A 48,983-nucleotide genomic window follows, 5' to 3' on the forward strand; every position below is an offset into this window, starting at 1 on the left:
AAGCTGAAGGTGCATGTCAACATGTTTGGCAGGGAAACGCCGCTTGAGCTTGATTACACGCAAGTGGAAAAAGTTTAACGGTTTCCGCCCACGTTTTGTCTGAACTCGTTCGGGCAAAACGGCAATGTTCATCGTATTACAGGTAGGAGGTGTAAAGTCATGGCAAAAAAGGTCATCAAGATGGTCAAACTGCAGGTTCCTGCAGGTAAAGCGAACCCGGCTCCGCCAATCGGTCCAGCCCTCGGTCAAGCAGGCGTTAACATTATGGCATTCTGTAAAGAATTCAATGCGCGCACAGCTGATCAAGCGGGTCTGATTATTCCGGTAGTCATTACGGTGTTCGAAGACCGTTCCTTCACTTTCGAAACGAAAACTCCTCCGGCAGCAGTATTGCTCCGCGTAGCAGCAGGTATCGAAAAAGGATCCGGCGAACCAAACAAGAAGAAAGTCGCTACGGTTAATCGTGCGAAAGTACGTGAAATCGCTGAGCAAAAAATGCCCGACTTGAATGCAGCTTCCGTTGAAGCGGCAATGCTTATGATTGAAGGCACTGCACGCAGCATGGGCGTTACAATCGTTGACTAATTGCGTTGTTTCCGTTCGCGGTTAACGACGCAATAAGGCCTTCGGGCCAAGTGGGAGGGTCATCTATTAAGAGGATGCTCCGCTATACCACAAAGGAGGAAATTACAATGGCTAAACACGGTAAAAAGTATTTGGAAGCCGCTAAGCTCATCAACAGCGAAGCGACTTACGAGTCTTTGGAAGCAATTGAACTCGTGAAAAAAGCAGCGACTGCAAAATTCGACGAATCCGTTGAAGCGGCAGTTCGTTTGGGCGTAGACCCTCGTAAACAAGACCAAGCGGTACGCGGCGTTGTCGTACTTCCGCATGGCACAGGTAAAACTAAACGCGTGCTCGTATTCGCGAAAGGCGAAAAAGCAAAAGAAGCGGAAGCTGCTGGTGCAGATTTCGTCGGCGATGCGGACATGATCAACAAAATCCAACAAGGCTGGTTCGAATTCGACGTCTGCGTCGCAACTCCGGACATGATGGCTGAAGTTGGTAAATTGGGTCGTATCCTGGGTGGTAAAGGCCTCATGCCTAACCCGAAAGCAGGTACGGTAACTTTCGACGTGACGAAAGCCGTGCAAGAAATTAAAGCCGGTAAAATCGAATACCGTCTGGACAAAGCAGGTCAAATCCATGCTCCAATCGGCAAAGTATCCTTCAGCGCTGATCAACTCAATGAGAACCTGAAAGCATTGGTTGATGCACTGAACCGCGCTAAGCCGGCTGCAGCAAAAGGCGTTTACCTGAAAAACATTTCCGTATCTTCGACGATGGGCCCTGGCGCTCGCGTTAGCACGGCTAACTACCGTTAAGAAGATCGGAACCAACATTTGAATATGCATGCCGTAGACAGTAGGTGCCGCAAGGCTTAATTTCCTACCGAGGTGTTATGATATAGTGTTTGGCAGCGTATCGTCCGCAAGGGCGCTGCGCCAGTCGCAAACCATCATGGCCTTCGCAGTCTGCGAAGGCTTTTCTCTTGTTTTGAACCGGGGAAAGCTCATCGATCGTAAACGGGATGTACAATTATTACAGGAGGTGTACAGTTTGGCAAACGCAAATATCATCCAAGAGAAACAACAAGCCGTTGAAGTGATCACAGCTAAGCTTCGTGAAAGCTCCAGCACGGTTGTTGCCGATTATCGCGGATTGAACGTTGCGCAAGTGACTGAGCTTCGCAAACAGCTGCGTGAAGCTGGTGTCGAGTTCCAAGTTCTGAAGAACTCGCTCGTTCGCCGCGCAACTGAAGCTGCGGAATTGACAGATCTGAACGAGATTCTGGTTGGACCTACAGCCATCGCGTTCAGCGGCGACGACGCTATCGCGCCTGCGAAAATCCTTAACGATTTCGCTAAAAAGAACGACGCCCTGAAATTGAAAGGCGGCGTTGTTGAAGGTAAAGTCGTAAGTCAAGACCAAATCAAAGCGCTGGCGGAACTTCCGTCCCGCGAAGGCTTGCTCTCCATGCTCCTCAGCGTGTTGCAAGCTCCAGTGCGCAACTTCGCCCTTGCGGTTAAAGCAGTCGGCGAGCAAAAAGAAGCACAAGCTTAAGACATTTGTCTTTGGCAGCAAGCTTCATCATCGTTTTAACGTCATAACGTCCGACGGGCTTTGTCTCGCGGCGTAAACCAACAACCAATAAAACCATTTCGGAGGTATAACCATGTCTAAAGAACAAATCTTGGAAGCAATCAAAGGTATGACCGTTCTTGAACTGAACGATCTCGTTAAAGCAATCGAAGAAGAATTCGGCGTAACAGCTGCAGCTCCAGTTGCAGTAGTAGCTGGCGGCGGCGCTGCTGAAGCTGCTGAGCAATCCGAGTTCGACGTAATCCTGACTAGCGCTGGCGCTTCCAAAATCAACGTTATCAAAGTCGTTCGCGAAATCACAGGTCTTGGCCTGAAAGAAGCGAAAGACCTGGTTGACGGCGCTCCAAAACCAATCAAAGAAAAAGTAGCTAAAGAAGAAGCTGAAGCGGTTAAAGCTAAGCTTGAAGAAGCTGGCGCAGCTGTAGAAGTTAAGTAATTAACCCCTACGAGCTAATATTATCGGGCCCCTTGAAACGTCACGTTTCAAGGGGTTCGTTTCTTGTTGCGGAATAGCCTGTGAGTTCTAAAATGTTTCAAACGAAGATTGGAAGGTTTATGAACCTGATTCGCTAACTAATGACAGGCGGAAAGCTGGGAAGTATAGCGTTGGCCGATGACAAGGCGGCGATGAGGAGCTGAACTGATTAATTGGCGAATCAGCTTCACAAAAAATAAAGTCCGCAGTTCGCTCAGATGTTTTAGGAGGAAATGACGAATGTCCAATCATTATTACTCTCGGAATCCCGGTGTTGAGCATAACCGCCAGACGCATCAGGCAGAGCTGCGCGGGTACGCGCTCAAGTTCGTGACCGACGCCGGTGTTTTCTCGAAATCGGGCGTCGATTTCGGTACACGGGTGCTGCTGGACGCGATCGAGCTTCCAGCCGGCGCAAGAGTGCTGGACGTCGGTTGCGGGTACGGACCGATCGGCTTGACTGCCGCCAAGCTTGTGCAGAATGGACAAGTTACGATGATTGATATCAACGAAAGAGCGGTAGAGCTGGCGAAAGAGAATGCTAAACTGAATGGCATTAGCAATGTGACCGTGCTGCAAAGCGACATCTATGAAGCGGTAGAGAGCGAGATGTTCGATGTCATTATAACGAATCCTCCGATCCGTGCCGGCAAAGCGACAGTACATCGCATTTTCGAAGAGGGCTATGAGCTGCTTTCGCCTGGCGGAGCGATGTGGGTCGTCATTCAGAAAAAGCAAGGCGCGCCTTCGGCGGAGGCCAAGCTTCAATCGCTATTTTCCGAGGTGAAGGAAGTCACGAAGGATAAGGGCTATCGGATTTATTTGGCAATGAAATAGTCGTTTTTCCTAGGTTGACTTGACTTTCTGAATATGGTAATATTATAAAATGTCAGCATTAAATTGGGCTCAATCTCTTTAGTCAACTAAAATGTCAAGTGTGATTTTTAAGCGCGGAATGCATATTGCAGACGCATTTGACGTATAATGTTTACATTTTGGGCAAAATTACTTGATATGGAACCATTGCGCCCGCGCTGCGCTTGGTTGACTGCCGGAACATGCTCTTTTTTCGAACGCTATTCGATAAGGGCTTTTCTTTATTGGAAAGAATGAAGTAGTGACGCAGTAGATATCGATGCTGTGAGACAGACATGAGGGGTGAGGTTAAGTTGGCAGGACAACTTGTTCAGTATGGTCGGCGCACGCGGAGAAGTTATGCCCGGATCAACGAGGTGCTGGAAGTCCCGAACCTGATTGAAATCCAACAAAAATCGTACGAGAAGTTTTTGGATAACGACTTGCTTGAGTTATTCCAGGACATCTCGCCGATTCAGGACTTTACGGGCAATCTTTCGCTTGAGTTTATCGATTATAGCTTAGGCGAACCGAAATATTCGGTCGACGAATCAAAGGAACGCGACGTGACGTATGCTGCTCCGCTACGCGTGAAAGTGCGGCTCTTTAATAAAGAGACCGGCGAAGTAAAAGAGCAGGAAGTGTTCATGGGCGACTTTCCGCTAATGACCGAAACCGGCACGTTTATCATTAACGGGGCGGAACGGGTTATTGTCAGCCAGTTGGTGCGATCCCCAAGTGTATACTTCAGCACGAAGGTTGATAAGAACGGAAAGAAAACATATACGGCGACGGTGATTCCGAATCGCGGAGCTTGGCTCGAGCTCGAGACGGATGCCAAAGACATCATCTACGTTCGTATTGACCGTACCCGGAAGATTCCGGTGACGGTGCTTTTGCGTGCGTTAGGCTTTGGCACTGACGCTGAGATTCTGGAACTGCTCGGCCATGACGAGTATATTCGCAACACGCTGGACAAAGACAATACGGATTCCACGGAAAAAGCGCTGATCGAAATTTACGAGCGCCTTCGTCCGGGCGAACCGCCTACTTTGGACAATGCGAAAAGCTTGCTGGTTGCACGCTTCTTCGATCCGAAGCGTTATGACTTGGCCAATGTCGGCCGATACAAAATAAATAAAAAGCTGCACATTAAGAACCGTTTGTTCAACCAACGTCTTGCTGAGACGCTGGTCGATCCTGCGACAGGCGAGATCATCGCAGAATCCGGTCAAGTCATTGACCGCCGCCTTCTGGATGAAATTCTCGACAAGCTGGAGAAGAATGTCGGCTTCAAGACTTACCATGTCGCTAACGGCGTGCTTGATGCGGATAGTATTCCACTGCAAGCCATCAGCGTATTCTCTCCGCTGGACGATGCGAAGGTAATCAAGGTCATCTCGAATGGCGTAATCGACAAATCGGTTAAACATATTACGCCTGCCGATATTATTTCGTCCATTAACTACTTTATCAACCTGCTTCACGGTGTTGGAAGCACGGATGATATCGATCACCTCGGCAACCGTCGCTTGCGTTCGGTCGGCGAGCTGCTGCAGAACCAGTTCCGCATCGGCTTGTCCCGTATGGAGCGCGTCGTGCGCGAGCGGATGTCGATCCAGGACGCCAATGCGATCACGCCACAGGCGCTGATCAACATACGTCCAGTTATCGCGTCCATTAAAGAGTTTTTCGGGTCCTCGCAGCTGTCCCAGTTCATGGACCAAACGAACCCGCTGGCCGAGCTTACGCACAAACGTCGTCTGTCCGCACTCGGACCGGGCGGTTTGACACGTGAGCGCGCAGGCTTTGAAGTACGTGACGTCCATCACTCGCACTATGGACGGATGTGTCCGATCGAGACACCGGAGGGACCGAACATCGGTCTGATCAACTCCTTGTCCTCATTCGCACGCATTAACGAATACGGTTTTATCGAAGCACCTTACCGTTGGGTCGATCCGAAGACAGGCTTTGTGACCGAGCAAATCGCGTACATGACTGCCGACGAGGAAGACAACTACGTTATCGCGCAAGCGAACGCGAAGCTGACGGAAGAAGGCAAGTTCCAAGATGACAGCCAGATCGTTCGTTACAACAAGCAAGCGGACAACATCCTGACGATGCCGTCGGATCGCGTTGACTACATGGACGTATCACCTAAGCAGGTCGTGTCGGTTGCAACGGCGCTCATTCCGTTCCTTGAGAATGACGACTCCAACCGCGCACTCATGGGATCGAACATGCAGCGGCAAGCCGTTCCGCTCCTCATACCGAAAGCTCCGCTTGTCGGTACGGGGATGGAGCATAAGTCGGCGAAAGACTCCGGCGTATGTATCGTTTCCAAGTATGACGGTGTTATCGAGCGCGTATCGGCTAATGAAATTTGGCTGCGCCGCGTTGAGCTGATTGACGGCAAGCCGATAACCGGCGACTTGGTTAAACATAAACTGCACAAATTCATGCGTTCCAACCAAGGAACATGCATCAACCAACGTCCTATCGTACGTAAAGGCGAAGTGATCAAGAAAGGCGATATTCTCGCTGACGGTCCTTCGACGGAACAAGGCGAATTGGCGCTGGGCCGCAACGTAGTCGTTGCCTTCATGACTTGGGAAGGCTACAACTATGAGGATGCGATTCTCCTTAGCGAGAAGCTGGTGAAAGAGGATGTATACACTTCGATCCACATCGAGGAATATGAGTCCGAAGCCCGCGACACGAAGCTGGGACCTGAAGAAATTACACGCGACATTCCGAATGTCGGCGAAGAAGCGCTTAAGAACCTGGATGAACGCGGTATTATCCGCGTTGGTGCGGAGATCGGCGCAGGCGACATCCTCGTCGGTAAAGTAACGCCGAAAGGCGTAACGGAGCTGACGGCTGAAGAGCGTCTCTTGCATGCCATCTTCGGCGAAAAGGCTCGCGAGGTTCGCGACACTTCGCTGCGTGTACCGCATGGTACGGACGGTATCGTCGTAGACGTTAAAGTATTTACTCGCGAGAACGGCGATGAACTGCCTCCGGGCGTTAATCAGTTGGTTCGCGTTTATATCGCACAAAAACGGAAAATTTCCGAAGGCGATAAAATGGCAGGACGCCACGGCAACAAGGGTGTTATCGCCCGCATTATGCCGGAGGAAGATATGCCATTCCTGCCGGACGGCACGCCGGTTGAAGTCGTGCTTAACCCGCTCGGCGTACCGTCGCGGATGAACATCGGTCAGGTACTCGAGGTTCACCTTGGCATGGCCTGCAAACAGTTGGGACTTCATGCCGCAACGCCGGTATTCGACGGCGCGCGCGAGTACGACGTATTCGACGCGATGGAAGAAGCAGGCATGCAGCGCAACGGTAAAACGATTCTGTATGACGGACGCACAGGCGAATCGTTCGAACGTGAAGTAACGGTCGGCGTCATGTACATGATCAAGCTGGCGCACATGGTTGACGATAAAATCCATGCCCGTTCGACGGGTCCTTACTCCCTCGTTACGCAGCAGCCTCTGGGCGGTAAAGCTCAGTTCGGCGGCCAGCGTTTCGGCGAGATGGAAGTATGGGCGCTTGAAGCCTACGGCGCAGCCTACACGCTGCAAGAGATTCTGACCGTTAAGTCCGATGACGTTGTCGGCCGCGTGAAGACGTACGAATCGATCGTTAAAGGCGAGAACGTGCCGGAGCCTGGTGTTCCGGAATCGTTCAAAGTATTGATCAAAGAGCTTCAAAGCTTGGGTATGGACGTTAAGATCCTGAGCGAGAATGAAGAAGAGATCGAAATGAAAGAAATCGACGACGAAGACGACGGCACGGGCGATAAGCTCAACCTGAATCTTGAAGGCGCAGAAGTCGGCGCCGAACAACAATAATGATCACTACTGGCTGCCGCCCCGCTAATGCGGGGCGTTCAGCCGACTATTTGCATGATACAGCCATACATGACGAAGGAGGGTTGCTCCTTGTTGGACGTGAACAACTTCGAGTATATGAAAATCGGGCTTGCTTCCCCCGATAAAATTCGTTCTTGGTCCCGCGGAGAAGTGAAAAAACCGGAGACGATCAACTACAGGACGCTCAAACCGGAGAAGGAAGGACTCTTCTGCGAGAAAATTTTCGGACCTACCAAAGACTGGGAGTGTCATTGCGGCAAATACAAACGCGTTCGCTATAAAGGCGTCGTTTGCGACCGCTGCGGTGTAGAGGTTACTCGCGCGAAAGTGCGCCGCGAGCGTATGGGCCATATTGAGCTGGCCGCTCCGGTATCGCACATCTGGTACTTCAAAGGTATTCCGAGCCGGATGGGCTTGGCGCTCGATATGTCGCCTCGTTCACTGGAAGAGATCATTTATTTTGCATCCTATGTGGTAACCGACCCAGGCGATACGCCGCTTGAGAAAAAGCAGCTGTTGTCCGAGAAGGAATACCGCAGCTACCGCGAGAAATACGGTTACGGCTTCCAAGCCGGCATGGGCGCTGAAGCGGTTAAAAAGCTGCTTCAGGACATCGACGTGGAGAAAGAACTGGAGACGCTCAAGGAGGAGCTGCGCACGGCACAAGGCCAACGCCGTAACCGCGCGATCAAGCGCCTTGAAGTGATCGAAGCGTTCCGCAACTCTGGCAATGAGCCGGAGTGGATGATTCTCGATGTGCTTCCGGTTATTCCACCGGAGCTTCGTCCGATGGTACAGCTGGATGGCGGACGTTTCGCAACGTCTGACCTGAACGACCTGTACCGCCGCGTTATCAACCGGAACAACCGTCTGAAACGTCTGCTCGATCTGGGCGCTCCTGACATTATCGTGCAGAACGAGAAACGGATGCTGCAGGAAGCTGTCGATGCACTTATCGACAACGGCCGCCGCGGTCGTCCGGTTACAGGACCGGGCAACCGTCCGCTTAAATCGCTCAGCCATATGCTGAAAGGTAAACAAGGCCGTTTCCGCCAAAACTTGCTTGGTAAACGGGTTGACTACTCCGGCCGTTCCGTTATCGTCGTAGGGCCGAACCTGAAGATGTTCCAATGCGGACTTCCGAAGGAAATGGCGCTCGAGCTGTTCAAGCCGTTCGTCATGAAAGAGCTGGTCAACAAAGGTCTTGCTCATAACATTAAGAGCGCGAAACGCAAAGTCGAACGCGTAAGCCCGGAAGTATGGGACGTTCTCGAAGAAGTCATCAAGGAGCATCCGGTTCTGCTGAACCGTGCACCGACGCTTCACCGTCTCGGTATCCAAGCTTTCGAACCGATTTTGGTTGAAGGACGCGCAATTAAGCTCCATCCGCTCGTTTGTACGGCTTACAACGCCGACTTCGACGGTGACCAAATGGCCGTTCACGTACCGTTGTCCGCTGAAGCGCAAGCCGAAGCTCGCCTGCTCATGCTGGCGTCGGGCAACATCTTGAACCCGAAAGACGGCAAGCCTGTCGTTACGCCTTCGCAGGATATGGTTCTCGGATCGTACTACCTGACGATGGACAACAAGGATGCCAAAGGCAGCGGCTCCGTATTCGCTACTGTCAATGAAGCGATTTCCGCTTATCAGCGCGGCATCGTATCGCTGCATGCTCGGATCTTTATTCCGGCGCGCGTGCTGAATAAAACTTGCTTCACAGAGCAACAGCAGCAATCGTTGCTGTGCACGACTGTCGGCAAGGTTATTTTCAACGAAATTTATCCGGCTGACTTCCCTTACATCAACGAGGCTACTAAGGTCAACTTGCTGCAAGGTACGCCAGACAAATATTTCGTTTACGAAAAAGGCAGCGATCTGGACAAAATTATCGAAGAATTGCCGATTGCCGGCGGGGTAGGCAAGGAATACCTCGGCAACATCATCGGCGAGTGCTTCCGTATCTACCATACAACATTAACGTCGGTAATTCTTGACCGTATTAAGCAACTGGGCTTCACGTACTCGACGCGCGCCGGTATTACCGTCGCTGTCGCGGATGTCGTTGTTCCAGAAGAAAAAACGGAGATTTTGAAAGAATCCGACGCTAAAGTAGCCGTCGTCATGAATCAGTACCGTCGCGGTCTGATTACGAACGAGGAGCGCTATGATCGCGTTATCGAAATTTGGAGCAAATCGAAAGATATCATTACCGATATCCTCATGAAATCGATGGATCGTTACAATTCCATCATGCTCATGGTCGATTCCAAAGCACGGGGTAATAAATCGCAGATTGCTCAACTCGGCGGCATGCGCGGCCTGATGGCCAACCCGTCCGGCCGGATTATCGAATTGCCAATCAAGTCGAACTTCCGCGAAGGCCTAACCGTCCTCGAGTACTTCATCTCGACTCACGGCGCGCGTAAAGGTTTGGCCGATACGGCGCTTCGTACTGCCGACTCGGGTTACTTGACTCGCCGTCTGGTTGACGTTGCACAGGACGTTATCGTTCGCGAAGATGATTGCGGCACGGATAAAGGCTTTGCTGTCAGCAGAATTCAAGACGGTAAAGAGGTTATCGAGGATCTGTACGACCGTATCGAAGGCCGTTATTCGTTCGAGACTGTTCGCCATCCGCAAACGGGCGAAGTCATCGTGAAGAAAAGCGAGCTGATCGACTCTGCGAAAGCGGATGCGATTATCGACGCAGGCATCGAAAAACTTCAAATTCGTTCTGTACTGAGCTGTCGTGCTCGTCACGGCGTCTGCAAAATTTGCTATGGCCGCAACCTGGCGACCGGCAAGCATGTTGAGATTGGCGAAGCGGTAGGTATTATCGCGGCGCAATCGATCGGCGAGCCGGGAACACAGTTGACAATGCGTACGTTCCATACCGGCGGCGTTGCCGGAGACGATATTACGCAAGGTTTGCCGCGTATCCAAGAGTTGTTCGAGGCGCGCAATCCGAAAGGTCAAGCGATCATTACCGAGCTTGAAGGCGTCGTGAAAGAGATTCGCGAGGCGAAAGACCGCCGCGAAATCGAAATTCAAGGCGAAGCCGAATCGAAGGTCTATCCGATCACGTACGGATCGCGTATCCGCGTGACACAAGGACAGCATATCGAAGCTGGCGACGAACTGACAGACGGTTCGATCGATCCGAAGGATATGCTGCGCATCAAAGGCATCCGCGGCGTTCAGAACTATATTTTGCAAGAAGTTCAGCGCGTTTACCGGAACCAGGGTGTAGAAATCAACGACAAGCACGTTGAGGTTATGGTTAAGCAGATGCTCCGTAAAATCCGTATCGTAGATGCGGGCGACACGACACTGCTGCCAGGCGCGTTCGTCGACATTCACGAGTACGAAGCTCAGAACCGCGAAGCGATTCTCTCCGGACTCGAGCCTGCGGTTGCGAAGCCGGTACTGCTCGGGATTACGAAAGCGTCGCTCGAGACCGATTCCTTCCTGTCAGCGGCATCGTTCCAGGAAACGACTCGCGTTCTGACCGACGCAGCAATCAAGGGCAAAGTGGACCAATTGCTTGGCCTGAAAGAAAACGTCATTATCGGCAAGCTGATCCCGGCGGGTACGGGCATGAACCGTTACCGGAATATCAAACTCGTAGGCGTCGAGGAAGAAACCGAAACGCTCGAAGAGGGCGGAGCGGAAGCGGAAGCCGTAACGATTGAATAGCAACAGTTAAACACATTGGGAGCGAGAGACCACCGCAAGCAGGTCACTGCAGCGGTAGGTCTCCGCTCCTTCCTATGTGTTCGAGCGAGCGCATTTGCGTCTCATTCGGGCCTTCCAGCATTGCCATTTAAAGATCAAGTAAATCAACTTGACACCCATAGGGTGCAGATGATACTATATCGAAGTGTGCCTGATTGTGTGATGTTTTTCCGTATAAGGAAAGGTGATTTCATGCAGTTCAAGGTAGGAGCGAAAGAGACAACGAGGATGCTCGAGCTACGAAGAGCCGTCGAGGTCTACATCGCTCGAGACGCAGATTCCCGGATGAAGGACAAGATCGTTCATCTGTGTGAGCAAGCGGGCGTTCCAGTCAAGTGGGTTGAGACGAAGGCGATACTGGGGGAAACCTGCGGGATCGAAGTCGCAGCGGCCACGGCGGCGCTCGTAAGCGAAAGAGAATAAGGCAACAGCCGTTTTTGCTGGCGAACATTTCAGTATGAGGAACCCGGCAGAAATTTTTATTTGCCCTTTCGCGAACCGCCTGGATCTGTGGACATAAAATTGGGTCTAATGTCTTGCCATATAAAAGACATGAATCATGGGAAGGGGGTGGCAACCATGCCAACAATCAACCAGCTCGTCCGCAAAGGACGTCAAGCTAAAGTGGTAAAATCGAAATCGCCAGCTTTGCAAAGAGGCTTTAATGCCCTGAAACGTGAAGCTACGAATATCAGCGCTCCGCAAAAACGCGGTGTGTGCACTCGTGTAGGCACGATGACTCCGAAAAAACCGAACTCCGCGCTTCGTAAATACGCACGTGTGCGTCTGACGAACAAAGTCGAGGTTACGGCTTACATTCCGGGTATCGGACACAACCTGCAAGAGCACAGTGTCGTGCTGATCCGCGGCGGTCGTGTTAAAGACCTTCCGGGCGTACGTTACCATATCGTTCGCGGCGCATTGGATACAGCGGGTGTTAACAACCGTAACCAATCTCGTTCGAAATACGGTACGAAACGTCCAAAAGTTAAAAAATAAGAGAAGTCCCTTAGTTAGGACGAATCTTTAATACGCTTCTATATGAAGCGACTATCTAAGAAAGGGGGACTTTCTCATGCCACGCAAAGGTCCTGTAACGAAACGCGATGTATTGCCGGATCCGGTTTACAATAGCAAACTGGTAACCCGTCTTATCAACCGCATCATGATCGACGGCAAACGCGGCGTTGCTCAAACGCTGTTGTACGATGCCTTCACGCTGATTCAAGAACGCACGGGTAAAGATCCGATGGAAGTGTTCGAAGCAGCATTGAAAAACATCATGCCAGTACTTGAGGTTAAAGCTCGCCGTGTCGGCGGTTCCAACTACCAAGTACCGATCGAAGTTAAACCAGAACGCCGTACGTCGCTTGGTCTCCGTTGGCTCGTGAACTATTCACGTAACCGCGGCGAGAAAACGATGGAAGAGCGTCTGGCTGCTGAAATCATCGATGCATCCAACAACACTGGCGCATCCGTGAAGAAGCGCGAAGACACGCACAAAATGGCGGAAGCGAACAAAGCGTTTGCTCACTACCGCTGGTAGGATTTTAACCTACACATTTGATTTACTTTCAACATTCGAAAGGAGACAATTCCATGTCAAGAGAATTCTCCTTGAATAATACGCGTAACATCGGGATTATGGCGCATATTGACGCTGGTAAAACCACAACAACTGAACGGATCTTGTTCTTCACGGGCCGTACTCATAAAATTGGCGAAGTGCATGAAGGCGCTGCGACAATGGACTGGATGGAACAAGAACAAGAGCGCGGCATTACGATTACGTCTGCTGCGACGACCGCTCAATGGAAGGGTCACCGCATTAATATTATCGACACCCCGGGGCACGTTGACTTCACAGTAGAGGTTGAACGTTCCCTGCGCGTATTGGACGGGGCCGTTGGTGTTTTCAGTGCGAAAGAAGGCGTTGAGCCTCAGTCTGAGACGGTATGGCGTCAAGCTGACCGTTACGGCGTTCCTCGGATCGCTTACATTAACAAAATGGACATCATTGGTGCAGACTATCTGAATGTTGTTAAAGACATGCGTGAGCGTCTGCAAGCTAATGCTGTTGCGATTCAACTCCCAATTGGTGCTGAATCCGACTTCCTCGGTGTAATCGATATCGTTGAACGCAAAGCGTACAAATATATCGATGACCTTGGTAAAGAGCCAGTGCTTATTGACATTCCTGCGGAGTACGCTGACAAAGTGGAAGAACTTCGCGCGGAGCTGGTTGAGAAAGTTGCAGAATTGGATGAAGAGCTGACAATGAAGTATCTCGAAGGAGAAGAAATCTCCGTCGCTGAACTGAAAGCAGCACTTCGCAAAGGTGTTTGCGAAGTTAAAATCTTCCCGGTTGTTGCAGGTTCCTCGTACCGCAACAAAGGCGTTCAATTGGTATTGGATGCGGTAGTAGACTATCTTCCTTCCCCAGTTGACGTACCGGCAATCAAAGGTACGCTTGAAGACGGAGAAGAAGGATCCCGTCCATCTTCCGACACAGAGCCGTTCTCGGCACTGGCGTTCAAAATCATGACTGACCCTTATGTCGGTAAACTTACTTTCTTCCGTGTGTACTCGGGTATTCTGAAATCCGGTTCGTATGTTCTGAACGCAACGAAGAACAAACGCGAGCGGATTGGCCGGATTCTGCAGATGCATGCGAACAGCCGTCAAGAGATCTCCGAAGTTTACTCCGGTGATATCGCAGCGGCAGTAGGTCTGAAAGATACAACTACAGGGGATACGCTTTGCGACGAGAAAGCAGTTATCGTTCTCGAATCGATGAACTTCCCTGATCCAGTTATCCAAATCGCGATCGAGCCAAAAACGAAAGCGGACCAAGACAAACTGGGCGTTGCTATCTCGAAGCTTGCTGAAGAAGATCCAACCTTCCGTGCTTACACGGATGAAGAAACGAACCAAACGATCATCGCAGGTATGGGTGAGCTTCACCTTGAAATCCTCGTTGACCGTATGCTTCGCGAATTCAAGGTTGAGACGAATGTCGGCAAACCGCAAGTAGCTTACCGTGAAACATTCCGTGAAGCTGCTAAAGTGGAAGGCAAATTCGTTCGTCAGTCCGGTGGTAAAGGTCAATTCGGTCATTGCTGGGTTGAGTTTACGCCGCAAGAGCCAGGTCAAGGCTTTGTATTTGAAAGCAAGGTTGTGGGTGGTTCCATTCCTCGTGAATATATCGCTCCAATCCAAGCTGGTATCGAAGAGTCGATGAAAAACGGCGTCCTCGCTGGTTATCCGATGGTCGATATCAAAGCTACTGTAGTCGATGGATCGTACCATGACGTTGACTCCTCGGAGATGGCGTTTAAAATCGCTGGATCGTTGGCGCTGAAAGCAGCTAAAGACAAGTGTAAGCCTGTCCTGCTCGAGCCAATCATGAAGGTTGAAGTTACGGTTCCAGAAGAGTACATGGGCGACGTAATGGGTATGCTGAACTCCCGTCGCGGTCGCATCGAAGGTATGGATTCCCGCGCAGGCGCGCAAATTATCCGTGCTAAGGTGCCTCTTGCCGAAATGTTCGGTTACTCCACAACACTTCGTTCGGGTACGCAAGGCCGCGGTGTATTCTCCATGGAGCTCTCGCACTATGAAGAAGTACCACGCTCGATCTCGGAAGAGATCATCGCGAAGAACAAAGGTGCTTAATACGCCCTTCAAGTTTGCTTAGGTCGAGTCTTCGCCTGTTCAGCAGGAGAAGATGCGGCCAACACATATAAACTTTAGTTATATTAAGGAGGATTAAGTTCAATGGCAAAGGCTAAATTTGAACGTAACAAACCGCACGTTAATATCGGTACTATCGGTCACGTCGACCATGGTAAAACGACTCTGACTGCAGCTATCACAACTGTACTTTCCAAAAAATACGGCGGTGCTGCAATCGCATTCGACCAAATCGACAAAGCTCCAGAAGAGCGCGAGCGCGGTATCACGATCTCGACAGCTCACGTTGAGTATGAGACTCCTAACCGTCACTATGCTCACGTTGACTGCCCAGGTCACGCCGACTACGTTAAAAACATGATCACAGGTGCAGCTCAAATGGACGGCGCTATCCTGGTTGTATCCGCAGCTGACGGCCCAATGCCGCAAACTCGCGAACACATCCTGTTGTCCCGCCAAGTAGGCGTACCTTACATCGTTGTATTCCTGAACAAATGCGACATGGTTGAAGACGAAGAGCTTCTTGAACTGGTTGAAATGGAAGTTCGCGACCTTCTGTCCGAGTATGAGTTCCCAGGCGACGACACTCCAATCATCCGTGGCGCTGCTCGTGAAGCTCTGCAAAACCCAGATGGTCCTTGGGCTGACAAAATCGTTGAGTTGTTCGAACAAGTCGACGCTTACATCCCAACTCCAGAACGCGACACAGCTAAGCCTTTCCTGATGCCTGTCGAGGACGTATTCACAATCACTGGTCGTGGTACAGTAGCAACTGGCCGTATCGACCGTGGTGTGGTTAAAGTCGGCGACGAGATCGAAATCGTTGGTCTGGCTGAAGAAACTCGCAAATCCGTTGTTACGGGCGTAGAAATGTTCCGTAAACTGATGGATTCCGCTCAAGCGGGCGACAACATCGGCGCACTGCTTCGCGGTGTTGACCGTAAAGACATCGAGCGCGGTCAAGTTCTGGCTAAACCAGCTTCGGTTAAGCCACACACGAACTTCACAGCTCAAATCTACGTTCTGACTAAAGAAGAGGGTGGCCGTCATAAGCCTTTCTTCACTGGCTACCGTCCACAATTCTACTTCCGTACAACTGACGTTACAGGTATCATCAACCTGCCAGAAGGCACTGAGATGGTTATGCCTGGCGACAACATCACGGTTACAGTAGAACTGATCGCTCCAATCGCGGTTGAAGAAGGCACTCGCTTCTCCATCCGTGAAGGCGGCCGTACTGTAGGCGCTGGCGCTGTAGCAACTATCCAAAAATAATTCCGCGCGGCATTAGCCGCATGGAACTTTAGAAAGCTATTCCGAGCTTGCTCGGGGTAGCTTTCTTTTTGTTTTTCCGGCGGCGGCCGACAAAACCAACTTTAGTTGTCTTTTGAAGAGAGAGGGGGTGTGATAAGGTCAAAGAATGAAGAAGTTTGCCGAACAGGCTAAGGAAGGGAAGAACAATAATGAAAAATGCAATCATACCTAGCAGGCGAATTAAACAGGCCATACGGCTTGTTGTTCTGCTGTCGTTTATTTGGGTATCGCTTTCCTTTGGAGTTGGAGGCGGCCAGCCTACGGCTGCTGCGGCAACGCAAACGGTATATACCTTTGATGACCCTATTGTTTGCAATGCGGCACAAACGAGCTGTACCTATCAGGATCTGGTATTGGAGTCGGAAGTTCCAATTACGCAGTCCGACGGCAAGCTGAATGTGAATAAGATTTCGATTCGTAAGGCGAACAACGCGGCATTTTCAGTTGAACGCCTCGTTGTGCCCCAAACCACGTCTTACAGCTTAGAGACATTTCTCGCTGGCAAATCTGTCAGTAAGGGCGGCTGGTATATCGGCGATTATCAATATTATGATGGCTTTCAGAATATTGATCGCATTGTGATCCGCAACAGTTACGTGCCCACTTTTCCTTTTAGTGAGCTTGTGCTCGATATACCGGGCCTTGATCCGCCAACTGGTCTTCATCTAAGCAATGATTCGTTGTTGGCTTGGCAGCCGGTTAACCATGCGGATACTTACAAAATCAAAATGGTTAGCTCCAGCGGAGGTGCTGATGTCACCTATGAAACAGAAGAGCCTTCCTATGATATATTGTCCATTGTTCGCAGCAAGGGAGCGGCAACTTATAGCTTTAACGTAGTTTCGGCAGACAAATCCGGCATTTATCGGGAAAGTCCGCGACACAAGTTTGAATACGTGATTGTGACGGTCGAGCAAGCAGCTCAACCGGTTGGTCTGTTATGGACTGGACAGACTGCTTCATGGGATGCGGTGTCCAAAGCAACCGCTTATTCGGTTCAACTCTATAAGAATGGAACTAGCCTAGGTTCGCCGGTGCAAGCCGATGTAACGCAAGCCATTACAGGCATCGACTTCTCGGAAGCGATATTAGCCGGCGGATACGGGACTTACACTTTTACGGTGAAAGCAATCGGCAACGATAGGCTGGTACTAGACAGTGCCGTCTCCAATCAATCGACGTCAAATATTGTATTAAAGTGGGTGCAACTGACAGGAATCAGCGCTACCAAAGTCTATGACGGTACGACTACGGCAACAGTAGACTACAGCCAAGCAGTGCTCGATGGCGTGGAGAGCGGCCACATTGTATATATTCAGACAGGTGACATGAATGCGCAGTTCGCAGACGCTAAAGTTGGCGAGAATAAGCAATTGTCGCTAACGGGACTTACACTGTCGGGGGCGGACGCGGGTAAATACGTATGGAAGGAGCCAATTATTATTACGGCGGATATTACTCCAAAGCCTATTCAAGCAACCAGTCTAATTGTAAAGGACAAAGTATACGATGGGACGACCGATGGACAGTTGGACTTATCTGCTCTTGCGCTGTCGGGCGTATTGCCCGGCGATGATGTCGAGTTGCTAAGCAAAGATGCGAAAGCGGCTTTTGCTGATGAAAGAGCTGGCGATAACAAGCCAGTATCCATAACTGGACTTGGATTGACGGGAGCCGATGCCGGCAATTATGTACTCGCTCCAGTAACGGTGACGGCTAATATCAAACCGAAGGAAGTAACGGCGACAGGAATCGTAGCAAGCTCTAAACAATATGACGGTAATACAGATACGCAGCTTGATGCCAAGCAAGCCAAATTGGTCGGGACGATTGCCGGCGACGATGTGGAGTTGCTAAGCGATAATGGTCAAGCGGCTTTTGCTGATAAAAAGGCGGGTGACAATAAACCGGTATCGGTAACGGGGCTTTTACTGACGGGAACTGATGCTGACAACTATACACTTACTCCGATAACGGACATCACGGCTAATATTGAACCAAAAGAAATAACCGTTGAAGGAATCGCCGCAAGCTCTAAACGGTATGACGATAACACCGACGCGCAGCTTGATGTCAAGCAGGCTAAGCTGGCGGGCACGATAGACGGTGATAATGTGCAATTGGATACGTCGCAGGCCACGGGGGATTTCGCCGATAAGAACGTCGGTGTCGACAAAACGGTCAGTGTCAGCGGCTTGTCGTTAAGCGGAACTGACGCCGAAAACTATAGGTTGTCCCCTTACGTAACGAAAGCTTCAATTACTGCAGGCGAAGGTGGCGGAGGCGGAGGGACATCACAACCGCCAAAAACGGAAAGCCCTGAGAACTTGCCTTACGAAGCAGATATTCGTATGAATGGCGAGGCTCGCGTTGACAGCAAGATTACGCATTCCGTCATTGACGGTAGAATGCATGTGAATGCGTTGGTCGATGCAGACAAGCTTATCGCGCTTCTTCGAGAAGCGAAAGCGCAGGCGCAATTGACGTTTGACTTCAAAGGAGAGAACATTGCCGAGTGGAAGGCAAGTTTAACCGGACAAGCATTAGCCGAACTGGCTCGTAATAGAGCAGCCGTTACGCTTGAAAGCCGCGAAGGCTTCTACACGTTGTCCTCTGATTTGCTATGGGATGCGATGCGTAAACAATTCCATGATCGAACGGACGAAGAACTTTCTCGGGCAATTTTGGAAATCTCGCTAGGCAATCCGAGCGTACAGCAGTTGCAGCAAGCAGGAGAAGCGCTGACAGCTGCAGGCGCAGCGCAGGCCGACTCCATTCTGCATTACGGGGCGAATGTTCGTCTTGAAGGAAAAGAGTACGAGCTGAGCGATCTAGGCTCATATGCGCAGCATGGCGTGTATCTCGAGCTGCAAGGAAACGAAGAAAGACGGACCGGCGTTGTTCTCGAGTCGGACGGTGCGATAAGACCTGTTCCTACAAAGACACTTGTCAGAGGAGGCCGAACGGCTGCTGTTATGTCCAGCCGAACAAACAGCTTTTACGCTGTTACGCAATTCCATACGGAATTAACTGACATTGACGGACATTGGGCGAAGTCCGCGATTAATGATATGGCTTCTCGTTTTGTTGTAAGAGGCGACGCGAATGGCCGATTCCAGCCGGAACAGCCGATCACGCGAGCGGAGTTTGCGGCAGTCGCCGTAAGGGCATTGGGATTGAAGGCGCAAACGGCGCCTAACGCTTTTTCCGATATAACGAAGGAAGCTTGGTATGCACAGTCTGTGGCGACCGCACAAGCTTATGGACTTATTCAAGGCTTCGAGGATGGCAGTTTCCGTCCGAACGATACGATCACACGAGAGCAAGCGGCGAAAATATGGACATTGGCGCTGGAAGTAACGGGAGTCCGACAAGCGACAACGACCCCTGATCAAGCGGCAGAGCTGCTTTCTGCTTTCAAAGATGCAGATAGTGTCAGTCAGTGGGCTCGCGTACCGTTTGCGGAAGCGCTGCAGGCAGGTCTGATGACAGGCAAATCGGGCGAACAGCTGGACCCGAAAGGTTTTGCTACCAAGGCAGAAGTGGCTGTAATGGCGCAGCGTCTGCTGCAGAAATCCGGTTTAATCGAATAAGGAAAGCATCAATCGAAAAGCAGCGAAAGCGGTTGTTCCGAAACGGAACGACCGCTTTTTTGTGGTGCTAATATTTCCTCTAACATTAGCATTGACGTGATTAGAAAGCGCATTTAATATTAAATTAATAATGTCGACAATTATTGCATAAGATAAAATTCATATTATTTCCATATACTTTATCGGATTAAAGCAACAATGCATTACTGCAACGATAATTTATATAACGAAGGAAATAGTCATGTCGGCAAAGAGATGAGAGGGGTAAATAAAGATGAAGATGAAATGGTTCTTACCGCTTGCACTGGTACTCGTGCTGATCATTTCGGCATGCGGCAGCAAGCCGGCTAACAACGGAAACGAAGGCAATGCGCAATCGGGGGCATCCAACAGCAGTACGGAAGCGCCGAAAGACAGCAAAAAGTATAAAATAGCAATTTCTCAAATTGTAGAGCACCCGTCGCTTGACGCAACTCGTGAAGGTTTCCTGGCCGCACTTAAGGATGCGGGCTTCGTAGAAGGGGAAAACTTGACGGTGAACTTTAATACCGCACAAGGCGACCAATCCAACAACCTTTCCATTGCGACGAAGGTTTCCGGAGATAAAGTGGATCTGGCGCTCGGCATCGCTACGCCTTCCGCGCAAGCGCTTGTACAAGCCTACGATAAAGCCGGCAACAAATCGCCGCTTTTGTTCGCAGCTGTGACGGATCCGCTTGACGCGAAGCTTGTAACGGATCTTTCAGCTCCTGGCGGCAACGTCACAGGCGCATCGGATACGAACCCAGAAGCAGTCGTACAATTGATGGATTTCATCGCTGCTAATTTCCCGGATGTGAAGAAGGTCGGTATCGTTATCAATAAAGGCGAGCCTAACGCGCTTGTTATGTCTGCAAATGCAAAACAAGCATTGGCTAAACACAATATCGAGCTTGTAGAAGCTGCTGTAACAGCTACATCGGAAGTTAAGCAAGCAGGCGAATCGCTGGTAGGCAAAGTGGACGCTATGTTCATCACATTGGACAATGTCGTTGTTGCTGGCGTAGACGCTCTTCTGCAAGTAGCAAAAGCGAACCAAATTCCTTTCTTCTCCAGCGATCGCGATACGGTAGAAAAAGGCGCATTCGCAACAGTAGGCTTCAAATACTACGACCACGGATACCAAGTCGGTCAAATGGCTGCTGAGATTCTGAACGGTAAAAACCCGGCTGAATTGAGTGTAACGGTTCCGGACAAGCTGGACCTGATCCTGAACCTGAAAGCCGCTGCGGACCAAGGCATTACCGTAACGGACGAAATGAAAGCCGGCGTGAAGAACCCAGCCGACAACATTATCGAATAAAGGCAGGTTGGAAGGGGGTGAACGCTCACTTGTGTTCGCCCCGTTCTTTATTTCTGAAGGAGGTGCCCCGGTGCCAGTATGGTTAAACGGCGGTATAGAGCTGGGTCTCATTTATGCGTTAATGGCCTTAGGCGTCTATATCACATTCCGAATTCTTGATTTCCCGGACCTGACGGTGGACCAAAGCTTCACGACAGGTGCGGCTGTTGCTGCCGTTATGATTACGAACGGCGTTTCGCCTTGGGTGGCCAGCTTGGCCGGCTTCGGGGCAGGGGCGGTTGCGGGCGTTCTCACCGGCTTGCTTCATACGAAAGGCAAAATTAACGGCTTGCTTTCCGGTATCATTATGATGATCGCCCTCTATTCGATTAATATGCGAATTATGGGCAAGCCGAATATCGGCTTGCTGGGCAGCGATATTGTAACGGTATTTTCTGGTGTAAAGGTGCTTGTTATTATGCCGATCATTGTCATTGTCGTTAAGCTTCTGCTCGACCTGTTCTTTAAAACAGATATGGGTCTTAGCTTGCGGGCTACAGGCGACAACGAGCGGATGATTCGCAGCTTCGGCACCAATACAGACAATACGAAAATTCTCGGCATTGCGCTTTCTAACGGCCTCGTTGCTTTATCCGGTTCGTTAATTGCGCAGCAAAGCGGCTTTGCAGATATTACGATGGGCGTCGGTATGATCGTTATCGGCTTGGCTTCGGTTATTATTGGGGAAGCGATCTTTGGATCGAGATCGGTATTTCAAGCTACGCTTGCCGTTGTGCTTGGCGCGATCATTTACCGGTTGATTTATGCTCTCGCTTTAAGAAGCGATTTCCTTGATGCTTCCGACCTGAAGCTGATTACAGCCATTATCGTTATTGTCGCGCTAGTCATTCCAACCATGCAGAAGTCGTGGAGACAGAAGAGCTTGGCGCGTAAGCGCACAGCTGAGCTGCTGAAAGACTTAGCAGGGAAAGGGGGCGGACGCTGATGCTGGAGATCAAACAAGTTTCCAAGCTGTTCAACCCGGGAACATTAGACGAGAAGACAGCACTCGTCAATATCGAACTGTCTATGAAGCCAGGCGATTTCATTACAGTAATCGGAAGTAATGGCGCAGGCAAGTCGACGCTGATGAATATTATTTCCGGCGTGATGAAGCCCGATATCGGCGAAGTTCAAATTGATGGGCAAAATATTAGCCATTTGAGCGAGTACGGACGCAGCAAATGGATCGGTCGCGTTTTCCAGGATCCAATGGCCGGTACGGCTCCTCATATGTCGATCGAAGAAAACTTGGCGATGGCGTATATGCGAGGTAAAACGCGCGGTTTTGCGCTAAGCGTCAATAGCAAAAGACGGACTCTCTTCCGCGAGCAGCTGTCTAAGCTCGGCATTGGCTTGGAGAATCGCCTTACCGCCAAAGTCGGATTGCTGTCCGGCGGAGAACGGCAAGCGCTCAGCTTGCTAATGGCAACGTTCACGAAGCCGCAAATTTTGCTGCTGGATGAGCATACCGCCGCGCTTGATCCGGCACGCGCAGAGCTCATTACAACACTGACGGAGTCACTCGTTCGTGAAATGAATTTGACGACGTTAATGGTTACCCACAACATGGATCAGGCGATCCGCCTAGGCAACCGTTTGATTATGATGGATAAAGGGAGAATCATTCTTCAAGTGAACGAAGAGCGTAAAAAGGATTTGACCGTAGAACAGCTGCTCGGCGAGTTTGAGCAAATCAGCGGCAAGAAGATGGCCGACGATCGTGTCGTTCTCGGATAGCTTCTATATATAATAGAAGAAAAACGGTTATACCGATTTGGGTGATGGCGCATGCGCTGGATCCCAGGCCGGTATAACCGTTTTTTTTTGTAGGCATGAAGCGGTTGTTGCCTTCATCGTCAGCCTATCTCTAATGATGCTCAACAAGTCTAGGAGCTGAATATGCTGCTTTGGTCGCTTTTAAAGGCCAGAACGGCCGTTAGACGCGAAGTTAGAGCAGGTAGCTCGACATTAACGGCCAAAATGGCCGTTATCTGCGAAAGAGGAGCTAAAACGCCAAGCTAGAGTTCTACACCGCAGGTCAAATTTGGATTTGAGCTTCACGCTTCAAATCAGGTATGCTGTTCAGGACATGACAGGCCGATCGGCACGGCAGAAAAGGCGATAGAGCGTTTATTTAACCGAGTAAATACGCGTTTCTTCATAATAAGTAGAACATTACGGCGGGTATGGGAAGAATAATGAATTTTCCCTTGCATTTGCCCAATGCTTTCGTTATAATATTGACTGTTGGTCTGTGACGTTGCGATGATGTGAGAGGTTGCCGACACACCCGGCCCCTTTGCCATGGGGCATGTGCCGGGTTTTCTCACGGAGTATGTCCGATAATAAATTGGGCGATAGAAGGAGGGACTTATATGGCAAAGCAAAAGATTCGTATTCGCTTGAAAGCGTACGATCACAGAATTCTTGATCAATCCGCAGAGAAAATCGTGGAAACTGCAAAACGTTCCGGTGCAGGCGTATCCGGGCCGATTCCGTTGCCAACGGAAAAGCAAATCATCACCATTCTCCGTGCGGTGCACAAGTACAAGGATTCCAGGGAGCAATTCGAACAACGCACTCATAAGCGTCTGATCGATATTGTAAACCCAACGCCGCAAACGGTTGATGCGTTGATGCGCCTGGATTTACCATCCGGTGTAGATATCGAAATCAAACTGTAATTTAAGCATAATCGATTATTGAAGGGAAATGAGGTGTCAACATGAAAGGTATCTTAGGCAAAAAGCTTGGAATGACGCAAGTGTTTACGGCTGAAGGTAACGTAGTACCAGTTACGGTTATCGAAGCAGGTCCTTGTGTGGTTCTTCAGAAGAAAGATCAAGAGAACGACGGTTATGAATCCGTTCAACTCGGTTTCTCTGATAAGAAAGAAGCAAGAGCGATCAAGCCGGAAATCGGCCACGCGAAGAAAGCCAATACGGCTCCTAAGCGCTACGTTCGTGAAATTCGCGGTATTACCCTGGGCGAGTATGAAGTTGGCCAAGTGGTGAAAGCTGATCTGTTCGCAGAGGGCGAATTTGTTGACGTAACGGGTATTTCGAAAGGTAAAGGTTTTGCCGGCGTTATCAAACGTTGGGGACAAAGCACGGGTCCAATGGCCCACGGTTCGCGTTACCACCGCGGTCCTGGTTCCATGGGTTCGATCCAAGCGAACCGCGTACCGAAAGGCAAACGCCTTCCAGGTCACATGGGTCACGAAACGGTTACGATTCAAAAGCTCGAAATCATCCGCGTCGATGCAGAACGCAACGTACTGCTCGTAAAAGGCTCCATTCCTGGACCTAAAAACGGATTCGTTAAAGTAAAACAAACAGTTAAGAACTAATTGCTGAAGAAAGGAGGAACAAGAAATGCCTAAAGTTACAGTATACAACGTGAGCGGTTCGCAAGTTGGCGAAGTAGAATTGGCTGACAGCGTGTTCGGTATCGAACCAAACGCTCATGTATTGCATAGCGCTGTTGTCCTTCAGCAAGCTGCAGAGCGCGCTGGGACTCACAAAACGAAAGGTCGCTCTGAAGTACGCGGCGGCGGTCGTAAGCCTTGGAAACAAAAAGGCACAGGCCGCGCTCGTCAAGGCAGCATCCGCTCCCCGCAATGGGTTGGCGGCGGTACGGTTTTCGGACCAACTCCACGCTCCTACGGCTTCAAGCTTCCTAAGAAAGTTCGCCGTCTGGCGATCAAATCCGCATTGTCTTCGAAAGTGATCGCGAACGAAATCATCGTTCTGGATCAACTGACATTCGCGGCTCCAAAAACGAAAGAATTCGCGGCTATCCTGAACAACCTGAAGGTAGATCGCAAAGCACTTGTCGTATTGCCTAGCTATGACGACAATGTAGCATTGTCCGCACGCAATATCCCAGGCGTGAAATTCGTCGCTGCTGACGGCATTAATGTTCTGGATGTATTGGTGCATGACAAGCTTGTCATCACTAAAGAAGCAGTAGAGAAAGTACAGGAGGTGTTTGCGTAATGAAAAACCCTCGCGATATTATCAAACGTCCGGTTATTACGGAACGCACGAGTGATTTCATGGCTGTCAAACGCTATGTGTTTGAAGTAGACCTCCGTGCGAACAAAACGGAAATTAAAGATGCCATCGAGCAAATCTTTAAAGTAAAAGTAACAAGCGTGAATACGATGCGCGTTGCCGGCAAGCCGAAGCGTTATGGTAAACATAGCGGCTACCGTCCTGACTGGAAAAAAGCGATCGTTCAACTGAGCGCTGACAGCAAAGAACTTGAGTTCTTTGAAACGTCTGTATAGAAAAGGAGGGAATCTAAGTGCCAATCAAAAAGTACAAACCGACATCGCCGGCTCGCCGTAACATGTCCGTCTCGACTTTCGAAGAGATCACGACAAGCACGCCGGAGAAATCGTTGCTTGCACCGCTTTTCAAAAAAGCAGGCCGCAACAACCAAGGTAAAATTACGGTTCGTCACCATGGCGGCGGACATAAACGTAAATACCGTATCATCGACTTCAAACGTACCAAAGACGGTATCGTTGGCAACGTAGCTTCGATCGAATACGATCCGAACCGTACTTCCAACATCGCTTTGATTCATTACGTTGACGGTGAAAAAGCGTACATCATCGCACCAAAAGGTCTTAAAGTGGGCGACAAAGTCGTTTCCGGTGCAGACTCCGACATCAAAATCGGTAACGCGCTGCCGCTTGTGAATATTCCTGTTGGTACAGTTATCCACAACATCGAACTGAAGCCAGGTAAAGGCGGACAATTGGTTCGTGCAGCTGGTACGGAAGCTCAACTTCTTGGTAAAGAAGGCGACTACGTTTCCATCCGTCTGACTTCCGGTGAAGTTCGTCGCATTCTGAACACTTGCCGTGCAACGATCGGTTCCGTAGGCAACGAAGATCACGAACTCGTGAAAATCGGTAAAGCTGGCCGTTCCCGTTGGTTGGGCAAACGTCCTGAAGTACGCGGCGTTGTCATGAACCCTAACGATCACCCACACGGTGGTGGTGAAGGCCGTGCTCCAATCGGTCGTAAATCCCCGATGTCTCCATGGGGCAAACCGACGCTTGGTTACAAAACGCGTAAGAAGAAAAAAGCATCGAGCCAATATATTATTCGTCGTCGCACGAAGTAATAATCGCTTGTTTGCAAGCCGCGTGACAAAAGGTCGCGCCACGTTTCCGCGAAGGGAGGACTCCGAATGGGTCGCAGTTTGAAAAAAGGTCCATTTATCGATGGACATTTGCTCAAGAAGGTTGAAGAACTGAACGAGAGCAACAAAAAAGTGGTTATCAAAACTTGGTCCCGCCGCTCGACAATTTTCCCGCAATTCATCGGACACACGATTGCGGTTTATGACGGTCGCAAGCACGTGCCGGTTTATGTAACGGAAGATATGGTTGGACACAAGTTCGGCGAATTCGCGCCAACTCGTACGTACAAAGGCCATGACGATGACAAGAAAACGGGCAGACGTTAATTTGCCTGATTAATCTTTTATTGAAAGTTGAGAGGAGGTTCATCCATGCCAGAAGCTAAAGCGCACGCTAATCATGTACGCATTGCTCCTCGTAAAGCACAGCTGGTTGTCGATTTGATTCGCGGCAAGCAAGTTGGTGAAGCGATCGCGATTTTGCGCCATACGCCGAAATCTGCATCTCCAATTGTTGAAAAGCTGCTGAACTCTGCTATTGCTAACGCTGAGCATAACTACCAATTGGACGTGAACAAACTGGTTATCACGCAAGTATTCGTGAACCAAGGTCCGACAATGAAACGTTTCCGCCCTCGTGCAATGGGACGCGCAAGCCGGATCAACAAAAGAACCAGCCACATCACATTGGTGGTATCTGAAAAATAAGGAGGGATAACGTGTGGGTCAAAAGGTAAATCCGGTCGGTTTGCGTGTAGGGATTATCCGTGATTGGGAATCCAAATGGTACGCAGGCAAAGACTTTGGCGATCTTCTTCTTGAAGACGTGAAAATTCGTGAGTACCTGAAGAACAAACTGAAAGATGCGGCAGTATCCCACATCGAGATCGAGCGCGCGGCTAACCGCGTTAACGTGACGATCAATACGGCTAAGCCGGGCATGGTTATCGGCAAAGGCGGTTCCGAAGTGGAAAACCTGCGCACGGAGCTTGGCAAAATTACGCAAGGCAAGAAAGTACACATTAACATTTCCGAAATCAAACAAGCAGATCTGGACGCTATTCTCGTAGCTGAAAGCATCGCGCAACAACTTGAGCGTCGCGTTTCGTTCCGTCGTGCACTGAAACAAGCGATCCAACGTTCGATGCGCGCAGGCGCTAAAGGGATCAAAACCGCAGTTAGCGGTCGTCTCGGCGGTGCTGAAATTGCTCGTTCGGAAGGCTACAGCGAAGGCACTGTTCCTCTTCATACGCTGCGTGCAGACATTGACTATGGTACAGCAGAAGCTCATACAACTTACGGCCGCATCGGCGTAAAAGTATGGATCTATCGCGGTGAAGTCCTTCCAGCTAAGAAGAAAGCTCCCCAGGAAGGAGGCAACTAATCATGTTGGTACCTAAACGCGTCAAACACCGCAAACAACAACGCGGTCACATGAAAGGCCGTGCCAAAGGCGGCACAACGGTAGCATTCGGCGAATACGGTCTTCAAGCGCTTGAGCCTTCATGGATCACGAACCGTCAAATCGAAGCGGCTCGTATCGCAATGACTCGTTACATCAAGCGTGGCGGTAAAGTTTGGATCAAAATTTTCCCTGCTAAACCGATCACCCAAAAGCCTCTTGAGGTTCGGATGGGTAGCGGTAAAGGTAACGTTGAGAAGTGGGTTGCAGTCGTTAAACCAGGCAAAGTGATGTTCGAATTGGCTGGTGTATCCGAAGAAGTCGCTCGTGAAGCGATGCGCCTCGCGTCCCACAAACTCCCGATCAAAACGAAGTTCGTGAAACGCGAAGAAGTGGGTGGTGAAGCAAATGAAGGCTAATGAATTTCGCAACCTTACCTCTGCTGAGATAGAACAAAAAATCACTGGTTTTAAAGAAGAGCTTTTCAACCTTCGTTTCCAACTGGCTACCGGCCAACTGGAAAGCCCGACACGCATTCGTGACGTGCGCAAGAACATCGCTCGCGCTAAAACTATTTTGCACGAAAGAGAACTCGGTATAGCAGCTAACTAAGCTGAACTCGAACAGAGTCTCCGAGGTTTCGAGGAAGGAGGAAGAACATGAGCGAACGCAATGCCCGCAAAGTTCAAATCGGTAAAGTTGTCAGCGACAAAATGGACAAAACGATCGTGGTTGCAGTAGAGACCTACAAAAAACACGATTTGTACCATAAACGCATTAAATACACGAAAAAATTCAAGGCACATGATGAGAACAACGAGGCGAAAATCGGCGATACTGTGAAAATCATGGAAACTCGTCCGCTTTCGAAAGACAAGCGCTTTAGACTCGTAGAAGTCGTTGAAGTGGCTGTTGTCCTTTAATGTGTAAGGAACTAAGCATTTGCCCGGAAGGAGGACGTTGAAATGATTCAACCATTTACTCGTTTGCGAGTTGCCGACAACTCTGGCGCGAAAGAACTGATGTGTATCCGTGTTCTTGGCGGTACCGGTCGCCGCGTTGGCGCCATTGGTGATTTGATTGTATGCTCCGTCAAACAAGCAACACCAGGCGGCGTTGTCAAAAAAGGTGATGTAGTAAAAGCGGTTATCGTTCGTACGAAGCGTACGGTTCGTCGTAAAGACGGTTCCTACATCGCATTCGACGAGAACGCAGCGGTCATCGTTAAAGAAGATAAGAGCCCACGCGGCACGCGTATCTTCGGACCAGTTGCCCGCGAGCTGCGCGATAAAGATTTCATGAAAATCGTATCGCTTGCTCCTGAGGTTATCTAATACAAGCCCCGTCGGGGACCCCGATATAGCATAAAGCGTTAAATGCCTGAAAGCTTAAGTGAGCAGGAGGTGTAATCAATGCCAAGACTGAAAAAGATTCTTGAATCGCATAACAACAAGCTGCACGTCAAAAAAGACGACACGGTCATCGTTATCTCCGGTAAGGACAAAGGTAAAAAAGGCCGCGTTATCGCTGCGTATCCGCGTGAAAATCGCGTACTCGTAGAAGGCGTCAACCTGGTGAAGAAGCATGCTCGTCCGTCGCAGGCGAACCCGCAAGGCGGCATTCTCGAGCAAGAAGCGCCGATCCACGCTTCGAACGTGATGCACATCGATCCGAAGAGCGGTAAAGTGACTCGTATCGGCTACAAAGTGCTGGACAACGGCAAGAAAGTCCGGATCGCTAAACGTTCCGGCGAAGTGATCGACTAGATAACCGTAGGAAAGGAGGTCCATTGTAAATGGCAGCAAGATTGAAAGATCGTTTTCTTAACGAAATTACGCCTGCTCTGATGCAGAAGTTCAACTATACAACGGTCATGCAAGTTCCGAAAATCGAGAAAGTCGTTATCAACATGGGTGTGGGTGAAGCAGTAGCTAACTCCAAAGTGCTTGATGTGGCTGTCGAGGAACTGCGCATTATCTCCGGTCAAAAACCGGTTGTAACACGTGCGAAGAAGTCCATTGCCGGCTTTAAGCTTCGCGAGAACATGCCAATCGGGGTTAAAGTTACATTGCGCGGCGAGCGCATGTACTACTTCCTTGACAAGCTGTTCAACATCTCGCTTCCGCGCGTACGTGACTTCCGCGGTGTGTCGACTAAAGCATTCGACGGTCGCGGTAACTACACGCTTGGCTTGAAAGAACAATTGATCTTCCCAGAGATCGAGTATGATAAAGTCGATAAAGTTCGTGGTATGGACATCGTTATCGTCACTACGGCAAAAACGGACGAAGAATCTCGTGAACTGCTTACCCAAATGGGCATGCCGTTCGCGAAGTAATCCACTTTTAGGAGGTGTAATACCCAGTGGCAAAAACTTCGATGAAAGTGAAGCAACAACGTACACCGAAATTTAAAGTGCGTGCATATACGCGCTGTGAACGTTGTGGCCGTCCGCACTCTGTACTGCAAAAGTTTAAAATTTGCCGGATTTGTTTCCGCGAGTTAGCATACAAAGGCCAGATTCCTGGCGTTAAAAAAGCAAGCTGGTAATCAGCCTAGTTCGGGAAGGAGGTTAACACAAATGGTTATGTCTGATCCGATTGCAGATATGCTGACGCGCATTCGCAACGCGAATGTCGTTCGTCACGAAACCGTGGAAATGCCCGCTTCGAAAGTGAAGAAGCAAATCGCTGAAATCTTGAAGCGCGAGGGCTTTATCCGCGATGCTGAATATATCGAGGACAACAAACAAGGGATTATCCGTATTTTCTTGAAATACGGCCCTAACCAAGAGCGTGTCATCACTGGTTTGAAACGTATTTCGAAACCAGGTCTGCGCGTTTACACGAAATCCACTGAGATCCCTCGCGTATTGGGCGGTTTGGGAATTGCGATTATTTCCACGTCCAAAGGGGTTATGACCGATAAAGAAGCTCGCCAAGGCAAAGCTGGCGGCGAAGTAGTTTGCTACGTTTGGTAAGTAACAAGTCACAACGATAGGAGGTGTAACAATGTCCCGTATTGGTCGTAAACCAATCCAAGTGCCTAACGGCGTAAGCATCAACTTGGACAACACAGTCATTACCGTTAAAGGACCTAAAGGTACGCTTTCCCGCGAACTTCATAAAGACATGAAAGTGAATGTTGCGGAGAACGAAATCGTGATCGAACGTCCTTCCGATAATAAATTGCATCGTTCCCTGCACGGAACGACTCGCAGCGTCATTGCTAACATGGTGAACGGCGTTACCGAAGGGTTCTCGAAAAATTTGGAGCTCGTAGGCGTAGGTTACCGTGCGAACAAAACTGGCGATAAGATCGTTCTTAACGTTGGTTACTCTCACCCGGTTGAGATTACTCCTGAGCAAGGCATCGAGTTCGAAGTGCCAGCGAACACGAAAATCACTGTTCGCGGTATCGACAAAGAGCGCGTAGGTGCTGTTGCTGCTCAAATTCGTTCCGTACGTGAGCCTGAGCCGTATAAAGGCAAAGGTATCAAGTATGAAGGCGAACGCATCATCCGTAAAGAAGGTAAAGCTGGTAAGAAGAAATAAGCAGTCTAATTGGGCTGCTTAAAATAGCGGTATAAGGCAGAAGGAAAGGAGTGAACCTTGAATGATTACCAAAGGCGATAAAAACAAGGCACGTCTGAAAAGACATCTGCGTGTTCGCAAAAAAATCAACGGTACGGTTGCTCGTCCGCGTCTCTCGGTATTCCGTTCGGCCAAACACATCTACGCTCAATTGATCGACGATGTGAATGGTGTAACGCTGGCATCGGCATCCACTGCGGATAAAGAACTGGCGACAGCGATCGGTAACGGCGGCAGCGTTGAGGCTGCTCGTAAAGTTGGCGCATTGGTAGCTGAACGCGCAAAAGCGAAAGGTCATACTCAAATCGTATTTGACCGCGGCGGTTACTTGTATCACGGCAGAATTCAGGCGCTGGCTGAAGCAGCTCGCGAAGCAGGTCTGGAATTCTAATTTACTTAAAAGGAGGTTAAACGACTTGCGTATAGATCCGAATACGTTAGGTGAACTAACTGAAAAAGTTGTCCATATCAATCGCGTAGCGAAAGTAGTTAAAGGCGGACGCCGCTTCAGCTTTAGCGCGCTCGTAGTTGTCGGCGACGGCCAAGGCCATGTCGGCGCAGGGATCGGTAAAGCTGGCGAAGTACCTGATGCAATCCGCAAAGGTATTGAAGATGCGAAGAAAAACCTGATCCGCGTACCACTCGTAGGTACGACTATTCCTCACCTTGTGCTTGGTCACTTCGGCGCTGGTGAAGTTCTTCTGAAACCGGCATCCAAAGGTACCGGTGTTATCGCCGGCGGCCCAGTTCGTGCAGTACTTGAACTGGCTGGCGTAGGCGACATTTTGACGAAATCCCTCGGTTCTTCGAACTCCATGAACATGGTTAACGCAACGCTTGAAGGTCTTTCCCGTCTGAAACGTGCGGAAGATGTTGCGAAGCTTCGCGGTAAAACTGTCGAAGAGCTGTTAGGTTAAGGAGGGGAATAAGATGGCAAAATTGCAAATCACCCTCGTTCGCAGTTTGATTGGTCGCAACGAGAAACAACGCGCGACGGTCGAAGCGTTCGGTCTTCGCAAGATTCGTCAATCCGTTGTACTGAATGACAGCCCGGCTGTTCGCGGTATGGTTAACTCCGTTAGCCACTTGATTAAAGTCGAAGAAGTGTAAGAATAGATCGAAGCAAGCAGAAATCAATAAGGAGGTGCAAGAACGATGAAATTGCATGAACTCGCACCAGCACCAGGCTCGACTCAAGCTCCTAAACGCAAGGGTCGCGGTATTGGCTCCGGTAACGGCAAGACATCCGGTAAAGGTCATAAAGGCCAAAACGCTCGTTCCGGCGGCGGTGTACGCCCTGGTTTCGAGGGTGGTCAGAACCCACTCTATCGTCGTCTTCCTAAGCGCGGTTTCAACAACCCGTTCCGTAAAGAATATGCCGTAGTGAACATTGAAGATTTGAACAACTTTGCAGCAGGTACCGAAGTCACTCCAGAAGTTCTTCTTGAGCAAGGGATTGTAAAAAATCCGTTGGCGGGCATTAAGATTTTGGGCAATGGCGAAATTAAGGTTCAACTGACTGTTAAAGCAAGTAAATTCTCTCAATCTGCGGTAGAGAAAATCCAGGCTGCCGGCGGTAAAACCGAGGTGATCTAATTGTTCAAAACCGTGTCCAACATTTGGAAAGTGGAAGATTTGCGCAAGCGGATTTTGTTCACCCTTTTCATACTGCTTATCTATCGTATCGGTTCCTTTATTCCGGTACCGGGTGTTAATAAAGACGTATTCAAACAGGTTGACCAAGCCGGAGCGGATATGTTTGGCTTGCTTAATACGTTTTCCGGGGGCGCTTTGTTCCAATTCTCCATCTTCGCGATCGGGATTATGCCGTACATTACGGCGTCGATCATCGTACAGCTTCTGTCGATGGACGTTATTCCGAAATTTGCGGAGTGGGCGAAGGAAGGCGAGAACGGTAAACGCAAGCTCGCTCAGATTACCCGTTACGGTACGGTTATACTCGGTTTGGTGCAAGGTTTCGCAACAGCAATCGGCTTCAACCGTCAATACGGTTACGAAATGGTTCCTGGCGCGAACTTCGTTGATTACGTGCTCATCGCGATCATTTTGACGGCAGGTACTTCCTTCCTCATGTGGCTCGGCGAGCAAATTACCGAACGCGGCATTGGCAACGGCATTTCGATCCTCATCTTTGCAGGTATCGCAGCCGGCATTCCAGGTCACATTCGGACGATCTACCAAGATCAATTTGTCAACGCTGACGGCCAACTGTTCTGGAACATTGGCAAAGTGGTTCTGATCGTTCTTGCGATCGTAGCCATTATCGTAGGCGTCATCTTCGTTCAGCAAGGCATTCGCAAAATTCCGGTTCAATATGCTAAACGCGTAGTTGGACGGAAAATGTACGGCGGTCAATCGACGCACATTCCAATGAAAGTGAACGGCGCAGGCGTTATCCCGGTTATCTTCGCGGTATCGCTGCTCATGTTCCCGATCACGATTGCTCAATTCTGGGCGGGGAAACCTTGGGCGAACTGGATTATCAACAATATGTACTACGATAAGCCGCTTGGCATGGTGTTGTACGTATTGCTGATTATCGGTTTCACCTTCTTCTACACCTTCGTTCAAATTAATCCGGTGCAAATGGCCGATCAAATGAAGAAGAACGGCGGTTACATCCCAGGCATCCGTCCTGGCAAACCGACTTCCTCTTATCTGACTCGCGTTATGTCCCGTATTACTTTGTCGGGTGCGATCTTCCTAGCGGTGATTTCCATCCTGCCGGTGGCCTTCGGGACACTTGCCGGTTTGCCGCGTACGGTGCAGCTTGGTGGCACCTCGCTTCTGATCGTTGTCGGTGTTGCTCTGGACACGATGAAGCAAATCGAGAGCCAGTTGATCAAACGCCATTACAAAGGGTTTATCAATAAATAACAATAGGTTCTGATCGGGCTTCCGCGGTTCGCTCCATGCGATCGTTGCGGAACCCGCACGAGCCTATTGTGCTTAAAGCGAGGAAGACGGCAATGAACATTTTATTCATGGGCCCTCCGGGTGCCGGTAAAGGGACGCAAGCGGAGCGAATCGTCGAAGAGTTCGGCATTCCGCACATTTCGACGGGCGACGCATTCCGTCTTGCGATGAAACAAGGCACTCCGCTCGGTCTCAAAGCGAAGGAGTATGTCGATCAAGGGCTGCTCGTTCCTGATGAGATTACGAACGGGATTGTGAAAGAACGTATTGCTTTAGAAGATTGCAACAAAGGGTTCCTGCTCGACGGTTTCCCGCGCACGCTGCAGCAAGCCGAAGCGCTTGATGCGATGGTGGCGGAACTCGGTCGCAGCATCGACCATGTGGTAAACTTGAAAGTAGATCGCGGCTTGCTGCTTGCCCGTCTGACGGGTCGTCGCATTTGCAAAGCTTGCGGATCGACTTATCATGTGATGTTCAACCCGCCGAAACAAGAAGGCGTCTGCGACAAATGCGGCGGCGAATTGTATCAGCGGTCGGACGATACGGAAGAGAAAGTTGGCACGCGGCTGGACGAATACATTTCTAAAACCGCTCCGCTTCTTGACTACTACAGCAATAAAGGTCAGCTTCGCGAGGTCGACGGCGAGAAGGAAATCGATGCGGTTACGGCCGACATCATCTCCTGTCTGCGAGGTTCATTGTAATGATTAATTGCAAATCCGAATCGGAACTGCGATTAATGAGGGAAGCCGGCCGCATTGTTGCGGAAACGCATCGGATCATGAAAGAAGCGGTAAAGCCTGGAGTTACGACTCAGGAGCTTGACCGGATCGCCGAGGCGTACATTCGAAGCAGAGGCGCGGTTCCATCCTTCAAAGGTTACAATGGCTTTCCTGCCAGCATTTGCGCTTCTGTGAATGACGAGCTGGTGCACGGTTTCCCGGGGCCAAGAACGTTGAACGAAGGCGATATTATAAGCATAGACATCGGAGCGCAGTACGAAGGCTTTCATGGGGATTCCGCTTGGACCTACGCGGTCGGCGAAGTTTCCGAAGAAGTGAACCGTCTGCTCGAGGTATCGGAGAGATCGCTGTACGCAGCGCTTGAACTGATCCGCCCGGATGTCCGGCTGTTTACAATATCGCATGCGGTGCAACAGGTTGTCGAAGCAGCCGGTTACTCGGTCGTACGCGAGTTTGTCGGACACGGAATAGGTCGGAACCTCCACGAGGAGCCGCAAATTCCGAATTACGGCACTCCGGACCGCGGTCCCAAGCTGAAGCCGGGCATGGTGCTTTGCATCGAGCCTATGGTCAACATCGGCGAACGTTACGTTCGTACGCTTGAAGACAACTGGACGGTCGTAACGGAAGACGGCAGCTGGTGCGCTCACTACGAGCATACAGTTGCTGTAACGGAGGACGGTTTTGAAATTTTGACGAAACTGCCAGAGGGTGTGTGATCCATGATGGAGAAGCTGCCCCAGGTTGGTCAAATCGTTAAGGTGCTTCGGGGGAAAGATGAGAACAGCTATGCCGTTGTCATCGCGATTGTAGACGAGAGATTCGTTATGATCGTCGACGGCGACAAGCGGCGATTCGATCAGCCCAAGAAGAAGAACGTTCTGCATCTCGAGTTACAACCCGTAATAAGCAGCGAAGTTACGAGCAGCTTGCTTGAATCGGGCAGAGTGACCAATGCCAAGTTACGTTATGTGATTCAGAAGTACGCACATGCGAAAGGAGAATGACGGTGGCAAAAGAAGACGTCATTGAGGTCGAAGGTACGGTAATTGAGCCGCTGCCGAATGCCATGTTCAAGGTGGAGCTGGAGAACGGTCATCAAATTCTCGCACATGTTTCCGGCAAGCTCAGAATGCACTTTATTCGTATTCTGACTGGAGACAAAGTGGTTATACAGTTATCGCCTTATGATTTATCGAGAGGGCGCATCACCTATCGGAAGTAGACCGGCAGCGGTTTGCTCTTCGAAGAGATTCGGGAGGTAATCACAATGAAGGTTAGACCTTCGGTTAAGCCGATCTGCGAAAAATGCAAAGTCATTCGTCGCAAAGGCAACGTTATGGTGATTTGTGAAAATCCGAAACACAAACAAAAACAAGGATAAAAGGAGGGACAACGGCATATGGCACGTATAGCTGGTGTAGACTTACCGCGTGATAAACGCGTAGAGATCGCCCTGACATACATTTTCGGTATTGGCAAAACGACTTCGCAAAAAATCTTGGCTGCTTCCAACGTTGACGTGAACACTCGTGTTCGCGATCTGACGGAAGATGAGCTGGGCAGACTGCGTGAATCGATTGACAAATCCGTTAAAGTGGAAGGCGACCTGCGTCGTGAAATTTCGCTTAACATCAAACGCCTGATCGAGATCGGTTGCTACCGTGGCGTTCGTCACCGTCGCGGCTTGCCTGTTCGCGGTCAACGCACGAAAACAAACGCTCGTACGCGTAAAGGTCCTCGTCGGACTGTAGCTAATAAAAAGAAATAATAAAGGGGTGAAATCGAACAATGGCTAAACCTAAAAAAGTCGTTCGTACGAAACGTCGCGACCGTAAAAATATTGAATCTGGCGTAGCGCACATCCGCTCGACATTCAATAACACAATCGTAACGATCACTGACCCGCACGGCAATGCAATCTCTTGGGCAAGCTCCGGTAACCTCGGTTATAAAGGTTCCCGTAAAAGCACGCCTTTCGCAGCGCAAATGGCAGCGGAATCCGCAGCTAAAGCAGCGATGGAGCATGGCATGAAAGCTGTCGAGGTTATGGTTAAAGGTCCAGGCGCAGGCCGTGAAGCAGCAATTCGTTCGCTTCAAGCAGCTGGCCTCGAAGTTAACCTGATTAAAGACGTAACGCCAGTTCCTCACAACGGATGCCGTCCGCCGAAACGCCGTCGCGTATAGTTGATTCCGCTGTGGTATCAAATAACTGCAACTTGTGAATAATGGTTGTGAAGGTTTGGCATACTACGAGATTTGACTGAATAAACGGAATGGTAACGGAGCGACGTTTGAAGGAGGGTACTATTAGTGATTGAGATCGAAAAGCCGAAAATCGAAACCGTCGATTTGAGCGATGATGGAGCTTACGGACGTTTCGTCGTAGAACCGTTGGAACGCGGATACGGTACGACGCTGGGAAATTCGCTTCGCCGAATTTTGCTGTCGTCGCTGCCTGGCGCAGCTGTAACATCTGTTCAAATCGACGGCGTACTTCACGAGTTCTCTACGGTTCAAGGCGTGATTGAGGACGTAACCGAAATCATTTTGAACCTTAAAGGCCTCTCGTTGAAAATCCACTCTGATGAAGAAAAGGTGTTGGAAATCGACGCTGAAGGCGATGGGATCGTTACGGCTGGCGACATTCGAGCTGACAGCGATGTCGAGATTTTGAACCCTGATCTTCATATCGCGACCTTGGCCTCCGGCGCGCGGCTCCATATGCGGATTTTTGCCAATCGTGGACGCGGATACGTGCAAGCGGATCGCAACAAACGGGATGACCAGCCAATCGGCGTTATTCCGGTGGACTCGATTTACACGCCAATTACGCGTGTAAATTACAGCGTTGAGAATACTCGTGTTGGTCAAGTGACTAACTACGACAAATTGACGCTTGAAGTGTGGACCGATGGCAGTATCCGGCCGGAAGAGGCGGTAAGCCTCGGAGCTAAAATTTTGACTGAGCATTTGGACCTGTTCGTTGGTCTGACTGACGAAGCCAAAGATGCGGAAATCATGGTCGAGAAGGAAGAAGATAAGAAAGAGAAAGTTCTGGAGATGACGATCGAGGAACTGGATCTTTCCGTACGTTCTTACAACTGTCTGAAACGCGCGGGCATCAACACTGTTCAAGAGCTGATCACGAAATCCGAAGAGGACATGATGAAGGTCCGTAACCTGGGCCGCAAGTCGCTTGAGGAAGTACAAGAGAAGCTGGAAGAACTGGGTCTTGGCCTTCGTATGGAAGAATAGTTTAAGAGCTAACATCTAGTACAGACTAAGGGCAAGGGAGGGGAAATCAAGATGGCATATCAAAAATTGGGCCGTGACGCAAGCGCGCGTAAAGCTTTGTTCCGCGACCTCGTTACGGATCTGTTCCTTTATGAGCGTATCCAAACAACTGAAGCGAAAGCGAAAGAAGTTCGTTCGATCGCTGAAAAGCTGATCACGAAAGCGAAGAAAGGTGACCTGCACGCTCGTCGTCAAGTCGCTGCTTACGTTCGTCGTGAAACAGTTGACGGAGAGCAAGACGCAATCCAAAAATTGTTCTCGGAGCTGGCCACCCGTTACTCGGAACGTGCGGGCGGATACACGCGGATTCTGAAACTGGGACCTCGCCGCGGCGATTCTGCGCCTATGGTTTATTTGGAACTGGTTGACCGTGCGTAACACTGTTGTAAAAGGCTGAAGCCGCCTTAGGGCGGTACAGCTGCTTCGCAGTGGAGGATGAGGGGCGCTTTGCCGCGCTTACCTTGTCTCAGAGAAAGGGTGGACCCTTGCGGCCACCTTTTTTTATTGCCCCGGCTGCTTGCGTCTTCGCGTTTTGTTGATTGCATTAAGCGGATTTGAACGATTATGTTTCAGGGTACATGGTTTACCGAAGAGCTTTAAGTGGAGCTTAAGGCGCGGAATAAAAGGTTGAGCTGGAGAAACGAAGTGCTCGCTTTTGTGAAAGGATTCCTACCTCCTTAAAACAAGTTGAAGAGGAATCCATGAACAATGGCGATCGGAAGCCAACCTTTTATGCAGTGCCCGCTGGCGCTCCATCATAAGCGTTTGCAGGGTAATCGTTATTCTTAACACTTTAATATTCAATCCTGTTAGTTTTTTATGCTATCAATCCCAAAACTACATGCCGCAATCGGGACAATAAAAACGATAACACAGTGGTTCACACGGGGAGAGGGGGGAATCGGATGAGAAACATATGCGCGACGGTCAGCTACGACGGAACCCACTTCAACGGCTTTCAATCACAGCCCTACGGAAGAACCGTGCAGCAGGAGATTGAGAAAGCGATTCAAATGCTGGCGGGCGAGGAGATTATTATTCTCGGTTCTGGAAGGACAGATGCGGGCGTTCACGCGCGCGGTCAAGTCTTCAACTTCTTGACGGAGTCGACGATTCCGGCGGAGCGGTGGGCGATTGCGCTCAATACGCGGCTGCCGAAGGATATCGTTATATTGGAGGCGCACGAGGTTCCGGAAGATTTCCATTCGCGGCGCTCGGCCAAACGGAAAACGTATCGGTATTCGATCGATACAGGCAAGTTCCCGAACGTCTTCGAGCGCGCTTACGCTTTCCATCATCCGATGCCATTGGACGACACGGCTATGCAGGAAGGGCTGAATCATCTGCTCGGCGAGCATGATTTCACTTCGTTTACATCCATTCATTCGACGAAGCCGCATCATGTTCGCACCGTCTACGAGGCTTATTTCGAACGGCAAGGCCCCATGCTCCATATGTATATTACCGGAAACGGTTTTCTCTATAATATGGTGCGTGTAATCGTTGGTACTTTGATCCATGTCGGTCAAGGGAAGCTGAAGCCTGCGGATATGAAACGCATCCTCGAAGGGCGAAAAAGAGCGCTTGCGGGACCGACGGCAATGGCTCACGGACTCATGTTGATGCAAGTCAATTATTTGGATGAAAAGTAAGAGAAAAATCGCCGAAGCTGCTTGATTTAAGGCACTTTGTATAGTAGAATATAACTTGTGCTTTCTTAGTGGCTCTCCCACAGCCCCGACTAAGAACGGCGCAAACTTGGCAAACAACAATTGAATGTTAACAAACGTGAAACGTTAATTAATAAACTTTACTGTAATCGAATCAAGGAGGATCATCCATGCGTACCACCTATATGGCTAAGCCAAATGAAGTTGAGCGTAAATGGTACATCATCGATGCGGAAGGCAAAACGCTTGGTCGTCTTGCTTCTGAAGCTGCTAGCCTCATTCGCGGCAAGCACAAACCGCAATTTACGCCTCATGTTGATACTGGCGATTTCGTCGTAGTTATCAACGCTGAGAAAATCGTTCTGACTGGTAAAAAAATGCAAGACAAAAACTACTACCGTCACTCGGGTTACTCCGGCGGTCTGAAAGTTACTCCAGCTCACGAAATGATCGCTAAAAAAGCGGATCGCGTGATCGAACTGGCTGTTCACGGCATGCTGCCAAAAACTCGCCAAGGCAACGTAATGAAGCTTAGACTCAAAGCATACGCTGGTTCGGAACATCCGCATCAAGCACAAAATCCAGAAGTTTACGAACTTCGCGGCTAATAAGGGGAGGACAGTTTCATGGCTCAAGTACAATACTATGGAACCGGTCGTCGTAAACACTCTGTTGCACGTGTACGTCTTGTGCCGGGTGAAGGACGAATCATTGTTAATAAACGCGATCTGAACGAATATTTTGGTCTGGAAACGCTGAAGCTTATCGTTAAGCAACCTCTGGTTCTTACTGATACGCTGGGCAAATACGATGTTCTCGTAATTGCTAACGGCGGTGGCATGTCCGGTCAAGCCGGCGCTATCCGTCACGGCATTTCCCGCGCTCTGCTGAAAGTGGACGGCGAACTCCGTTCCTCGCTGAAACGCGCAGGATTCCTGACTCGCGACCCACGTATGAAAGAACGTAAAAAATACGGTCTTAAAGCAGCTCGTCGCGCGCCACAATTCTCGAAACGTTAATATTTGTTATCAAGAGGCTGTCTTGCCGATCTTCGGATCACAAGGCGGCCTTTTTTTATTTTTCAGAATGGTAATCGATCCCCGGTGCATCCTCGCAATTAGATCCGCATATTTTATTGGTCGAGGGTTTCTATTACTGTCCAACAGTCATTCCGTGCACATCGGACAGTCTTTTGCCTACTTTTTTTCAAAATGAATAAAACTTCTTGCTCAAATGGCGTGCTGGCAGTATAATTTAATTAATATCTTATTAATTCACTAGGAATTAAAGACGGAGGGCATGGACGATGAACTTGTTTGAAAAAGAAGCGCTGGTCAAGCAAAAAGCAGAAGAACTGGAGAACGCTACGCCGGAGCAGATACTGGCCTATGCGGTTGAAGCCTTTCCCAATATTACATTCGCCTGCAGCTTTGGCGCGGAGGACGTCGTTCTCGTCGACATGCTGCAAAAGATAAGCCCGAAAACGGATATCTTCTACTTGGATACCGATTTTCACTTTAAAGAAACGTACGAAACACGCGACAGACTGGCCGAGCGCTATCCTGGCATTCCATTCGTAGAAGTGAAGCCGCTGATTACGCCAGAGGAGCAGGCCGAGCAGCACGGTCCTGAACTGTGGAAGGCCGATGCGACCGCTTGCTGCAACATTCGCAAGGTAGAGCCGCTTACTCGCGTGCTTTCCCAATATGATGCTTGGATTACCGGCATTCGCCGTGATCAGGCGCCGACACGCGCCAATGCCAAGAAAGTCGAATATGATACAAAATTCGGTTTGATCAAATTCAATCCGATCGCTCATTGGACATCCGACGATGTGTGGAATTACATCCGTGAGAACAATGTAGTTTACAATCCGCTGCACGACAATCATTATCCGAGCATCGGCTGCGAATATTGCACCCGTCAAGTGATGCCAGGCGAAGATCCGAGAGCGGGACGCTGGTCGGGACAAGAGAAAACGGAATGCGGTTTGCATAAATAAGCGTCTGCGTAAGAGAAGGGGGAAACCAAGCAATGAGTCAAATATTGCCGCATGGCGGCGTGCTCGTTAACCGAGTCGCCGAAGGTGAAGAGCGGGAGCGGCTGTTGAAGGAAGCGGCAGGGCTAAACGCAATTACGATTAATGCTTGGACGGTGTCCGATCTCGATTTGATCGGCGTTGGCGCTTTCTCGCCGCTCACTGGCTTTTTGAACGAAGCGGATTATCAATCGGTTGTCGAACGGATGCGCTTAGCCGACGGTACGGTATGGAGCATTCCGATTACGCTTGCCGTTGAGGCTGGGCTGGCTTCGTCGTTAAAGATTGGCGAACGAGCCGCTCTTGTTGGTGAAGACGGCGTTACGTACGGTCTAATCGACGTGGAAAGCATCTATACCGTTGATCAGAAGAAGGAAGCGGTCCACGTTTTCAAGACCGACGATTTGGAGCATCTGGGCGTTCAGAAGCTGCTTTCCCGTCCGAATACTTATGTAGGCGGCTCTATCCTTGTATTGAATCGTCCTCAGCCTGATAAATTCGGTGAATTTTACTTCGATCCAGCAGAGACGCGTCGTCTGTTCGCGGAGAAGGGCTGGAAGACGGTCGTCGGCTTTCAAACGCGCAATCCGGTCCACCGGGCGCATGAATACATTCAGAAGATGGCTATGGAAATTGTAGACGCCTTGTTTCTTAACCCGCTCGTGGGAGAAACAAAGTCGGACGATGTACCGGCCAACGTACGAATGAAAAGCTACTTGGCGCTTCTCGAGAACTACTATCCGAAGGATCGCGTTTTTCTCGGCGTCTTTCCGGCGGCCATGCGCTATGCTGGACCACGCGAAGCAATTTTTCATGCGCTCGTACGTAAAAACTACGGATGCAGTCATTTTATCGTCGGTCGCGACCATGCGGGCGTAGGCGATTATTACGGTACCTATGAGGCGCAAGACTTACTGAAGACGATTCCTGCGGAAGATCTCGGCATTACGCCGCTTTATTTCGAGCACAGCTTCTTCTGCAAGAAATGCGGCAATATGGCAACGACGAAAACATGCCCTCACAGCAAAGAAGACCATCTGGCGCTTTCCGGCACGAAGGTGCGAGCTTTGCTGCGTGAGGGCATTTGTCCTCCTCCAGAATTCTCGCGTCCGGAAGTGGCGCAAATATTAATTGAGGGCATGTCTCAGCAACAGGTAGGTTAATCGGTTAAATGCCTTTATTTCTAATGAAAAGTATCTCATAAAGAACCGTCTCGTCCCATATAAATGATAAAGCATGAGGCTTATCCAACTTCGTTGCCAAGCCGACCGCGCAATCACTATATGAGGACGGGGTGGTTTTTTTATGCGCCAAAATAAACGCAGACGGCGATTTGTCATATGGATGACGTATAAAGGAATGCTGAGGATTGCGGCGGCCGCTGTCGCTCTCGTTCTGACTTGGATCGTATTTACGCAGAACACCCCATCGATAAGGACGTCAACCTACTGGACGCTGCCGCTGTCTGGTAAAACGATTGCAATTGACGCCGGACACGGCGGCGCAGACGGAGGGGCCGTCAGCAAGCAAGGCGTCGTCGAGAAGGATCTCAACCTGGCGATCGCGCTTTATCTGAGGGATTATCTTCAGCAGGCCGGTGCGGTTGTACTAATGACCCGAGAAGGCGATTATGATCTGGCGAGCGAAGGGACGCGCGCCTTCTCCAAACGGAAAACGGAGGATCTGATCAGCCGGGTGAATCAAATCAAGGACAGTACAGCGACTATGGCAATCAGTATTCATATGAATAGTATTCCGCAAGAAAAATGGTCGGGCGCACAGACGTTCTACAATCCGAGCAATCACCCGGACAATCTGACGCTGGCGGCGCTCATTCAAGACGAAATCAAGCGAAACCTGGAAAATACGACCCGGATCGCAGCGACTGAGAATAAAGTATATTTGCTGAAATCGCTTGATCATATTCCTGCCGCGCTCGTCGAGGTCGGATTTCTGTCCAACCCAGGCGAGGCGTCACGGCTTGCGAATACCGAATACCAGCGCAAAGTGGCCGCCTCGATTTATCAAGGCATTTTACGTTACGCATCGGGAGAGAAGATAGCCGAGCCTTTAAACTAAATCGCTTTTTTGTGATATAATAGGGCGGATAAGCAATACAGAATCGCAATGAAGCAGTTATTGCATAAAGGTGGGACAATCGCTATGTTAACGCGAGAACAAGCATTAGAATCCGTGCAGGCCGTCACGGCACCATATAGCGCGGACAAGGTCCAAGTCCGCGATGTCGTTGTGAAGGAGCGTCAAGTATCGGCGACGGTGCTGCTGGCGGACGAGAGCGTGAAGGAGCAGCTCGAGCCCGCTCTGCGCGAGGCGCTGACGGCAATCGGCGCGGAAACCGTACATTTTCGTTTCCGCGAGCTGGCGTCGGAAGCTGCACCGAAAGCGGCTCAGTCCGCCCCAGCCTCTGGCGCTGCGGTGCAAGGGCACGGTGCTGGATTGAGCAGTTCGCTGCTCGACCCGAACAGCAAGGTTGAATTTATTGCCGTAGCCAGCGGCAAAGGCGGCGTCGGCAAATCGACGGTAACCGTTAATCTGGCAGCCGCGCTGGCCCGTCAAGGCAAACGCGTCGGTATTATGGACTGCGACATCTACGGATTTAGCGTACCGGATATGATGGGCATTGAGACGCGCCCCGAAGTAGTGAACGATCGCGTCATTCCGATCGAGCGCTTTGGCGTTAAAGTCATTTCCATGGGCTTCTTCGTTGAAGATAACAGTCCAATCGTTTGGCGCGGACCGATGCTGGGCAAGATGCTGCGCAACTTCTTCTCCGAAATTGAGTGGGGAGAGCTGGATTATTTGCTGCTCGACCTGCCGCCGGGAACAGGTGATGTGGCGCTGGACGTGCATCAGATCATTCCGCAAAGCAAAGAGATTATCGTAACGACGCCTCACGCGACCGCGGCTTTCGTAGCAGCGCGTGCAGGTGCGATGGCGATTAAAACGAATCACGAAATTATCGGCGTTGTTGAGAACATGTCGTACTATAAGTGCGGCAAGTGCGGCGAACCGGAATATATTTTCGGACGCGGAGGCGGGGCGAAGCTGGCGGAATCGCTGCATACCGAACTGCTTTCGCAAATCCCGCTCGGAGCGCCGGACAATCATATTTCCGAACCTGACTTTTCGCCTTCCGTTTACAAAGCGGATACGGAGACTGGACAGCTTTATCTGGAGCTGGCAGACACCATAATCACGAAATGCGGCAAATAAGCAAGATATAGCAAAAAGCCTCGGCGCAATAAGGCCGAGGCTTTTGTGTCCCATATTATTCGCTGCCGCTTCCTTCCGAATCGTCGGAGCCGCTCGAGCTTTCCGAGCCGCCTTCTCCGCCGCCTTCTTCTTCCTTCTTCTTTTCTTCGTCTTGTCCGCCGCTTTTTTCGACCTTTTCGTTAGGCTTCGGCTTTAATTCTTCTTGTACAGCCTTCTTCAATAAATCGAGCACTTCCAAACGGAAGAGCGGGTTCTGCATCGATTCCTGCATAATCGACATCACTTGCTTCTTGTACTGGGTGCTTTGCAGTACTTCCAAAATCATTTTGTCCATTTCCGGTGTTTTGAGCACTTTTATAAGCTGCTCCTGATAAGTCGGGTCCTTTAGAAGCTGTTTGTGGATTTCTTTATTTTCCTTATTTACCGCTTTAGCGAATTCTCCCGCGAAACGAGTGTCGGTCATTAACGTTCGCAACACCTTGTCGTATTCGGGTGCGACGAGCACATCTTTTACCGCCAGACGAACCTGTTCTTGATCTTGCACGGATAACAGCTTCGAGGAGCTGCCGTTGTAGCCGGACATTTGCTGCGCCGATTCCTGTAACGCTTTCTGTGCATCCTCCGTCTTCAAAATATCGATAACCATTGATTTCATATCTTTATAGCTCATCTGCTGCTGGCTCCCGCCAGAGCTCTCGGCGCCGCAGCTTGTCAGTAATAATACCGCGGCAAATACAGCCGCAACTAGGGCCAATCGCATGCGCATGCTCCGTTGTTCTCCCTTCTAGGCTAGAACTGCCTGTTAGATATGGGATAGTATGCGTAAATGTTCACGGGATTATCATGATCGAGGAGTTAGCTTTTTATTGCGAACGTGGTAAAATAAAGGCTGATGTACAGCGTATGCCATAACTTTTATATAGGTTTTAGGGAGGAGTTCGTAACGTGACAATACGCAAGTGGTTTTTTCTTTTCTGGAGTTGTATGGCGGTGGGCGCTGTCGTAACTGCTGTTAGCGGTTCCATTATGCGCTTGACCGATAGTGAATTCGCGGTGATGGGCCTTGAGGCGGCGGGCTTTAATGCGCTGATGATGCTGATGGTCGGATTGATGATCGGCGCGTTCAGCCAAATGGGCTTCTTCGCTTATTTGACGCTCAATTACATAGCGCTAAGCGTATTCCGCAAAAGTTATTTATGGAATGCTTTGCAGGGCTACACAACCTTGTTTGCTGTCGGGGGCCTTGGTTATTTGCTGTATGAGCAGCGCACGAACAACTGGTTTTTCTGGGTGCTGCCGTTAGTGCTGGCATTGGGATCGATCGGTATCGCTTATTTGAAAATCAAACAGACGAACCGCAGCGCTTTTATCCCGACGCTGTTCCTGATGTTCTTCATTACGTTTATTGAGGCTTGGCCGGCGCTGCAGGGGGAGACGAACATTTCGGCCATCATATTTATGATGATACCTTTGTTTGCCTGCAACGCTTATCAAATATTAATGCTGCCTCGCCTGCTTCAAAATGCAAAAACCGACTCTGCCGCAAGCGCAAAGCCGGTCGCCTAACATTCTTTTTTAGAAGGAATCCACTGCAACCGCCATTTTTTGGCCCAGGGAAGTTGAAGAAGTCCGATCCTGCACTTCTTTGCCTTCCGTCTCCGTTTGGGAGATCAGCTCGGATACCGATACGAAATCGTAGCCGTCGGAGCGCAGCTGGTCGATAATGGCCGGCAGCGCTTCATGCGTATTTTTGGCCGAATCGCTTGCGTGCATGAGGATGATATCGCCATTATGAGCACGGCTCGTCACCCGTTTAATAATTTTTTCGGTGCCGAGATTCATCCAGTCCATCGAGTCAGTATCCCATTGAATCACCTTGTAGTTCAATTCCTCGGCAATCCGCAGCACCCGTTTATCGAAGTCACCGTTTGGCAGTCGAATCAATTTCGGCTGTTTGCCTGTCACATCCGATAAAATAGAGTGGGCAGTCCGGATTTGCGTCCGGATCTCGTCGTCGCTAAGCTTACTGTAATTATCGTGCTTGTGTCCGTGACTGCCGATCTCGTAGCCAGCATCGACAATTCTCTTCACAATGTCCGGGTGCTGCTGGCTCCAGGGGGCCGATAAGAAGAAGGTGGCTTGGGTAATTCCTTTTTCCTTCAGCACATCCAGGATCGGCACCGCTCTTTTCTCACCCCAGCTAATGTCGAAGGTAAGCGCGATCACCTTTTTCTCCGTCGGAACGCTGTATATGGCAGCCGGCTGCTGCGGGGCAAATACAGTGATGTTGTCCCTCTCTGCGTAGATCACGCCGATCGAGAAGACCAGCGCTATCGCCAGCAGGAAATAACGTTTGATTTTTCGTCCGTTCAGCACATAAAAGAAATTCATCTCGGGCAGGCTCTCCTCTCTATTGAAAGCTTGTTCTAGTACAATCTATGCTCGTACCGAAAACTTATTCATGCTTGTTCGAGCAATCGGACAAACGGAAAGAGGAGGACTACTTTGTTCAAACGGCGCGAAATTATGAATCATTTTAAGCTGATGCGTCCCTATACCGCTTTTGCGGTCATCCTATTCCTAGCGGGCATTGTCATCGGAGGAAGCAATCCGGCATTTTCGAATTATTTAGAGCAGCAGCTGTCTGCCTTAGGCGGCATCGCCAATTCTCTGCAGAGTAAGGACAACCCAACGCTGGCGTTTATTTTGTTTATTTTCTTCAACAATGCGATCAAATCCGTGTTCGTTATTTACATTGGCGCTTTGTTCGGAGTCATTCCGCTCTTCTTTTTGCTTGTGAATGGTATGGTTATCGGTTTTTTATTGAAGCATGTGGCAGAAACCGGTGGAGCGGGAGAGGTGTGGACAGTCATCGTTGGTCTTGTGCCTCACGGGATTATCGAAATTCCGGCGATCATTGTCGCTTGCGCTTATGGGTTGAAGTTTGGCGTTTTGATGTGGAAAATGATTTTGGCCGCGATATTGCCGACACGCAAAGTATCGGATGCCGCAGCTCAAATTGAAACCTTCCTTGTGCGCAGTGTTCCCGTCGCTATTATTATCGTTGTAGGTTTGCTTGTTGCTTCCGTTATTGAAAGCACCTTTAGCATTTGGCTAATGAATTGGATTAGAACGTTGTAATAAATTTCCGAATTATTGTGCATAACAGTAAAGCGGCGCCTGAGATGCGAATGCGCAGGGCGCCGTTTTTTGTTTACCCATATATGAAGCCAACGCAGCGTATGTCTATCGGCAAGGCCACATGAAAGCTGCGAACGTACTTTAGGAGGAAGCACAACGGACATGCTAGGGATACTATTCAACGACAAAGAATGCAAAGAACTCGATTACGTGCTGCGCAAAGAGCTTGATGAAATGCTGCTCGATTTGAATGACAACCGACTGGACGGAGATATTAAGCAAGCGATCTCCCGACGGTATAAAATCATATTCCGGATGTACGCGCGGATAGCCTCTCCGAAAGAGCTGTCGCGCTACGCATTAAACATGCGAAATTACAGGTAGAATTTTCAAATAAAAAAAGTTTAAAAAAAGCTTGTCAAAACGAATTAGCCTATGGTATATTCTAATTCCGGCCGAGAGACACGAGGCTGGCGAGGCAAGCAGACAAGCTTTTGAAGAGCTTTCGAAGCTCGAAAAAAAGTTGAAAATAAAGCTTGCATCGAAACAACGGATGTGCTAAGATAACAAACGTTGTTGAAAAAAAGATTGTTCTTTGAAAACTGAACAACGAGCGAAACTGCCCTGTTAATCCTAACGGATTAATGGAAAAGCGATAAAAAAGATTGAGCA

The 48,983-nt window shown here is 49.9% G+C and carries 60 protein-coding genes and 1 other annotated feature (1 of these 61 only partly in view); of the genes, 58 read left to right on the top strand and 2 right to left on the bottom strand.

Going from position 1 to position 48,983, the window contains the following annotated elements:
• The 55 genes from nusG to ACFVTB_RS24205 all read left to right on the top strand — a co-directional run.
• Positions 1-78: the end of a transcription termination/antitermination protein NusG gene (gene nusG / locus ACFVTB_RS23935; protein WP_387755031.1), read on the top strand. Its footprint begins 456 nt before the window's first position; only the last 78 of its 534 coding nucleotides appear in the window; the start codon falls outside the window, past its left edge; its stop codon occupies positions 76-78.
• Between the two features lie 81 nt (positions 79-159).
• Positions 160-585 (top strand): 50S ribosomal protein L11, encoded by a 426-nt coding sequence (rplK, locus tag ACFVTB_RS23940; protein WP_091190677.1) that lies wholly within the window; start codon positions 160-162, stop codon positions 583-585.
• 107 nt (positions 586-692) lie between these two features.
• Positions 693-1,385: a 50S ribosomal protein L1 gene (gene rplA / locus ACFVTB_RS23945; RefSeq protein ID WP_387755035.1), complete on the top strand. Its 693-nt coding sequence runs from the start codon at positions 693-695 to the stop codon at positions 1,383-1,385.
• A gap of 13 nt (positions 1,386-1,398) precedes the next feature.
• Positions 1,399-1,560, top strand: a sequence feature (ribosomal protein L10 leader region).
• Between the two features lie 60 nt (positions 1,561-1,620).
• Positions 1,621-2,124 (top strand): 50S ribosomal protein L10, encoded by a 504-nt coding sequence (rplJ, locus tag ACFVTB_RS23950; RefSeq protein WP_387755037.1) that lies wholly within the window; start codon positions 1,621-1,623, stop codon positions 2,122-2,124.
• A 112-nt stretch (positions 2,125-2,236) separates the two neighbouring features.
• Positions 2,237-2,599 (top strand): 50S ribosomal protein L7/L12, encoded by a 363-nt coding sequence (gene rplL / locus ACFVTB_RS23955; RefSeq protein ID WP_387755040.1) that lies wholly within the window; start codon positions 2,237-2,239, stop codon positions 2,597-2,599.
• Positions 2,600-2,878: 279 nt separating this feature from the next.
• Positions 2,879-3,475 carry a class I SAM-dependent methyltransferase gene (locus ACFVTB_RS23960; RefSeq protein WP_387755043.1) on the top strand — a complete coding sequence of 199 codons (597 nt, stop codon included), beginning with the start codon at positions 2,879-2,881 and terminating at the stop codon, positions 3,473-3,475.
• 314 nt (positions 3,476-3,789) lie between these two features.
• Positions 3,790-7,359: a DNA-directed RNA polymerase subunit beta gene (gene rpoB, locus ACFVTB_RS23965; protein WP_387755045.1), complete on the top strand. Its 3,570-nt coding sequence runs from the start codon at positions 3,790-3,792 to the stop codon at positions 7,357-7,359.
• A gap of 117 nt (positions 7,360-7,476) precedes the next feature.
• A complete protein-coding gene (rpoC, locus tag ACFVTB_RS23970; protein ID WP_483875122.1) occupies positions 7,477-11,076 on the top strand; it encodes a DNA-directed RNA polymerase subunit beta' in 3,600 nt (1,199 codons plus the stop codon).
• 231 nt (positions 11,077-11,307) lie between these two features.
• Positions 11,308-11,538 (top strand): ribosomal L7Ae/L30e/S12e/Gadd45 family protein, encoded by a 231-nt coding sequence (locus ACFVTB_RS23975; protein WP_387755051.1) that lies wholly within the window; start codon positions 11,308-11,310, stop codon positions 11,536-11,538.
• Positions 11,539-11,694: 156 nt separating this feature from the next.
• On the top strand, positions 11,695-12,114 hold the full coding sequence (gene rpsL, locus ACFVTB_RS23980; RefSeq protein WP_387755054.1) for a 30S ribosomal protein S12: 420 nt from the start codon (positions 11,695-11,697) through the stop codon (positions 12,112-12,114).
• 76 nt (positions 12,115-12,190) lie between these two features.
• A complete protein-coding gene (gene rpsG, locus ACFVTB_RS23985) occupies positions 12,191-12,661 on the top strand; it encodes a 30S ribosomal protein S7 (RefSeq protein ID WP_387755056.1) in 471 nt (156 codons plus the stop codon).
• Positions 12,662-12,714: 53 nt separating this feature from the next.
• Entirely contained in the window at positions 12,715-14,790 is a 2,076-nt protein-coding gene (fusA, locus tag ACFVTB_RS23990) for an elongation factor G (protein ID WP_387755059.1), read from the top strand.
• Between the two features lie 102 nt (positions 14,791-14,892).
• The gene (gene tuf, locus ACFVTB_RS23995; RefSeq protein ID WP_042171459.1) at positions 14,893-16,083 is read left to right on the top strand and encodes an elongation factor Tu; all 1,191 of its coding nucleotides are present in this window, start codon (positions 14,893-14,895) and stop codon (positions 16,081-16,083) included.
• Positions 16,084-16,271: 188 nt separating this feature from the next.
• Entirely contained in the window at positions 16,272-19,715 is a 3,444-nt protein-coding gene (locus ACFVTB_RS24000) for a YDG domain-containing protein (protein ID WP_387755063.1), read from the top strand.
• Positions 19,716-19,989: 274 nt separating this feature from the next.
• Positions 19,990-21,057, top strand: coding sequence for an ABC transporter substrate-binding protein (locus ACFVTB_RS24005; RefSeq protein WP_387755066.1), 1,068 nt, complete (start codon positions 19,990-19,992; stop codon positions 21,055-21,057).
• Positions 21,058-21,127: 70 nt separating this feature from the next.
• Complete coding sequence (locus tag ACFVTB_RS24010; protein ID WP_387755068.1) at positions 21,128-22,042, top strand: ABC transporter permease; 915 nt, start codon at positions 21,128-21,130, stop codon at positions 22,040-22,042.
• On the top strand, positions 22,042-22,836 hold the full coding sequence (locus ACFVTB_RS24015) for an ABC transporter ATP-binding protein (RefSeq protein WP_387755071.1): 795 nt from the start codon (positions 22,042-22,044) through the stop codon (positions 22,834-22,836). Before ACFVTB_RS24010 ends, ACFVTB_RS24015 begins: the two co-directional genes overlap by 1 nt.
• A 638-nt stretch (positions 22,837-23,474) precedes the next feature.
• Positions 23,475-23,783 (top strand): 30S ribosomal protein S10, encoded by a 309-nt coding sequence (gene rpsJ, locus ACFVTB_RS24020; protein WP_017692074.1) that lies wholly within the window; start codon positions 23,475-23,477, stop codon positions 23,781-23,783.
• Between the two features lie 41 nt (positions 23,784-23,824).
• The gene (gene rplC, locus ACFVTB_RS24025) at positions 23,825-24,448 is read left to right on the top strand and encodes a 50S ribosomal protein L3 (RefSeq protein ID WP_387755073.1); all 624 of its coding nucleotides are present in this window, start codon (positions 23,825-23,827) and stop codon (positions 24,446-24,448) included.
• 25 nt (positions 24,449-24,473) lie between these two features.
• Positions 24,474-25,097 carry a 50S ribosomal protein L4 gene (rplD, locus tag ACFVTB_RS24030; protein ID WP_387755076.1) on the top strand — a complete coding sequence of 208 codons (624 nt, stop codon included), beginning with the start codon at positions 24,474-24,476 and terminating at the stop codon, positions 25,095-25,097.
• Positions 25,097-25,390 carry a 50S ribosomal protein L23 gene (gene rplW, locus ACFVTB_RS24035; RefSeq protein WP_387755079.1) on the top strand — a complete coding sequence of 98 codons (294 nt, stop codon included), beginning with the start codon at positions 25,097-25,099 and terminating at the stop codon, positions 25,388-25,390. Before rplD ends, rplW begins: the two co-directional genes overlap by 1 nt.
• A 17-nt stretch (positions 25,391-25,407) precedes the next feature.
• Positions 25,408-26,238, top strand: a complete 831-nt coding sequence (gene rplB, locus ACFVTB_RS24040) for a 50S ribosomal protein L2 (RefSeq protein ID WP_387755082.1) — start codon at positions 25,408-25,410, stop codon at positions 26,236-26,238.
• A gap of 66 nt (positions 26,239-26,304) precedes the next feature.
• Positions 26,305-26,583 carry a 30S ribosomal protein S19 gene (gene rpsS, locus ACFVTB_RS24045; protein ID WP_042171439.1) on the top strand — a complete coding sequence of 93 codons (279 nt, stop codon included), beginning with the start codon at positions 26,305-26,307 and terminating at the stop codon, positions 26,581-26,583.
• Between the two features lie 45 nt (positions 26,584-26,628).
• On the top strand, positions 26,629-26,964 hold the full coding sequence (rplV, locus tag ACFVTB_RS24050) for a 50S ribosomal protein L22 (protein ID WP_387755085.1): 336 nt from the start codon (positions 26,629-26,631) through the stop codon (positions 26,962-26,964).
• Between the two features lie 13 nt (positions 26,965-26,977).
• Positions 26,978-27,640 (top strand): 30S ribosomal protein S3, encoded by a 663-nt coding sequence (rpsC, locus tag ACFVTB_RS24055; protein WP_387755088.1) that lies wholly within the window; start codon positions 26,978-26,980, stop codon positions 27,638-27,640.
• A gap of 2 nt (positions 27,641-27,642) precedes the next feature.
• Complete coding sequence (gene rplP / locus ACFVTB_RS24060; protein WP_387755091.1) at positions 27,643-28,077, top strand: 50S ribosomal protein L16; 435 nt, start codon at positions 27,643-27,645, stop codon at positions 28,075-28,077.
• Positions 28,067-28,270: a 50S ribosomal protein L29 gene (rpmC, locus tag ACFVTB_RS24065; protein ID WP_387755094.1), complete on the top strand. Its 204-nt coding sequence runs from the start codon at positions 28,067-28,069 to the stop codon at positions 28,268-28,270. The genes rplP and rpmC overlap by 11 nt, the downstream gene beginning before the upstream one ends.
• Positions 28,271-28,317: 47 nt before the next feature.
• On the top strand, positions 28,318-28,581 hold the full coding sequence (gene rpsQ, locus ACFVTB_RS24070; protein ID WP_387755097.1) for a 30S ribosomal protein S17: 264 nt from the start codon (positions 28,318-28,320) through the stop codon (positions 28,579-28,581).
• A gap of 42 nt (positions 28,582-28,623) precedes the next feature.
• The gene (rplN, locus tag ACFVTB_RS24075; protein ID WP_156284269.1) at positions 28,624-28,992 is read left to right on the top strand and encodes a 50S ribosomal protein L14; all 369 of its coding nucleotides are present in this window, start codon (positions 28,624-28,626) and stop codon (positions 28,990-28,992) included.
• A gap of 78 nt (positions 28,993-29,070) precedes the next feature.
• Positions 29,071-29,424 (top strand): 50S ribosomal protein L24, encoded by a 354-nt coding sequence (gene rplX / locus ACFVTB_RS24080; RefSeq protein WP_387755101.1) that lies wholly within the window; start codon positions 29,071-29,073, stop codon positions 29,422-29,424.
• A 29-nt stretch (positions 29,425-29,453) separates the two neighbouring features.
• On the top strand, positions 29,454-29,996 hold the full coding sequence (gene rplE, locus ACFVTB_RS24085) for a 50S ribosomal protein L5 (RefSeq protein ID WP_387755104.1): 543 nt from the start codon (positions 29,454-29,456) through the stop codon (positions 29,994-29,996).
• Between the two features lie 26 nt (positions 29,997-30,022).
• Positions 30,023-30,208: a type Z 30S ribosomal protein S14 gene (locus tag ACFVTB_RS24090; RefSeq protein ID WP_013312154.1), complete on the top strand. Its 186-nt coding sequence runs from the start codon at positions 30,023-30,025 to the stop codon at positions 30,206-30,208.
• 31 nt (positions 30,209-30,239) lie between these two features.
• Positions 30,240-30,638: a 30S ribosomal protein S8 gene (gene rpsH, locus ACFVTB_RS24095; RefSeq protein WP_387755107.1), complete on the top strand. Its 399-nt coding sequence runs from the start codon at positions 30,240-30,242 to the stop codon at positions 30,636-30,638.
• A gap of 31 nt (positions 30,639-30,669) precedes the next feature.
• The gene (gene rplF, locus ACFVTB_RS24100) at positions 30,670-31,212 is read left to right on the top strand and encodes a 50S ribosomal protein L6 (RefSeq protein WP_387755110.1); all 543 of its coding nucleotides are present in this window, start codon (positions 30,670-30,672) and stop codon (positions 31,210-31,212) included.
• A 61-nt stretch (positions 31,213-31,273) separates the two neighbouring features.
• A complete protein-coding gene (gene rplR, locus ACFVTB_RS24105) occupies positions 31,274-31,642 on the top strand; it encodes a 50S ribosomal protein L18 (protein ID WP_387755113.1) in 369 nt (122 codons plus the stop codon).
• Positions 31,643-31,667: 25 nt separating this feature from the next.
• The gene (rpsE, locus tag ACFVTB_RS24110; protein ID WP_387755116.1) at positions 31,668-32,168 is read left to right on the top strand and encodes a 30S ribosomal protein S5; all 501 of its coding nucleotides are present in this window, start codon (positions 31,668-31,670) and stop codon (positions 32,166-32,168) included.
• Positions 32,169-32,181: 13 nt separating this feature from the next.
• Entirely contained in the window at positions 32,182-32,361 is a 180-nt protein-coding gene (gene rpmD / locus ACFVTB_RS24115; RefSeq protein ID WP_387755119.1) for a 50S ribosomal protein L30, read from the top strand.
• A 45-nt stretch (positions 32,362-32,406) separates the two neighbouring features.
• The gene (gene rplO, locus ACFVTB_RS24120) at positions 32,407-32,847 is read left to right on the top strand and encodes a 50S ribosomal protein L15 (RefSeq protein WP_387755121.1); all 441 of its coding nucleotides are present in this window, start codon (positions 32,407-32,409) and stop codon (positions 32,845-32,847) included.
• Complete coding sequence (secY, locus tag ACFVTB_RS24125; protein ID WP_387755123.1) at positions 32,848-34,149, top strand: preprotein translocase subunit SecY; 1,302 nt, start codon at positions 32,848-32,850, stop codon at positions 34,147-34,149.
• A gap of 92 nt (positions 34,150-34,241) precedes the next feature.
• Entirely contained in the window at positions 34,242-34,892 is a 651-nt protein-coding gene (locus tag ACFVTB_RS24130) for an adenylate kinase (RefSeq protein WP_387755126.1), read from the top strand.
• Entirely contained in the window at positions 34,892-35,650 is a 759-nt protein-coding gene (gene map / locus ACFVTB_RS24135; protein ID WP_387755129.1) for a type I methionyl aminopeptidase, read from the top strand. Before ACFVTB_RS24130 ends, map begins: the two co-directional genes overlap by 1 nt.
• A 6-nt stretch (positions 35,651-35,656) precedes the next feature.
• Positions 35,657-35,938: a hypothetical protein gene (locus ACFVTB_RS24140; RefSeq protein ID WP_387755174.1), complete on the top strand. Its 282-nt coding sequence runs from the start codon at positions 35,657-35,659 to the stop codon at positions 35,936-35,938.
• Between the two features lie 2 nt (positions 35,939-35,940).
• The gene (infA, locus tag ACFVTB_RS24145; RefSeq protein ID WP_015847200.1) at positions 35,941-36,156 is read left to right on the top strand and encodes a translation initiation factor IF-1; all 216 of its coding nucleotides are present in this window, start codon (positions 35,941-35,943) and stop codon (positions 36,154-36,156) included.
• Positions 36,157-36,201: 45 nt separating this feature from the next.
• Positions 36,202-36,315 carry a 50S ribosomal protein L36 gene (rpmJ, locus tag ACFVTB_RS24150; RefSeq protein ID WP_003333770.1) on the top strand — a complete coding sequence of 38 codons (114 nt, stop codon included), beginning with the start codon at positions 36,202-36,204 and terminating at the stop codon, positions 36,313-36,315.
• 18 nt (positions 36,316-36,333) lie between these two features.
• Entirely contained in the window at positions 36,334-36,702 is a 369-nt protein-coding gene (rpsM, locus tag ACFVTB_RS24155; RefSeq protein ID WP_387755132.1) for a 30S ribosomal protein S13, read from the top strand.
• A 20-nt stretch (positions 36,703-36,722) separates the two neighbouring features.
• The gene (gene rpsK, locus ACFVTB_RS24160) at positions 36,723-37,118 is read left to right on the top strand and encodes a 30S ribosomal protein S11 (RefSeq protein ID WP_387755134.1); all 396 of its coding nucleotides are present in this window, start codon (positions 36,723-36,725) and stop codon (positions 37,116-37,118) included.
• 126 nt (positions 37,119-37,244) lie between these two features.
• A complete protein-coding gene (locus ACFVTB_RS24165; RefSeq protein ID WP_387755137.1) occupies positions 37,245-38,189 on the top strand; it encodes a DNA-directed RNA polymerase subunit alpha in 945 nt (314 codons plus the stop codon).
• A 51-nt stretch (positions 38,190-38,240) separates the two neighbouring features.
• The gene (rplQ, locus tag ACFVTB_RS24170) at positions 38,241-38,606 is read left to right on the top strand and encodes a 50S ribosomal protein L17 (RefSeq protein ID WP_156284300.1); all 366 of its coding nucleotides are present in this window, start codon (positions 38,241-38,243) and stop codon (positions 38,604-38,606) included.
• Positions 38,607-39,133: 527 nt separating this feature from the next.
• Positions 39,134-39,880: a tRNA pseudouridine(38-40) synthase TruA gene (truA, locus tag ACFVTB_RS24175; RefSeq protein WP_387755141.1), complete on the top strand. Its 747-nt coding sequence runs from the start codon at positions 39,134-39,136 to the stop codon at positions 39,878-39,880.
• Positions 39,881-40,068: 188 nt separating this feature from the next.
• Entirely contained in the window at positions 40,069-40,506 is a 438-nt protein-coding gene (gene rplM / locus ACFVTB_RS24180) for a 50S ribosomal protein L13 (protein WP_387755144.1), read from the top strand.
• Between the two features lie 18 nt (positions 40,507-40,524).
• Positions 40,525-40,917, top strand: coding sequence for a 30S ribosomal protein S9 (gene rpsI, locus ACFVTB_RS24185; protein ID WP_387755146.1), 393 nt, complete (start codon positions 40,525-40,527; stop codon positions 40,915-40,917).
• A 287-nt stretch (positions 40,918-41,204) separates the two neighbouring features.
• Complete coding sequence (locus ACFVTB_RS24190; protein ID WP_387755149.1) at positions 41,205-41,900, top strand: phosphoadenylyl-sulfate reductase; 696 nt, start codon at positions 41,205-41,207, stop codon at positions 41,898-41,900.
• A 32-nt stretch (positions 41,901-41,932) separates the two neighbouring features.
• A complete protein-coding gene (sat, locus tag ACFVTB_RS24195) occupies positions 41,933-43,099 on the top strand; it encodes a sulfate adenylyltransferase (RefSeq protein WP_387755151.1) in 1,167 nt (388 codons plus the stop codon).
• A gap of 142 nt (positions 43,100-43,241) precedes the next feature.
• Positions 43,242-44,015: an N-acetylmuramoyl-L-alanine amidase CwlD gene (gene cwlD, locus ACFVTB_RS24200; RefSeq protein ID WP_387755153.1), complete on the top strand. Its 774-nt coding sequence runs from the start codon at positions 43,242-43,244 to the stop codon at positions 44,013-44,015.
• A gap of 84 nt (positions 44,016-44,099) precedes the next feature.
• Positions 44,100-45,170, top strand: a complete 1,071-nt coding sequence (locus tag ACFVTB_RS24205) for an Mrp/NBP35 family ATP-binding protein (RefSeq protein WP_387755156.1) — start codon at positions 44,100-44,102, stop codon at positions 45,168-45,170.
• A gap of 55 nt (positions 45,171-45,225) precedes the next feature.
• Here ACFVTB_RS24205 and gerD read toward each other — a convergent pair whose 3' ends face one another.
• Complete coding sequence (gerD, locus tag ACFVTB_RS24210) at positions 45,226-45,930, bottom strand: spore germination lipoprotein GerD (protein ID WP_387755177.1); 705 nt, start codon at positions 45,928-45,930, stop codon at positions 45,226-45,228.
• Between the two features lie 185 nt (positions 45,931-46,115).
• Between gerD and ACFVTB_RS24215 the strand changes: the two genes are divergently transcribed.
• Positions 46,116-46,736, top strand: a complete 621-nt coding sequence (locus tag ACFVTB_RS24215; protein WP_387755159.1) for a KinB-signaling pathway activation protein — start codon at positions 46,116-46,118, stop codon at positions 46,734-46,736.
• Between the two features lie 9 nt (positions 46,737-46,745).
• Here the strand turns inward: ACFVTB_RS24215 and pdaB are convergent, their stop codons facing one another.
• Positions 46,746-47,561: a polysaccharide deacetylase family sporulation protein PdaB gene (gene pdaB / locus ACFVTB_RS24220; RefSeq protein WP_387755161.1), complete on the bottom strand. Its 816-nt coding sequence runs from the start codon at positions 47,559-47,561 to the stop codon at positions 46,746-46,748.
• Positions 47,562-47,675: 114 nt separating this feature from the next.
• Between pdaB and ACFVTB_RS24225 the strand changes: the two genes are divergently transcribed.
• Together ACFVTB_RS24225 and ACFVTB_RS24230 are read left to right on the top strand one after the other, a co-directional pair.
• Complete coding sequence (locus tag ACFVTB_RS24225) at positions 47,676-48,311, top strand: stage II sporulation protein M (protein ID WP_387755164.1); 636 nt, start codon at positions 47,676-47,678, stop codon at positions 48,309-48,311.
• Positions 48,312-48,473: 162 nt separating this feature from the next.
• Positions 48,474-48,695, top strand: a complete 222-nt coding sequence (locus tag ACFVTB_RS24230) for a hypothetical protein (RefSeq protein ID WP_387755166.1) — start codon at positions 48,474-48,476, stop codon at positions 48,693-48,695.
• The last annotated feature ends 288 nt before the right edge of the window (positions 48,696-48,983 follow it).

It is taken from the genome of Paenibacillus sp. NPDC058071 (assembly GCF_042885235.1).
Taxonomy (GTDB): domain Bacteria; phylum Bacillota; class Bacilli; order Paenibacillales; family Paenibacillaceae; genus Pristimantibacillus.

Coding starts and splice junctions, on each gene's coding strand:
- rplK (WP_091190677.1), top strand. CDS start 160: ATGGCAAAAAAGGTCATCAAGATGGTCAAACTGCAGGTTCCTGCAGGT.
- rplA (WP_387755035.1), top strand. CDS start 693: ATGGCTAAACACGGTAAAAAGTATTTGGAAGCCGCTAAGCTCATCAAC.
- rplL (WP_387755040.1), top strand. CDS start 2,237: ATGTCTAAAGAACAAATCTTGGAAGCAATCAAAGGTATGACCGTTCTT.
- ACFVTB_RS23960 (WP_387755043.1), top strand. CDS start 2,879: ATGTCCAATCATTATTACTCTCGGAATCCCGGTGTTGAGCATAACCGC.
- rpoB (WP_387755045.1), top strand. CDS start 3,790: ATGAGGGGTGAGGTTAAGTTGGCAGGACAACTTGTTCAGTATGGTCGG.
- rpoC (WP_483875122.1), top strand. CDS start 7,477: ATGAAAATCGGGCTTGCTTCCCCCGATAAAATTCGTTCTTGGTCCCGC.
- ACFVTB_RS23975 (WP_387755051.1), top strand. CDS start 11,308: ATGCAGTTCAAGGTAGGAGCGAAAGAGACAACGAGGATGCTCGAGCTA.
- rpsL (WP_387755054.1), top strand. CDS start 11,695: ATGCCAACAATCAACCAGCTCGTCCGCAAAGGACGTCAAGCTAAAGTG.
- rpsG (WP_387755056.1), top strand. CDS start 12,191: ATGCCACGCAAAGGTCCTGTAACGAAACGCGATGTATTGCCGGATCCG.
- fusA (WP_387755059.1), top strand. CDS start 12,715: ATGTCAAGAGAATTCTCCTTGAATAATACGCGTAACATCGGGATTATG.
- tuf (WP_042171459.1), top strand. CDS start 14,893: ATGGCAAAGGCTAAATTTGAACGTAACAAACCGCACGTTAATATCGGT.
- ACFVTB_RS24000 (WP_387755063.1), top strand. CDS start 16,272: ATGAAAAATGCAATCATACCTAGCAGGCGAATTAAACAGGCCATACGG.
- ACFVTB_RS24005 (WP_387755066.1), top strand. CDS start 19,990: ATGAAGATGAAATGGTTCTTACCGCTTGCACTGGTACTCGTGCTGATC.
- ACFVTB_RS24015 (WP_387755071.1), top strand. CDS start 22,042: ATGCTGGAGATCAAACAAGTTTCCAAGCTGTTCAACCCGGGAACATTA.
- rpsJ (WP_017692074.1), top strand. CDS start 23,475: ATGGCAAAGCAAAAGATTCGTATTCGCTTGAAAGCGTACGATCACAGA.
- rplC (WP_387755073.1), top strand. CDS start 23,825: ATGAAAGGTATCTTAGGCAAAAAGCTTGGAATGACGCAAGTGTTTACG.
- rplD (WP_387755076.1), top strand. CDS start 24,474: ATGCCTAAAGTTACAGTATACAACGTGAGCGGTTCGCAAGTTGGCGAA.
- rplW (WP_387755079.1), top strand. CDS start 25,097: ATGAAAAACCCTCGCGATATTATCAAACGTCCGGTTATTACGGAACGC.
- rpsS (WP_042171439.1), top strand. CDS start 26,305: ATGGGTCGCAGTTTGAAAAAAGGTCCATTTATCGATGGACATTTGCTC.
- rplV (WP_387755085.1), top strand. CDS start 26,629: ATGCCAGAAGCTAAAGCGCACGCTAATCATGTACGCATTGCTCCTCGT.
- rplP (WP_387755091.1), top strand. CDS start 27,643: ATGTTGGTACCTAAACGCGTCAAACACCGCAAACAACAACGCGGTCAC.
- rpmC (WP_387755094.1), top strand. CDS start 28,067: ATGAAGGCTAATGAATTTCGCAACCTTACCTCTGCTGAGATAGAACAA.
- rpsQ (WP_387755097.1), top strand. CDS start 28,318: ATGAGCGAACGCAATGCCCGCAAAGTTCAAATCGGTAAAGTTGTCAGC.
- rplN (WP_156284269.1), top strand. CDS start 28,624: ATGATTCAACCATTTACTCGTTTGCGAGTTGCCGACAACTCTGGCGCG.
- rplX (WP_387755101.1), top strand. CDS start 29,071: ATGCCAAGACTGAAAAAGATTCTTGAATCGCATAACAACAAGCTGCAC.
- rplE (WP_387755104.1), top strand. CDS start 29,454: ATGGCAGCAAGATTGAAAGATCGTTTTCTTAACGAAATTACGCCTGCT.
- rpsH (WP_387755107.1), top strand. CDS start 30,240: ATGGTTATGTCTGATCCGATTGCAGATATGCTGACGCGCATTCGCAAC.
- rplF (WP_387755110.1), top strand. CDS start 30,670: ATGTCCCGTATTGGTCGTAAACCAATCCAAGTGCCTAACGGCGTAAGC.
- rplR (WP_387755113.1), top strand. CDS start 31,274: ATGATTACCAAAGGCGATAAAAACAAGGCACGTCTGAAAAGACATCTG.
- rpmD (WP_387755119.1), top strand. CDS start 32,182: ATGGCAAAATTGCAAATCACCCTCGTTCGCAGTTTGATTGGTCGCAAC.
- rplO (WP_387755121.1), top strand. CDS start 32,407: ATGAAATTGCATGAACTCGCACCAGCACCAGGCTCGACTCAAGCTCCT.
- ACFVTB_RS24130 (WP_387755126.1), top strand. CDS start 34,242: ATGAACATTTTATTCATGGGCCCTCCGGGTGCCGGTAAAGGGACGCAA.
- map (WP_387755129.1), top strand. CDS start 34,892: ATGATTAATTGCAAATCCGAATCGGAACTGCGATTAATGAGGGAAGCC.
- ACFVTB_RS24140 (WP_387755174.1), top strand. CDS start 35,657: ATGGAGAAGCTGCCCCAGGTTGGTCAAATCGTTAAGGTGCTTCGGGGG.
- rpmJ (WP_003333770.1), top strand. CDS start 36,202: ATGAAGGTTAGACCTTCGGTTAAGCCGATCTGCGAAAAATGCAAAGTC.
- rpsM (WP_387755132.1), top strand. CDS start 36,334: ATGGCACGTATAGCTGGTGTAGACTTACCGCGTGATAAACGCGTAGAG.
- rpsK (WP_387755134.1), top strand. CDS start 36,723: ATGGCTAAACCTAAAAAAGTCGTTCGTACGAAACGTCGCGACCGTAAA.
- rplQ (WP_156284300.1), top strand. CDS start 38,241: ATGGCATATCAAAAATTGGGCCGTGACGCAAGCGCGCGTAAAGCTTTG.
- truA (WP_387755141.1), top strand. CDS start 39,134: ATGAGAAACATATGCGCGACGGTCAGCTACGACGGAACCCACTTCAAC.
- rplM (WP_387755144.1), top strand. CDS start 40,069: ATGCGTACCACCTATATGGCTAAGCCAAATGAAGTTGAGCGTAAATGG.
- rpsI (WP_387755146.1), top strand. CDS start 40,525: ATGGCTCAAGTACAATACTATGGAACCGGTCGTCGTAAACACTCTGTT.
- ACFVTB_RS24190 (WP_387755149.1), top strand. CDS start 41,205: ATGAACTTGTTTGAAAAAGAAGCGCTGGTCAAGCAAAAAGCAGAAGAA.
- sat (WP_387755151.1), top strand. CDS start 41,933: ATGAGTCAAATATTGCCGCATGGCGGCGTGCTCGTTAACCGAGTCGCC.
- cwlD (WP_387755153.1), top strand. CDS start 43,242: ATGCGCCAAAATAAACGCAGACGGCGATTTGTCATATGGATGACGTAT.
- ACFVTB_RS24205 (WP_387755156.1), top strand. CDS start 44,100: ATGTTAACGCGAGAACAAGCATTAGAATCCGTGCAGGCCGTCACGGCA.
- gerD (WP_387755177.1), bottom strand. CDS start 45,930: ATGCGATTGGCCCTAGTTGCGGCTGTATTTGCCGCGGTATTATTACTG.
- pdaB (WP_387755161.1), bottom strand. CDS start 47,561: ATGAATTTCTTTTATGTGCTGAACGGACGAAAAATCAAACGTTATTTC.
- ACFVTB_RS24230 (WP_387755166.1), top strand. CDS start 48,474: ATGCTAGGGATACTATTCAACGACAAAGAATGCAAAGAACTCGATTAC.